Source organism: Rhizobium leguminosarum bv. trifolii WSM2297 (assembly GCF_000271845.1).
Genome location: NZ_JH719395.1, coordinates 1,832,853 through 1,890,523 on the forward strand (window position 1 = coordinate 1,832,853; position 57,671 = coordinate 1,890,523).

Here is a 57,671-nt window from a genome sequence, read left to right on the forward strand (position 1 = left end):
GTCCTCCTGCGGAATCGTCGCGAGATCGAGATCGTCGTCTTTGTGCTCGCGGATCAGGTCGAAGGCCTTCTGCATGCAGGTCAGCATGCCGAGCGCGAGGACGTCCACCTTCATGAATTTCAGGGCTTCTACGTCGTCTTTGTCCCACTCGATGATCTGGCGGTCGACCATACTTGCTGGCTCGATGGGAACGAGGTCATCGAGGCGATCATGGGTCAAGACGAAGCCGCCGGGATGCTGGCCAAGATGGCGAGGCGCGCCCATGAGCTGCTGCGCGAGCTTGAGTGTCAGGACGAGACGACGATCGTTCGGGTTCAGGTTCAGCTCACGCACATTCCGGTCGCTGACCTCCTCTGACCACGACCACATACCGGACGACAGAGCTTTGATGACATCCTCAGGCAGACCGAGCGCCTTGCCAACATCTCGGATAGCTCCCTTGGCCCGGTAACGTGTGACGGTCGCGCAGAGGGCGGCCTTGTCCTTGCCGTAGGTCTTGTAAATCCACTGGATGACCTGCTCTCGGCGTTCGTGCTCGAAATCGACGTCGATATCCGGCGGCTCGTCGCGCTCCTTGCTCACGAAGCGTTCGAACAGGAGATCATTGGTTTCGGGATCGATGCTTGTGATGCCGAGGATGTAGCAGATCGCCGAGTTCGCGGCCGATCCACGGCCCTGACAGAGGATGCCCTGCGAGCGCGCGAATTTCACGATCGAGTAGACAGTCAGGAAGTAAGGCGCGTACTTCATCTCTTTGATCAAATCGAGCTCGTGCTTCACCGCGCGGAGAACCTTTTGCGGCAGGCCTTCGGGGTATCTGTTCGGAATGCATTCGCGGACATAGTGCTCGAGCGACTGCTGGGCGTCCATGCCGGGCACGATGGCTTCCTCGGGATACTGGTAGGTCAGCTCTTCAAGGGAGAATCTGCAGCGTTCGACGATTTCGACAGTTCTTGCGAGAGCTTCAGGGTAGCTTGGGAATAGCCGCTGCATCTCCTCTGGAGGTTTGAGATATCGGTCGGCGTGGCGCTCGCGCTCGAAACCCACTTCGTCGATCGTCGTGTTGTTGCGGATGCATGTGACGACGTCTTGGAGCTGACGGCGGCCGGGTTCATGGAAAAGCACGTCGTTCGTAACAACCGTCCGCACCCGGTGCTTCGAGGCGAGATTGGAGATCTCGAACAGCCGCATCTGATCGTTCGGCCGACGGCGCAGCGACAGGGACACGTAGGCGCGATTTCCGAAGATTTCGGCCATCTTGCGCAACCGGACAGCGCAGGTCTCGTCCGGGAGATCCGGCACCAGTATCCCGAGGAGGCCTTCAGCATAAAGCGCAACGTCATCGAGATGCAGGATGCAGTTATTCTTCCCGCCCCTGCTCTTCCCAAGCGTAATGAGGCGCGTCAGCCGGGAATAAGCCGCGCGGTCGGTCGGATAGACAAGGATCGACATTCCGTCCTGCAGATCGAGCCGACAGCCGACGACGAGTCTGATGCCCGTGGCCCGAGACGCTTCGAGTGCACGGACGATCCCGGCCAGCGAATTCCGGTCGACGATCCCAAGAGCCTCGATCCCCAGTTCCTTGGCCATCGTGAACAATTCGTCCGCCGACGACGCGCCGCGCAGGAAGCTGAAATGTGTCGTGACCTGGAGCTCGGCGTACTTCATGCGAAGATCCCGTGCATGAACCACTGGCGGTCGCCCGTTTCCGGATCGACGCCATCGCCCGAGCGGAAGACCCAGTACCGCTTGCCAGCGTCGTTTTCGATGACGTAGTAGTCGCGAACAGCCTCAAGCTCGCTGTCGCGCTTCCACCACTCTCCGAAGACGCGTTCCGGGCCGTCGGCCCTCTTCACGTTATGCCTCTTGCCACGCCAGGTGATACTCCTCGGCGGGTGGTCGGGCGTAAGGGCGATGGCCGTGATCCGGTCGGGACGATCAAGCAGGCGAACCGGACGACGCCAGTGGAGCGCCCAGCTCTCTTCGACTGCGTCCGCTGCAGGGGCGATGCGTTGCGTGCTTCGCTCAGGCACATCGGAAGCGACAGGCGCGACGCGATAGACCCGCTGTCCCCGGTTTCCAAGGATGTCGATCAGCGGCGTGATGTCCGTCGTCTGTTCCTCCACGAGGCTGGACGACTTCTGCTCCTCTTCGAGCGCCTCCGACATCACGGCGACGAGCGTGAGCTTCTCGATGCCGAACCCAGGCTCGATCTTCTCCGTCCGGTCCCTGAAGAGCTTGGTCAGCCAGGCGACATCGCGGGCGGGTTTGGCGGTGCCTGCTCGGATGGCCTGACGGGTTCCATCGACCTTTTCGATGATGAGATCGGAGCGGCGGACGCCGAGACCCTTCCTCTGCAGTTCGTCGACAAGCTGGACGACGAGACGGCCGACGTACTTGTTGATTGTCTCCGCTGCCCCGATAGGCTCCGCAAATGCTCGCGAGACTTCGATCAGCTCCGGCGTGCGTATGGGATCGATCGGCTCGGACACGCGGCCGAACATCTGGTCGAGACGGCGACCGATTTCGGGACCAAACCGCAGGGCGAGTGGCGCCCGGGCGGTGTTCGCCAATTCACCAATGCTCTGGAAGCCAAGCGTTCTGAGATCGCCAGTGATCTTTTCCGGCAATCGCAGCAGCGAGAGTGGAAGCTTCTCGACCGCCCGGACGGTCTCTCCTCGTGGAATGATGACAGTCTCGCGGTTGATCGCCCGAGCGCATGCGTGGGCCGCGCCCCAGGTGTCCGCGATGGCAACGCGTGCCCTGAGGCCCTTCGCATTGAACTGGTTGGCGACGCGGGTGAGCATCGGCTCCTCACCGCCTTGGAGGTGATCGGCTCCTTCCGTGTCCATGACGATGCCATCGATCCCGTCGACGGCCACTATCGGGGAATAGACCGTCAGCGCCCAGAAAGCGATGCGTTCGAGTGCGATGGCGTCAGCAACAAGATCGGCATCGACCATCATGAGATCGCGGAAGATCGCCTGAGCCTTGGCCGCGGGCATCCCTGCCCTTACCCCGGCCTTGCGCGCCGCATCGTCGGCGGCCGACACCCACCGCTTCGAGCCGGACTTCGCGATGACCGCGATACCTTGCTCAGGCGGAATAGAGGGATCGGTCCGGCGTATTCGATCTGTTGGCAGATCCGGTAGATAGATGGATACGACCCTTGTCATCGCAGGCTCCAATTTCAAACTCAGCACACTCGCCCGCACGCGATCTCATCAATTCCAGTAGCCACCTCGCCCGACCCACTCCCGCAACGGGAAGGTCTTCGGATGGCAGCACGCTCACCCTCCATCTTGTCATTGCCGCCGTCGGCTGGCCGAAGTCGGAGGCTTCCGTCTGCCTTCTCCATCGCCGCACTACGATTGCCATCGTCCCTGTCTTCTCTGCAGCGAGCTGGAGGCGCCGAGACGCCGTCATCGGCAGACGCACGAGTTCCCCGACCACCGCGCCGAGACCGCCGTAGGACAGACATTGCTCCATGGATGCCAGGACATCCTCTTCCTTGTCACCTTCGACAAAGACGACCCGCTTCGGATGAAGCCCGGCCTGTGCCAAGGCAGGCATGAAGAGGTCTGGCCGAGTGAGGCACCAGGCGACGTCGCCCTTTGTCCGGGCAACGATCCCGGCGGCGAACAGCGCCGCGGCGGCTCCGTCCACTGTACCGGAACCACCGCCTGCGAATTCGTGAAGCGCTCCATGAGCGAGACCGTTGCCAGGAAGCACCGCATCGATCTCGGGCACGCCGAAAGGCAGACAGCCGACATGCTTCGCCTTATCGCCCTGAAGGGCGGAAATGCGCTCGCGCAGATCGGCAAGAACATGCTCGCGGGCAGCCAACATCGATCACGAATCCTCTCGAAATCGCTGTGAACAGGTACGACTTCATGTCGTTCAAACGGTGATGTTCCTCTTCTGTTCCTTCCGTGGACCGGAGTCAATACGACCCAGAATAGGAATAATGTCCCACAATTTTTGTTTTACGAAAGATTATCTCGCCGAATCAGACACGTAGCCGAATCGTGTAAGTCACCGGCTTTATTGAAAAAATTTTGTTGGCAGCGAAAGGATTGCCTTCGCTGCCAACTCCGACTAAAGACGCGGCCGTTTGATGGAGCGAGCGTTGCCCGGGAAGCCCAAGAAACCGCTGAACCTTTCATCGCCCCTGCGCCATGTGCGCGATCCCATCATCGAGGTCGAGTGCCGGGCATGCAATCGGTCTGGCACCTACATCCGCGCTGAGTTGATCAAGAAACACGGAGCCAGCGTGACATTCGCACGCCTCCGGCGAATGTCAGCGCTCGGCTGCGACCGCCTCGTTGCTGCGGACGGCGATCATTGCGGCACCCGGTTTCCCTGCTTGCATCCAACAGGCTCAAGCGTCGAAGGTGCGAGCTAGGCGTCTCGAAACCGAACTACGAAATCCAAGGCCACTATATCCGAGCCGATACATTCCGCACAGATTCCGAATCCATCCTCTTCGAATTCTTCACGGCTTTTTCTCTGACGACAACAATCGCAGACGGCTGTTCCGCGACAGAACCTCGTCGGGGCCAGTATCTCGACCAATGGAGCTTCACCCGCGCAATGGGCAGGTTGTGGCATCGTAACCTCCCTGAGAATCCTGTGGAATATGAGATAGGTGCCGCCCTCGGCGCTTTCCAGACCTCCGGTGTTGGCAGGTTTGGACCGGTCGGCTACGTTGCCCCATCCCAACTGACGGCGAGGTGGCTGGCTTGTGCAATCTTTACCGCATGGACGACATCGACTGGGTTCGGAAATGGGCGATTGATGCCGAGAGCATGATCAATCTCATGCCCGCGTACCAGATGAACCCCGACCAGATGGGGCCGATCGTCCGCAACGCCGCTGACGGCCGCAAGCAGCTCGTCCATGCCCGCTGGGGACTGCCATCTCCGATGCGCGTCCAGGAAGAAGCTGCTGCAGGCCGGGCCGCGAAGCTTGCCGCGAAGGGCAAGCCTTTCGATATGGACGAACTCGTGCGAATGGAGCCTGATCGCGGCGTAACGAACGTCCGGAAGCTCAATCTCAAGCACTGGAGGCAATGGTTCGGCATCGAGCACAGATGCATCGTGCCCGTGACAACGTTCGCTGAACCCGATCCAGAAAGTCAGGAGCCGGGTGGCAAAGTCCCGAATGCCTGGTTCGGCCGGGGCGAAGGGAAAGAACTCATGTTCTTCGCGGGGATCCACGTTCCTCAATGGACCAGCGTTCGGAAAGTTAAGGACGGGCTGACGACCGACGACTTATACGGCTTCCTGACGACCGACCCGAACGAAGTCGTGAAGCCGGTCCACTTCAAAGCGATGCCCGTCCTGCTGCTGTCCAAGGAAGAGACGGACGTCTGGATGAATGCGCCATGGGAGGAAGCCCAGCATCTCGCGCGCCCCGCGCCGGATGATGTGATCATGATCACGTCGCGCGAGCCTTACGGATCCAGCATCATCTCCAAGGAAGGTGAATCCCTTCAGGCGAGCTTGCTGTGACAGCACAGATGCTATGGGTCGAGACGACAACCGACGAAGAGGCCCGAGCACTCGACCGCCAGATATGGGATTTCTCAACGCGGGAAGAACCTGACGGTACCATCATATCGCAGGCTCCTGGCCCGGCGCCGGAGAACGGGGAGTTCTGGTCCGACGCCCTCGATCGCATCAAGGACGACCCCGATCAGCGCTATGCCATGGCAAGGCGCCATCTGCCCCTGCCCGCAGCTTGGCGCGAGATGGCCGTAGCCCTGCGCATGAAGATCCGGAAGGCGCGCAAGGAGAAGACAGGATACGAGGATCTGCTCCGGGAACTGCACCATCTCGCGGCGATGTCGAGCTACGCCGGATACGGCATCATCCAGCGCGTTCCCTATGTCCGCCTCGCTGGTCTCGATCTCACGTATGATCGTGTGGGTTTCAACCAGCTCCTTCTCCTCGGAGCTACCGATGGAAAATGGATGCGCGAACTCTGGGGTGAGCCTTCCACGCACAGCACCGCCGCCGAACTCTACGAAGACATGCTCAAGGGCGATCTCGAGCGGCTCAACGCCGAGAAGAAGCAGGAGGATTCCGAGCAGATGGATCGTCTGTTTGCCAACTGGAACGACGAGGACAAGAGTGAGGAGCCTCAGCGGCAACTCCCTAACGAGCCTAGGCGCCGGAGCCTTTTGGGGTGGCTGTTCGGCCGATGAAGTGACCGCACTCAGTCGATTTCGTCGACTGCGGGCGTCTCCCTGATGTCCAGATCGAAGAAGCTCTCGTCCTTCTTATTGATCACGGAATCCTGCCACGCGGCGACGAGCCATCCCTCGTGCTTTTTGGAAATTTCCCGGAAGCACAGTTGTTTTTCGGACTGATAGTAGGCGGCAAGCTTTTGATTGGAACCCCTGTCGAACTCGTCGGGGTGCGCCTTCACCATGACGAGAAGCCCTGGGCGACTGATGACGTGCTGCGCTTCCCGGAAGAGTCGGAGAGCGATGCCATGCCCTCGCAATGAAGGGTTCACCCATAGCCGTTCCAGATAAGCGACCGCATCGAGTTCGTCTAGGTCGGCTTCCTTCTTCAGCGCCTTCGCGAGGAAAGGCTTGTCATCGACGAGTATCCGACAGGCAATCGCGGCGTGATGACTACGCTCGTCGAAGACGTCGAAATAGCCTTCGTCCTCGTTGTCCTCCGGCAGATATCCTGGCTGGAAAATAAAGCCCTTAAGATGGGCAAGGGATGGTCCCGGCACATCCTCATCGGCTGAGTATCGTCTCAGGACAACGGAAAAGTCGAGGACGCTTGGCGCCTCAGGATGTTTGCTGAAGATCGTTTCGACTTTCAGGAAGCTCTCGTCGTCGGGGATTTCTTCATCCATCTGCGTTGACGCTCCTGGAGCCACATCGCGCTCCACTAAAATAAGAAACTCCGGGAGGACGGATTTTCCACCGCTGTCCCGGAGTCCATGGGCGCTCTCACGGCCGTCCGGCTTACGCCGACCCGGTGATCGTGATTTCCTGATTTCTGGTATCGCGCGACGCCCTTAAGATCAAGAGATTGCCACATCCGGACCATGGTTTAAGCCGCATCCATGCGCTTGACGACGTCCCGACCACACCATGCGTGATCATGTGTGCGGCTTTTCACCGGGGCTGGGATGGGATTTCGCGGGTCGTCTCGATCGATGTCAGAGACATATTCCGATCGTATTCCTCGCCGTGATAGTTCGGATCAATCGGCAGCTCGTCCGGCCGGAGTGGAGGACCGCAGCCCAATCGAACCGACGCTCCGTGGCCTCAGGAGGGCGGTGCTCACGGTGAACCCTATCCCGCCCTTGGGCCAATGAGACGCATCAATGGTCTCCCAATCGGACCTAGCCAACGGCGTGTCCTCTACCCGGCAACCACCGCGACAAGCTTCTTACTGACCAGGCATTTATCCAGCAAACTCGCGGACCCGTTAAGAACGAGGATCGTCGCAGCGACATCCGGCACCCGGAGCACAACTTCATAGACAGCTAGTTCGGCATCGCGATTGGGATCATCCCTCAGGAGATCTTCGTGATGTTCTAAAGCTTCGGCCTGACACTGTTCCAGGGCTCCATGTGTCATAAGCTGGTCGAGAGCTCGTCGATATCCAAGCGCGGCTAACGAATCCTTACGGTCGCGAAGAACCAAAGCTGGGTTTCAAGCCAGTCCGGGATCCAGAGAAGGCCATCGCGCCAAGCGCCAGCGGCTTTAAGCTGCCTTCGCCATCCCACTCCGCACAAGCTTCACGGTAAGATGGGTCACAACATCGGCTGCCAAAGCGAGAAGTCGCTCACGTTCTTCCGTCATCATTGAAACCATACGCTCGAGCTCTTCATCAAGGATCTGCGACACCTCGACTTCCAGTCGTTCGGACATTGACTCGTGCGCACCAGAGCGTCAGCAATTACCATAGCGGACGCCGCAGGGCCGAAAGGCTTCTCCTGAGGACCGACCAAATAGATGTCTTAATTGACGATCTCGCCGCGCGACGTAGGCATTGGACAAAAAAGTAATGCTGACGCCCTCGTCCATTATTCTCATCAACTGCTGTCGAGAAACCGACCAGAGCGTTCGCCTCGGCGACACCCTGGTAAAGGCCCTGAGTCCAAGCGAGCATGTGCGCTTCGGACTCGAAGTCGGCTCTATCGGCCCGAACTTCGACATATGCGCCGTCGAGGAGGAAATGGCCTAAAGCTAGTTGCTCCTCGGCGGGTCCGAAATCGCGTTGCAACGGCCTCATCTCGGCGCTTCCCGCTGCAAGCCCTTCTGCTCGTCCAGCTTCGTAGCAATCCTCTACAGAGAAAAGCAGTAGATTTCGAATGTCAGCCTGATTGTATTTCATGGGGTTCCTCACCCTGTGCGGCTATCATAATAAATGCAGACGTTTTGAAACTGTCGCTGCAATCTCGCGCCCGTCAGAGCTGACCGACAGGCTCCAATCGCAAGGCGTCAATGACCTGTTGCAAAAGTACCGCGGCAGCGGCTCTGTCGCCGCTCGCGATCATGCGGTCAGCTTCCGAAAGCTTGGAATGTTGCACCACGCGCTCTGTGAGCGTGCTTCTTAGTCTTTCTAGCGAGCGCTCCCGGTCTTCCGGTGAACGGACCAACACACGCCCGTCCTTCGTTAACCTTCGATTGAGAACGGAGTTGAGATAAGGCCGCAAGGACATGGGATGCGAGTGTCCCATTAGTTCGACCGCCATCATCAGCACCTGGTTCTCCCAGGCTTCCGAGCGGTTGACAGTGACGCCCTCCTCCGCAAGCATATCGAGCTGAAGCTCAATTACCTCGGTGATGAACCGCGCTCGAAGGCGATGTATGTTTGCATTCTCGACGCCCGCTTCCGCGAATACCCCGCCACCGATCCGAGTGACGCTGTCCTCGCTGAGCGGCCCTCCCTCTTCGGAGAGGAATACCGCGTCGTCGTTCGAATTGCGACCGATCCTTCTTTCCGAGACGATTTTCTGGCGCTGAGGATCAGTGTAAATGAAGGCGACAATGCTTAGCACTAGCTCCTTGTTGAAACGCAGGGTTCCTACGCCCTGATTTTTTCGAACAACTTTAACCTGAAGATGCGATCGGGCGTTTGATCCGATAAACGGCGCCAGTTCATCAAGATTAGGAAAATCGCCGACCTTCAGTTGGACGATTTCGCTGACACGTGCACCTGTTTCCAAGGCGACGAGAAGCATCAGCAAGTTTCGAGCTGAGTTGCGCCCGCTTGCCTCTGCCTTTGTAAGCAAGCTCTCCACCTCGGTCGCGGTTGGCGTATGTCGGCTTCCGAAAGTGCTGGTTTCGCCCGGCTCCAGAAGACGGGAAACCCATTTCAGGTAGGAATGCCCGTGCGGCAGCTTTACCTCGACCTCGTTGCTACCCAGTGGAAAAGTGTAGTCCTCCGGAAGATTGCTATACTCGTGGCGAGAGCGCACCTGGACATGATAGAGCAAATGACCTTGCTCCTCCGCCCATTTGAAAAAATCGTGCACAACGGAAATGCAGTAGTTTCTACGAGCGACCCCGATGCCCGCCGATGTCATAGCGATCTGCCAAGCGAGCAACAACTCGTCATTCACCGCTTTGTCTCGAACGTTCCTCTTGTGTTGTAGTCGACGGAAAATTCGAAGCGCCTTTACGGCTTGCTCTACGCTTGAGGCTTCTTGCTTCTCCCAGACGACAAGGTGGCGAGCGTAATCGGCAACCCATTCATCCAGTCCGCCGTTCCAGCAGAGCGTGGGGATGGTATAGGTTTGCTTCGTGATCAAGCCAACCGCCACATCCACCATCAGGATGGCACCCGTGTTGAGCTTCCGCTTGAACACGACGATCGAGGCATCACTGGCGGGCTCGACACCCTGGCGGTGGACAGCCTTCCTACGGTACTGCTTTTCCCATTTTTCGATCCGCGTACGAAGCGCTGGGCTTTGGGTCAGTGTCTTTGGCGAACAACCGATCCGCTCCGCAAACCATTGGCGCGAGAAGCGGTGGTTGTAGCTCGGCACAACCGCCGGGTCAGCTTCAGCGAGCACACAGTCGAGGCGTTCGCGGTACAATTTGCTCAGCGTCGCAGTTGAAGGCGTGATCGACACAGTCATTCCACGACTTGGAGGAGGTTCTGCTTTTGGGACAGCATCCTTTTGAGCTGAGCGTTCTCCCTTTCTGCGGTCGCCAGTTTCCGCTCATTCTCGTCACTCCTGACTTGCAATGCCTGTCGCTGCTGGCGCTCCGCTTCCATGGCATGCTTCGCTTCATGGTACTGCGTGGCAGTCGCAATGAGCCTCTGCTGCGCTTCACTAAGTTTGTCTTCAGCCACAAGGCGCCTCTCCTTCTCAGTCTTGTATTCCCGCGGCTTGGCAGTGCCCTTCCCATCGGCATTGGAGTCAGCGATTTCACGCGCGTCTCGGAGTTTGCAGAGAAGCTCATTGATGTAACGGACCGCGCCGCCGTACGCCTTTGATTGCATGTTCCAGTCGCGCTTCGACGAGACGGCGTAGATCCCAAACTCTGGACACGACCAATCACGAACTTCGCTGAATGACTTAGGGAGAGTGACCTCTGGCGGCACACCAGCCACCAACCATTCGAGATAACGGGCTCGCATCAAGGCGAGACGCTCATTGACCGACAGCGACATTTGAAATTCTCCAGGTGAGACAGATTGGGGGACTACGCCGCAGTTCCATCTCGAAAGCTGCGCAGCGCGACTACGTTTGCGGCTTGCAACTCACCGAAGATGGTGGGCGCATCATCGTTTGCAGCCATCGTTCCGTAGTGAATCTCTTCATCTACGAAGCTGAGGTTCTCCGGCCCAATGAGCGCCCATGGGCAACCGGGGCAGACTGTGGGTCCTGCGGAAGCATAGTCTGGCCCAACTGAACGCGGTTCGAAGCCTGCAAGCTTACGGCAGGCGGCCTTGCCGCAGCCGTTTTCGGTTCGTGGGCAGCAACACGTCACCCAAGCCTTTGGTGTAAGGACAACACTCATCTTATCCAACTGACGGATAACCGTTTTCGCCAACACCTCCGGCACGATCTGGACCTCGGAAAACTTCGTGCGAAGACGCTTCGCAAGCTTGTTCAGTCTGTCACCCATCGGCCCCGCATACGTTGTTCTGCCTGTTACCAAGTCACGAACAACCTCAATGCGAAAATTCCAGATCTCTTTCGTCCATGTTCGGGCGTTGTCGTGGTCCAACATCACGTAGTCGTTCGTGGTCTCGAGGCTGAAATGCCGCAGGTGATGCGACAGGCTCTCGAACTTCCCTTTGTATCGCCAGATGTAGAGGACGGCGAAGAACCTCCGAAACTGGCGAGTCTGCCAATGCCAGCTTAGTTTTTGCCCACTGTCATCATCCACTTCATATTCGACAGCACCAACCGACCGCGCAAACTCGTTGAGATGCTGTTCAGGAACGAGAGTCGCAGTCTTGCCAGATACGGGATCGACGTATTCGAAAAGCAGTGATTCAGGATCGAGTTCCGCCGCATCGAAGGAACAAAGCGCATCCACGGCCCTCGCAACGATGTTAGGGATAGGAATCCACGTCCTGAGGCGCTCATTCTTGTTTATGTAGCACCTCATCCACCATCCGTCGGCGTCGTTCCCTGCCAGAGAATCCCGCTCCAGCATCTTGATCTCGTCCATTCGCCGAGCGGTGAACGCCGAAATAAGGATGAAGCACGCTTGAGAGAGCTTCGCGATCTGCCGTCTGAGTGCTTCCGCGTCTTTCCGGTGCCAGGCACCCGCTTTCCTGGCCGCGAGGTTAGCGTGATACAGGTCGCGGATCCGTTGGCAGTTCTGCGCCACAAAGCGCACCGCTTGTTCAAGCAAGGTCATTACAAGCGCGGGAGGCGGTATTGGCGTCCGGTCGCTCGTAATCCCTAACTCGATTGCCTTTTTCGAGGGCCCTTCGGGAAAAGGACGAAACCGGATCGATGGAGCTTTGATGAAAGCACGCAAAGCGTACAGGGCATCGAATAGGCTGGTGATCAAGTTGATTTGCGTCCAGACAACCGGCTTCTCCTTGGCCGCTGCTACGGAGACGATCGTCTTTCCGTTAAGTCTGGCAGTGGCAGCTTTCAGTTCGGAGTGAAGTTCGCGCCGCGCCCAATTCAACGGAAGATTACAGGCTTCGATAAGCCGATCGAGAATGAAATCCTTCTTTCGGGGACGCAAATAGTCCAGAGGAACGTCCTGCCAGGTATCGTATTCCGCCAGTTTCGTCTTGATGATCGTTGACGCCCTAAGGATGCCGTCAACGCCCATGGCACCTTCGGCGCAAATCATCTCGATATCGAGTGCGGTGCAAGCCGAAAAGGAGTAGAAGCCGCGCGCGGTAAGACCGTAGCAGATGTGCAAGAGAGTCTTTGCATAGCCGTAGTGTGTGACGGCCGTCCCGATACTGGCGTAGCCCGCGGCGCGGATCCAAAAGAGCAGCTCCTTGGCAGTCGCATACAGTAAGGGGTGTTCAATTAGAGACCGTCCGTCAGCCATCTTCACATCGAAGTAGACTGTGATTTCCTTCCCATCTGCGTCACGCAGGATCCATTCATGCTGCTCGTATCCGGAGCCAAGCCAAACGCGCCGACGACTATCGGGATCGATCGCCGCGCTCTTGTCCTTGACTGTTGTGTTTAGACGGACTGGCATCAGAATAACCTCATTGGTTTGAAATTTTCATTCATCATCATCTCGCTGCAGATTTTCGAAGCGGCGCTCCACACAGACGAGAAAGATTGCCGCATCTTGGTTTCCACGGCATCGCAGAAGCACAACCAGGGCAGCCATACCTTTTCCCAGCGTTCGGGCCTGTCGCGGATCCAATCGCCCTCTACTAGGCGGAGCGAGAGCTGCCAAAGTTGCAGAAGCGCAATTTCTTTGGGAATGGCGATCAAGATGAGTTGCGGGCACCCACTGACGCAATCAAGGGACTGGCAGATTTTCCCATCGTTCCCTGGCTTGCCGTACCGATCAGCGCATAACGTACCCAGGCCAGTACGCATGACTGCTTCTACTCGACGTGTCATCCCTTCTGAATCGACACCCAAAAACGCCTCGGCTTCTTCAACGTTGCGAATTACTACCGTCTCCATCGCATGCATGAAGAGCCGGATGTCCGTATCGCGGAGGTATCGGATAGGATACTTGTTTACGTATCCTTCATGTACCCTCTCTCCATGCTGCCCAAGGGCGCGAGAAAGATGAGTTCCGCCATCGGATTCCAGCGCGGCCTTGAGTAGAACCGAAGGCCGAAGCATGTTGGGCGTGATTTTGAGGCCATCAAGCTCGGCAACTTCCGAGACGATCCTCTTGAACTCTGAACGAAATGCCCATTCCTCGATGCATTTGAACTGATCGTCAGACCCTCTGACCTTAAAGAGCATACGTGCATTGTCGCCCGTAGCGACAACTGAACCGAACGCACCGTTAATCCACTTCAATCCGACAATTGCGTCGGAGCGATCTTCCAGCACTGCAAATATTGGCTTCCCGCCAGCACGTGCCTTGTAGCCGGTTACCTTGCTATGGTGCGGCTCTTCCGCAGGCTCGATAGAGTTGACGTGAAGCGTCCTTCCCACGGAGACGTTACTGCCCGAACCTATTAGGTAGAGGGCGAGGACTGCCGAAATAGTACGGGGACTGGGAGTGAGAAATTCTTGAAAATCTCTGGTTCCAATTCCCGCCAACCTCGCGATCTTCTTAAGGAGAAAGATGCGGTAGGGATCGTTTGTCCTACGCCCCCCCGATGGGCATAGGGAACCACAATGGCTCTCCACGGTCTTCAGAACATCAGCAAGATCTTGCTCATGGTTGTCGCTCATTGGCGGATATCGGACTGACGGCTTCGAGGGCTCAGGATGCTCTCCCCGTGAGATGATCTCAACGTCGCCCCCGAGGTCATTCCCCCGCCCCAGTAGCCGGCGTCCTCTTTCCCAGATTGCTCGGCCGCGCTTCATTATGGACGCGCAAGCTGCGCTAATTGCATCCAACCGTTTATCAAGAACTTTCAGGATGACTTGTGCGGGGTTCTCAGCAACCTTTATATCCTGCCTGTTGAGTTCCTCTCGGAGCACGTGACTGAAGGCAGATCGATCCTTCTCCGATATATCGATTTGTCTCACCGACGCTGCTTGCTGAAGCTGGGAGGTGGCAAAGTGAAGATAATCGTCGACGTTTGAGCCTGAGCGAAGGTTCACCGTCGACTGTGTGACTTCGGCCAAGGAAAGCAGATGTGAGCCACTTTTTTCTCGATATTGCGGGATACCACGCGTTACTGGGGGGAACACTCCGTTGTTGCTGAGATTTACGATCACAACATTAGCGTTGGCCAATCGCGTGTTCCTCGAGCGAATGTTGGAGTACCGTCCCTCCAAGAAGTCTCGGAATTCCTGCGTAACTGCTATGGTGAAGTCGTCCGCGAGATCTTTGAGAGGAAGTCCTGCCTCCACCGCGTGGCGGACTGCCGTACAATGCTCCGACGCGTTTCTCCCCATGAATCCCAGCAACGTCAGCAAGGAAGAATAATGGCCCTTCGCGTATTCCTTTGCGCTCTTCTCGTAAATCGAACCGAACGTTCGCGCGACTCGCTGAGCGACCCGATGAGACCAACCCATCTCCAAAAGAGAGTTGAACCTGAACATTCGACCCGCTGCTCTGACCACCAAGCCATCTGCCGCTCTGGCTTTGGCAAGCAGCGCCTGTGTCTTAAGAACGAGTTCGATATATGGAGAACGCGCCAGAGTACCTCGAGCAAAGCCGAGCTTTTCCTCAAGCGACCTCCGATTGATTCGCTTCCCATCCTGGCAAAAATCCACGTCGGTCTGCAGAGCTACACGGAGTGCCTCAAGGCGATCGACGTCCAAGCGAGATCGATATGACGTCTCGCTGACTTTCGCATCATACTCCGCTATAAGCTGCAAAATCGCGCTGCTTCGCTTCAGGACTGTGTGATTGTTGCTTAGGCCGAACTCGGTGAGGAATTGTTGGCGACTTACCTTCCCCAAATGGGTTTCCAAAGTTCCATCACGCATCTGCTCCAAGAACCACGTGCGCATGCTCGGAATTTTACTCGAGATGGAACCGCCTTCCGGACCCAATGTCGCATCGTAATCTCTGAACACACTTTGTAGGGTTTGAGTTCCGAGCGTCGTAAGTCCCAGTTTTCTCGCGATGCTCTTTTTCTGTATCGTGCCGGAAGCATTGCGATCGAGCTGGCCAGCAACAATTTGCCGATTCAATTCCCGAACCACTCGATATGCGGCGCTTCCGCGTCGATATTCTTGATGAACTGCCAGCTCAGGATGTTGCTCCAAAACCGCTGCGAGGTTCTCGTCCCTGGTTATGAGAATGCCCTGGGCGGATTCCTCCTCCAGCATTTCTGTCACGGCTTCGTAATCATGGATGATTTCGTAGCATTTACTTAGTTGTAATGAAGAGAGCCCGGTAGCATGGCGGAGGTAGCCTCGGTCAATTTGCAGCAAACTAGCTTCAGTGTGGGGAACCATGCGCTCCGCTAAACATCTGTTCAGTACCCTGACCACGATCGCTTTGGCGCCGTGGTCAGGGTATTGCTGATGTATCAGGAGCGATGGATATCGTTTCGCGACCAAAGCAGCATCATCGATCGCTTCACAGTCAATAGGCGTCGCAAGATCTGGTTCAACCCCATCCAAGATGGCCTCATAAGCCACCAGTACGTTCTCGTACCTCATGATCGTATGATGGGATACACCGACCTCGCGCGAGAGAAATGCCCGCTCAATTTTGGATTTGTCCTTCCTGCTTCTAGGAAACTTGCCAACCGTGATGCATTTATTGAGCGCTGCCACCAATGTCCTCTGGGCGTTGCTTCCTTGGTTCTGGTACGGGCGCAATGTCGGAAAGCGCTGCACGATGGCGGAGACCTCGGGGTCAAACAGCCTATGTCCAGCTCTCTCTTCAATTACGTCGATTATCGTTTCGTAGTCATGCAGGATCGTACGGTGGAGAGACAGGGTCGCGCTTGTAACGCCAGCCTCCTCATACAGGAACGGGCGGCTGATTTTGCTGTAATCGTGGTTAGACCTGGGAAAACACCCTTTCCGCAGGCATAAATTCAAGACTTTCACCAGGCGCCAAGGCGCACTATCTCTGGCAAAGGCTTGATGTATTGCTAGAACGGGGTACCGTCCAACGATGTCGCTGACATCGTCACTGCTCTCAGCAAGACCCACCAGCGAGTTCCCCGGCTCCACGATATCTATTACGGTCTCGTAGTCTTTGATTATCCGATTTTGGTCGAACAGGCCCGAAGAGCCGACCGCTTCCGCTACTGCGTTACGGTAAATTCTCAGCGGATTTTTTGGCGACCGTGGAAACGAGCCGCCTGCAACACAGCCATTTAGATATCGTACCACCCGGGAGGAAATCGATCCTGGTAGGTAACCCTGGTGCGGTGCCAGTAAAGGAAAGCGTTCAACGACTGCCTTAGCGAACGGGTCATGGGCGAACCAATGCGCGGTCCGCCTGTGCTGAGGCTCGACCTCGTCGAGGATGGAGTCATAATCCCTGAGTAATCCGTCACACTTCTGAAGCATACCGGGTGAAATGTTTGCCGTACGGATCAGGAAATCTCGATGGATCTTGGATAGGTTGTTCCGAGACCTTGGGAATTTTCCATTCCGAATGCACTCGTTCAACACCCTGACGAGACCAGCTCGTTTCCCATCGGCGGGGTAGTGTTGGTGCGGAGCGATGACAGGAAAGCGCTCAACCAGCTCTTTTACATCGGAGGGATACGTGTCCTGCGAAAACTTGTTCAGCAGCTCGGAGTGAGCGCTCGACACCTCGACAGGCTCGAGCTCGCAGTTTCGAACCGGATCGCCACCAACATCAATCGCCTGCTCCCCCCCGCAGCCAATTTGATCGATCCCTTGATACCGCATTGCGCCGCCCCACCTCACATTTATAGCAAGGTTGCAGACTCGCAGTTAATACTTAGTTACCTCGTGAGCGTAGCGTGCACCACATGGTCACATAATCCACCTTGTGAGCGCAACGACACGCTAGACTGCGACGGGCGCCTCGATGGGAGGGTGAGGATCGTATCCAGTTACTTCAAAATCATCGATTGTATACCCGTCGATCGACGTCGGCTTGCGCAACAGCCGCAACTTCGGAAATGGTCGAGGTTCGCGGCTTAGCAGTTCTCGCGCAAGATCCATGTGGTTCAGATAGAGATGCGTGTCGCCGCCGACCCACACCAGTTCGCCCGGTTCCATATCCACCTGCTGCGCGACCATGTGGACGAGTGCAGCCTCCTGCGCGATGTTGAAAGGATTGCCTAAACCCAGATCGCAAGAACGCTGCCCGACAAGCAGGGAGAGCTTAGGATTCGATTTAGACCCTTCCGCACCAAGTCCGCTGACATAGAATTGATAGGTCATGTGGCAGGGACTGAGCGCCATCTGATCCAATTCGCCTACATTCCACGCGTGGAAGAGCATCCTGCGGCTCGCAGGGTTGGTCCTAAGCGTCTGAATTACACTGGCGATTTGATCATGCTCTTTGCCTTCTGCATCGACCCAGCGACGCCACTGCTTACCATACACCGGGCCGAGATCACCCCATGCTTTGGCGAAATCGTCATCCCCCAGGATCTTGGCTTCGAACTCCTCTTGCGACACATCGCTTCCAGTCGCACGGCGATACTTGTCAAGCGGCCAGTCGGTCCAGATCCGAACGTTCTCTCGTAGCAATGATTGGATGTTCGTCTGGCCCGTAAGGAACCAGAGCATCTCTTTTACGGCAGTTTTCCAGAATACCCTCTTCGTTGTGTAAACCGGAAACCTACCGTCTGACAGGTCGAAACGCATCATCGCTCCAAAAGTGGAGAGCGTGCCAACGCCCGTTCTATCGACACGTCGATCACCCTTCGCGAGAACGTGTTCGATAAGGTCAAGGTACTGATATTCTGGATGGCGTGCCATGTGCTGCTTTCCTGGAAATCTGAATTCGAGCGGTGGCAAGGGCGAGCCGATCGCTCGAAGTTTCTGAATTTCAGTGGAACCAGCAACGCGGTACCGGTACCATTGACTTCGGCCTAAAAAACTCGTTGAATCAATGCATTGTAGCGGAAGGTACAGAGGCGATGTCGGAAAAGGTACCCACGCCGAGGAAGATGTCGGCCGAACGCTGATAGAGCTGGCAGGAGAGCTTGCCATCGGCGACATAGAACTGGAACAGGCAATGGCAGGGCGGCAGCGCCATCTCGTCCACTTCGGCCGGGTTCCAGGCCGAGACGATGTGGCGGCGGGAATTCGGGTTGTTGACGATGCCTTTGACGAGATTGGCGATCTGGTCGATGTGGCCGCCATCCGGCGCCGGCCAGGAGCGCCACTGGGCACCGTAGACCGGCCCGAGATCGCCGTTTTCGTCGGCCCATTCATCCCAGATCGAAACGCCGTTCTCCTTGAGATAGCCGATATTCGTCTCGCCCTTCAGGAACCATAAAAGCTCGTGAATGATCGAGCGCAGATGCAGCTTCTTCGTGGTCAGCACGGGAAAGCCTTCTTCGAGATCGAAACGCATCTGATAACCGAACACCGAACGTGTGCCGGTACCGGTGCGGTCGCCCCGGTCGGAGCCCTTTTCCATCACATGGCTGAGCAGATCGAGATATTGCTTCATGTCGCGCTGATTCCGTTTCGGCTTAATTTAAGCCTCTCGCCGCAGGATACCAATCACCGTCGGGCATTTTCCCAATGTTTCTGATGGGCCGTTTAACGCTTTTATGACGTTGGCCCTTTCCTTGGGCTGAGGAAACCACTATATCAGCCTTGCCGGCTTTCGGGCCGGCTATGGCGATAAATGAGCGGTGTAATAAACCTATTGGACCCGGGGGCGGTACCCGGCGCCTCCACCAAAAACCGGCGGCCTTGAAGGCCGGCTTTTGATGGGGGCGAAACAGGATCGACAAGGGTGTAAAGATCGTCTTTTTGCTCGGCATTGTACCGCCGTTATCGGGCTAAATTGTAGTTGCAAACGACAACTATGCGGAAGCTCGTCTCGCTGCTTAATCGCAGTGTGACACTTCAAATCAAGCCCTAGTGGTTCGCACCTCTAGGCGGGGTCCGAAGGCACCTGGCAACAGAAGCCTTCACCTTCTCCCTGCCGCCGAAATCATGTATGCTGCTGAAAAACGTGACTCGGCTCCGGTCTTTCCCAAGGCGCCCGGACGTGGCATATAACCTTGTGAAAAGACTTCCGAACCGACGAAAGACAGGAAAAGCATGGGGCAGGACCATATCCGCTACGACATTCTGGCACAGGATGCACTTCGCGGCGTCATCCGCAAAGTTTTGGCGGAAGTCGGAGCGACGGGCCGCCTGCCCGGCGACCATCACTTCTTCATCACCTTCCTCACCGGTGCTGCCGGCGTACGCATCTCCCAGCACCTGAAGTCGAAATATCCCGAGCAGATGACCATCGTCATCCAGCACCAGTTCTGGGACCTCAAGATCACTGAGACGCATTTCGAGATCGGCCTTTCCTTTTCCGACGTTCCGGAAAAGCTGGTCATCCCGTTCAATGCGATCCGCGGCTTTTACGATCCCTCCGTCAATTTTGAGCTCGAATTCGACGTGCCGCTCGCCGATGGCGAGGAACTGCCGTCCGGTGAAATCACCGCCTATCCTGTCGACGCCGCTGGAAAGCCCGATGAGGCCGCCGGTGCAAAACCCGCCGATGGCGAAGAGAAAAAAGCGGGCTCTGTCGTCTCGCTCGACTCCTTCCGCAAGAAGCAGTGATTTGAAGGGAGGCCAAGCCTCCCATTTTCATAAGGATTTAGGCCCCGAATGAGTGCCGAGATCGTCAACCTGCGTCAATTCCGCAAGAAGCAGGCCCGCTCCGAAAAGGAGGCGCAGGCCGAACAGAACCGCATTTCCTTCGGCCGCACCAAGGCAGAAAAGCAGCTTACCCGCAGCCTCAACGAAAAAGCCGACAAGGCCCATCGCGACGGCCGGCTTGAGACCGATGACGACGGTGCGTGAAGCTTTCACGCACAGCTTGAACAGCCGGAATGGAATGTGAAGGTTTTTGCTTTTATGCATGTCGTCGTCCCGGCACCGCTGCACACTTCCGGGCGACACGCATTGAGATCAGCCACTTGCGCGGTTTCCTTGAATCGATCTGCCAACCAGTCAAGGTGTGAAGCCGCTTCATGATCCGCAAGCATTCGGCGACATTGCACGGCCATCGCACCAGTTTCTCGCTGGAGGATGAATTCTGGGCCGAGCTGAAGACGATCGCCGCCAACCGCTCGATGCCGCTCGCGGCGCTGATTTCCGAAATCGATGACCATCGGCCGCCGGACAGCAATCTGTCCTCGGCGCTGCGGCTGCACGTACTGGCCTGGGCGAAGGCCGGCGCCAACGCCCAGCCGTAACGCGGACCGCTCCCATGGCGCTCGAAACACGGCACTTTGGGAGGAGGAGGTCAGCGAAACAAACAGCCGAGCGGCCCGGAGGGATTAAACTCGATCGGCTTTCATTGCGCCTGAACGCCCGGCACCTGGTCGAAATTGAGCGAACCGGGCGGTCCGCTGCGCCGCGCTGCCTCTGCCTCGGCGGCAGCCCGCGCCTGCGCATCCGCCTTCGCTTTGGCTTCCGCCGCGCGTGCAACCTCCGCCTCGGCAGCAGCCTTCTGGGCGGCCGCAGCCTGCGCCAATGCCCGCAGTCGCTCTTCCTCCGCCTGCCGTTGTTGCTCGATTTCGGCCGCCTTGACGCGCTCGGCGTCGTTGAACCGGTAGAGCGCCGCCTCGCGGCGCAGCCGCTGCTTTTCGAGCACGATTGCCTGCAGCCGTTCGACGCGCCGGCGCTCGCGCTCAAAGGCGCGCAGCGACAGATAGCTGGTGATATCGGTCACATCCATCGTCTTGCCTGGCGATGGCAGCATGCCGGAAAAATTCAGCCGGAGCGCCGGCTCGGCGCCGGAAAGCGCTTCCGCGCCGGGATTGAGCCCGACGCCCAGCGTCGCGCTGATCCGTTCCTCCGGCAGCGCGACCTGCGCATCGGCGGTGATGCGGGCGAGATCGTTGGCGACGGTGACATTCTGCACGCGCAGCGTCCCGTCGGTGATGTTGAAGGGGATGCCGAGCGGCGGCAGTTTCGCCTCGCCGTTGCTGAGCAGGGTCTCGACGATCGGATGCACCTTGCCGGCATTGATCTGCTCCTGCATCGTATCGGTCGCGGCAAGCAGCGGCGGAAGGATGGCAAGGTTCAGCCCGCGTATGCTGGTATCGCCGAGCCTCAGCTCGCCCGAACCGTTCAGCGAACTGGCAATCTCGCCGATGGTCTTGCCCGAGGCTTCCATCGACAGCGACAATCCGAATTTGCCATTGGCGATCGGCGCGCCGTCGCGCAGCCAGACGACGCCGGCAAGATCGGAATCGGCAAGCGCAAGCTTCGTCTGTAGGAAGCCGGTGCCGTCGGCATTGGTGAACAGCAGATTGCCGGAAAGCTTTCCGCCGTCCCAGTTGCCGGCCATGTCGTTGAGCTGCAGCTCGTTGCCCTTGTAGGCGACGTTGCTGGTGAAGTCGGTGACCGCCGTTTCCGGCAGACCGGGCCAGAACTGCTTGGCCGTCACCTTCACGTTGACGTCGAGATCCTTGAAGACGGGCAGCCCGAGCGGTGCCGTCGTCAGCGCGCCATTGGCGGGATCGACGATCTGGCCGAACACTGCCTCGCCAAGCCAGCCGGCATCGGCCTTGGAGAGCGTCAGCTCGCCGCTGGCCGTCGTCTTCGCAGCCTTCCGGTCGAAATTCAGCGCGCCTGAAAACTCATTGTCGGCCGCATGGCCCTTGAGATCGGAAAGGACGATCTTGTCGCTATCGACATCGGCATTGACCTGCAGGCCGAACGGCAGCCCGGTTCCCGTCTGCGGCAGGGCGATCCCGTTCATGATGAGATAGGGGTCGAGATCGGCGCTGTCGAGCGAAAGCGCGATCTTACCGTTCATGAAAGTCTCGGGCCGGACATCGACCTTGCCGTTGGCGGTAAACGACGTCCGGTCGGTCGCAAAGGTCAGCGCAGCATCGGCGGGATCGTTGCCCGATGCCTTCACTTTCAGCGTCAGGCGGCCGTTGGCGCCGACATCGACCGGCAGCGGGTCGAGCCCGGCCTGGCCGAACAGGATCGACGGCACGGCATTTTCAAGCGTCGCCTCAAGGCTCGTTGTGCCGTTGCCGGTCAGCGCCAGCAGGTCGGACATGCGGTAATCGAGATTGACGCGGCTGCCGTTCGACACGCCGGCAAGCGTCACCGTCAACGCATTCCCCTCGTCGCCGCCCAGCGTCAGCGCGCCGCGCAGCGCCGTATTGCCGTACCAACCGGCATTGCGCACCAGCCGGTCGAGCGCCGGGTGGTGCGGCAGGTGCTCGCGTAGCATCGTGAAGAAGCCGCCGGGATCGGCCGATTTGAAGGTGATCTCGCCCGCACCCTTGTAATCGAGCAGCGAGCCTTCCGCCCTGCCCGTCGCCGTCAGTTCGGCGCCTGCGATATTCTTGATCGCCAGCCGGTCGACGGCCAGCGCCCCGTCGGCGATCGTGAACGTAGTATCGACATTCTCGGCTTCGACGCCGAAGGCGGTGAACTTGTCGGCCTTGAGCTGGGCGGCGATCTTGTGGTCGAGCACATTGTCACCGGCATCCTGGCCGGTCATGAGCCCGCTCAGTGCCTGCAGCGCGTCGAGATCCAGCGTATCGCCGTTCAATGCTACCGACAGGGTCGGCGTCTTACCCTCGATCGCCTGCCGCTCCAGCCTGCCCTTCAGCGTCGCCGGCCCGATGGCGATCTCAAGATTTTCGAAACGCTGCAACTCGTGCGTCAGGCTGACATTGGCGGAAAAGCCCGCCTGTCGCAATTGCCGGATGGCCGGATCGACCGACCCGGCAAGCCAAGAGGCGAGCCCCGTCGGCTGGCTGGAGGCGACCACGATCTGGCCGTTGAACGAGGCTTCGCCCTGAAGCAGGAGTTTGCCTTTGCCTTCCACCTGCGTGCGCCCCGGCAGCGTGCCGGTGGCGCTGTCGATCATCCACCCGGTACCGGCCGGTTCGAGTTCCAGCTGCACGTCGCGCAGCGTCGTATCGCCGGCGACGATCGCCGGCAGCTTGACACTTGCCTTGCCCGGCACCTGCGGGATCGGCACCTGCCCGATGACATCGATCAGCGAGTTCAGCCGCTGACGCGCCGAAACCGCCGCATCGCGCGTCGTCTTGCCGGCCGCGCCCTGATTGCCGATGCGGTTGACGTCGATCTGCTGCCCGTCGGCGGTCAACAGGAATTCCGGCGCATTGCCGGTATCGAGCGTCGCCTCGCCCGATATGACGTAGGGATCGTCCGTCGGCCCGATCTCCATCCGGTATTCGGGAATGCGGATGCGTTCATTGGTCAGCTCGAAGCGGCCCTTGACGCGTGGCGGCTGCTCCTTCTTGTTGGCGGGCTTGGCGCTGTTGCGGTTTTCGATCGCCGCCGAAAGCTGCCCCTGATAGTTCGGCTTGCTGTCGACGAGCTTCAGTTCGCCATCGAGGTCGATGCTGACGGGGTGTTTATCCGGCGAAAGCTTCGTGCGCATGCGCAGCACGCCCTTTTCGTCCGGCTGACTGCTCGAGATCAAAAAGCTGCCATGCTCGCCGTCGAGCGCCGCATTGCCCTCGATGCGCCACGGGCCGGCCAGCGACTTGGCCGACATTTCCGCATTGAGGCCGGTGACGCGGCGTGAACGGCCGGACTGGTCGTCGATGAACTCGACTTCGCCGCCATTGACATGCACGTTTTCGAGAACGACGTTTTTCGCCGGTATTTCGGCGCGGCTGCCGCGCATCCAGTCGAGCGTGCCGTCCTTGAGCAATCTCAGGCGCACCTTCGGATTGACGACGCGCATGTCGAAGATCAGCGCCTCACCCGACAGGAAAGGCGCAAGCTCCGCATCCATGGAGAACTGCTCGACCTTGACGATCGGCGTGCCGTCCGCTTCCTGGCCGACGCGCACGTCATGCAGCGTGACCGACGGAAACGGCAGGAGCCGCGCATCCACCGTGCCGTAGACGGTGACTTTCTTGCCGATGATGCGGCTTGCCTGATCCTCGAAATTCTTGCGGAAATCCGTCCAGTCGATGAACAGCGGCGCAAGCAGCGCCGCAAACAGCACTACGACGATCACTCCCCCCAGAAAGACGAGGAACCGGCCTATCAATACAAGGATTCTCCATTCGGGAATATCTTGCTGACACTAGCGCTATTCATGTCGGGGGCAAGGCCCAAGTTCATGAGAATATTCCGTTTTCAGCCATGGTGGAAAATCTTGCCGGGATTGAAGATATCGTCCGGATCGAGCGCCTGTTTCACCTGTCGCATCAGATCCACCGTGCCCCCGAGCTCCTGTTCGAGGAACGCCATCTTGCCCTGCCCGATCCCGTGTTCGCCGGTGCACGTCCCGTCCATGTCGAGCGCCCGCCGATTGAGCCGCTCAACGAAACTCTCAGCCTTGGCGATATCTTCGGCGCTGTTATCGTCGAACAATAACAGCACATGGAAGTTCCCGTCGCCGGCATGGCCGACGATCGGGCCGAGCAGTCCGTGGGCTTCGATATCGGCCTGCGTTTCGGAAACACAATCGGCAAGCCGCGATATCGGAACACAAACATCGGTCGAAAGTGCGGCAAGCCCGGGCGCCAGCGCCCTTGCGGACCAATAGGCATCGTGGCGCGCCTTCCACAGCTTGGTCCGCTCCTCGGCATTGGCGGTCCACAGGAAGTCGCCCCCACCGCATTCCGCCGCGATCTCGCCAAAGGCCGCCGATTGCAGCGGCACCGTCTCGTCGGTACCGTGAAATTCGAGGAAGAGCGTTGGGCTTTCGGCGTAGGAAAGCTTGGAATAGGCATTGCAGGCCCGCATCTGCATCGTATCGAGCAGCTCGATGCGCGCCACCGGAATGCCCATCTGGATCGTCATAATGACGGCATCGCAAGCGGCCTTGACGCTCGGAAAGGCGCAGGCCCCACCGGCGATCTTCTGCGGGATCGCCTGCAGGCGCAGCGTCACCGAGGTCAGGATGCCGAGCGTGCCTTCGGCGCCGACGAAGAGCCGCGTGAGGTCGTAGCCGGCGGAAGATTTGCGGGCGCGCCGGGCCGTGCGGATCTCCTCGCCATTGGCGGTGACGGCGGTGACGGCAAGGACATTGTCCTTCATCGTCCCATAACGCACGGCATTGGTGCCGGAGGCCCGCGTCGAGGCCATGCCGCCGATCGAGGCATTGGCGCCGGGATCGATCGGGAAAAACAGGCCGGTATCGCGCAGATGGATGTTCAGCGCCTCGCGCGTCACACCCGGCTCGACGGTGCAGTCGAGATCTTCCGGATTGACCTCGAGCACCCGATTCATGCGGCTGAAATCGATCGAAATACCGCCATTGGCGGCATTGACCTGGCCCTCCAGCGAGGTACCGACGCCGAAACCGATCACCGGCACCTTATGGGTCGCACACACCCGGACCGCCGCCTTCACGTCTTCGGCGCTCTCGGCGAAGAGCACGCCGTCCGGCAGTTGCGGCGGGATGTAGGTGGTCGTGTGGGCATGCTGTTCGCGGAAGGACTGGCCGGTCTGGAAGCGCTCGCCGAAGCTCTGCTTGAGAATGCCGAGCACGGCTGATATCCCCGCCTCGTTGCGTGTGCCGGCTTTCGCGTCCTTCAGCGCCATCCCTTTGATCTCCCTGCCATTCCGCAGAAACCATATCGTGTTTCGTAGACTACGGCACCGCAGCAGGCTGGGTATGCGGCAAGTCAAAGCGGCTGTCCAGTTAAGAATGGCAGAAGATTTCATTCCCCTTTTCTTATACGCCCGTCCGCCGCCTAGACGATCGGCGGATTGAGCCGCGCGAAACCCTCCTGCCGCCGATAGGGGAAATAGGGATAGGGCGCCGTCACGGCGCTGACGGCGTCGAGCCTTTCGACTTGCTCCTTCGACAGGCTCCAGCCGACCGCGCCGAGGTTCTGCCTGAGCTGTTCCTCGTTGCGGGCACCGATGATGACGCTCGATACCGTCGGCCGGTTAAGCAGCCAGTTGATGGCGATCTGCGGTACCGTCCTGCCGGTCTCTTCCGCGATGGCATCCAGCACCGCGACAATATCGAACAGCTTCTCGTCGTCGACAGGCGGGCCATATTGCGCCGTCTCGTGCAGGCGGCTTTCCCTCGGCAGCGGCTCTCCACGGCGGATCTTGCCGGTCAGCCGTCCCCAGGCCAGCGGGCTCCAGACGAGGGCGCCGACACCCTGGTCGGCGCCGAGCGGCATCAGTTCCCATTCGTAATCGCGCCCCGCCAGCGAATAATAAACCTGATGGGCAACATAACGCGGATGGCCGTGACGCTCGGCGGCGGCGAGCGACTTCATCAGCTCCCAGCCGGCAAAGTTGGAAACCCCGACATAGCGGATCTTGCCTGATGACACGAGCCCGTCGAGCGTCGACAGCACTTCTTCCACTGGCGTCGAGGCATCGAAGGCGTGAAGCTGCAGGAGATCAATATTATCGGTTCCGAGGCGGCGCAGCGCATCCTCGGTCGCGCGGATCAGCCGCGCCCGCGACGTTCCCCAGTCCTGCGGCCCCTCGCCCATCGGCAGCGCCGTCTTCGTCGAGATCAGAACGGAATCGCGCCGGCCGCGGATCGCCTGGCCGAGCACCTCCTCGGAGGCGCCGGCCGAATAGACGTCGGCTGTGTCGAAGAGATTGACGCCGGCTTCAAGGCAGATGTCGACGAGCCGCCGGGCCTCTTCCGCATCGGTAGTGCCCCATGCCCCGAACAGCGGGCCGCTGCCGCCGAATGTGCCGGCCCCGAAGCTCAAAGCCGGCACCCGGAGGCCGGATGCGCCGAGATTCCTGTATTCCATGGACTGTCTCCTTTGTTTCCTAAGAGATAGACCCGGCCCGTTCGCTGATATAGTTTGCCTTAAAGCAAATCATCTGTGACTTGAATTCATCATGAGCCGCCAGGACATCAATCGCTCCGGCGAAATGGAAGTCTTCGTCAGCGTCGTCGAGCGCGGCGGCTTTACCGCGGCCGCCACGGCGCGACGCATGACGCCGTCGGCCGTCAGCAAGCTCGTCGCCCGGCTGGAGTCACGCCTCGGCGCCCGACTTGTCAATCGCTCGACGCGGAAGCTGCAACTGACGCCGGAAGGCTGCGCCTTTTACGAGCGCAGCATTGCGATCCTTGCCGATATCGCCGAGGCCGAGCGCCAGGCCTCGACCGGCGAGGAGGCCACGGGCCGCATCCGCATCAACACCAGCGGCTCCTTCGGCAATCATGTGCTGGCGCCACTGGTGCCGGCCTTCAGGGCGCTTCATCCCGCCGTGACGCTGGATATTTCCCATACCGACAGGATCGTCGACCTGATGGAGGAGCGCGCCGACGTCGCGATCCGCGCCGGCCCCTTGAAGAATTCCAGCCTGATCGCCCGCAAGCTCGGCTCCACCGGCAAAATCATCGTCGCCTCGCCGGATTACCTCAAGCGCCACGGCGAACCGCATACGGTCGCCGACCTCCGGCGCCATTGCCGCATCGGCTTTTCCTATGCCCGCGCCGTCGAAGGCTGGCCGCTGCGCGAGGACGGCGACACGGTGATGGTTCCGATCACCCCTGGCGTCCAGGTCGGAGACGGCGAAGCCATGCGGCATCTCGCGCTATCCGGCGCCGGCCTTGCCCGCCTCGCCGCCTTCACCGTGCGCGCCGATATCGACGCCGGCCGGCTGGTGCCTGTGCTCGAAGCAGCCAACCCCGGCGATATCGAGGAGTTCCACGCCGTCTATATGGGCCAGGGCGGCCCGCTGCCGGCGCGCGTGCGGGCGCTGCTCGATTTCCTCGTCAGGCATGTGCGTCTCTGATTAATCTCGCCCAAACCGTTCGGCGACTTCAAGCGATGACGTGGAAAAACAATAGTTTGAAGCGGCCGGATGAATCACTTTGGCATCGTCGGGCGGCGAGAACCCAGATTTCGCAATTGACCCCGCGCCTCGCACCCACCTATACCAAACCCGCGCCAGCCGGTCCTTGCGGCCGGCCTCTCTCTTCGTCATGCCGGAGCTTACTCCCATCTTCAGCCTCAGGGCTTGGCACCGGCCGGGAAAGATATGGGAATCATGCCATCCAGGGACGTACGCCGCCTGCTCCGCGATGCCGGCCTGCCGAAATGGGCGCTGCTGCTGGCGCTTTCCACCGCCTTCACCGTCTTCCTCGAATTCTTCGCCCTCCCCGCCTCGCTGCTGATCGGACCGATGGCCGCCGCCATCCTGCTGGCGCTGACCGCCGGCAAGGGAAAGCTTCGCATTCCGGTCTGGCCGCTGCAATTCGGCCAGGTCCTCGTCGGCCTGATGATGGCGCGCACCATCACTCCCGACATTCTCGGCACCATGGCAAAAGACGCACCGCTTTTCCTGCTGTTCATCTTCTCGGTCATCGCCATCGCCACCGGCCTCGGCTGGCTGCTGACACGCTGGCAGGTGCTGCCAGGCACGACCGCGGTCTGGGGCTCTTCGCCCGGCGGCGCCTCCGCCATGGTCATCATGTCGGAAGCCTATGGCGCCGATGCCCGCCTCGTCGCCTTCATGCAATATCTGCGCGTTGTCTTCGTCGCCGTCGGTGCCTCGGTGATTTCGCGCCTTTGGGTGGCGGCCGACGACGCCGAGCCGCCGCCGCTCATCCTCTTCCCCGCAGTCGACTGGCCGGCCTTTGCGGCGACGATGGCTTTCGCGGCCTTTTGTACCTATGGCGTCCGGCGCCTGGGCATCCAGGGCGGCACGATCATCGTGCCGCTCTTTCTCGGCGCCTTCCTGCAGGGCGTCGGCCTCTTGAAGATCGAGCTGCCGATGTGGCTGCTCGCCCTCGCCTATGCGCTCGTCGGCTGGAGCATCGGCCTGCGGTTCACCCGCTCGATTCTTGAGCATGTGGCGCGCGCCCTGCCGCGGGTCTCCGCCTGCATCGTGCTGCTGATGGCGCTCTGCGGCTGCATGGCGGCCGCCCTCCATATCTTCGCCGGCATCGATCCGCTGACGGCCTATCTCGCCACCAGCCCCGGCGGCGCCGATTCCGTCGCCATCATCGCCGCCTCCAGCGATGTCGACGTGCCCTTCGTGATGGCGATGCAGACCGGCCGTTTCCTGGTCATCCTGCTGATCGGCCCGACCCTCGCCCGCTTCATCGCCCGCCGTTCAGGGCTTGCGGAGAATCCTGCTTAAAAATTAGCGCGCCCGGGTTTATGCGCCAGCGCCGCCCATTGGCCGGGCGTCATGCCGTAGGCCTTTTTGAAATGACGGTGAAGATGGCTCTGGTCGGCAAAGCCCGTTGCCGCCGCCGCGCCTGAAATCCCCTCGCCCGAGCCGATCATCGCGCGTGCTTGCTGCAGCCGCCGCATCAGCAGATAACGATGCGGGCTGGTGGCGAAAGCCGCCCGGAAATGCCGCGACAGCGCGAAACGATCGAGCCCGGTCACCGCCTCCAGCTCTAGGGAAAGCACCGGCCGCATTGCATGCGCCTCGAGATAGTCCCGCGCCGCCCGTGCCCGGCTCCAGGCCACGGCTCCGAGTGGCCGGCGCGGCAAACGCGCATGCCTGGAAAGCCCACTTGTTACCCGCGACAGAAAATCGTCGACGAAAAGTTCGTCTAGTTCCCGGTCGAGTTCGCCGAGAGCTGCGAACAGCACACCCGCCAGCGCTGGATCGCCGATGACGGGTTCGTCGACGAAAGGCAGGCCGACCCCTTCGGCCTCCAGGCATTCGAGAAGCAGCGACGGCTCCAGGTAGAGCATGCGGTATTGCAGCCCGTCATCGGTCCCCGCCCCCCCGTCATGCTCCTCGTCGGGATGCAGCACGATCACCTGCCCCGGCTGGCTGAAGCGCCGCTCGCCGCGATAACGGAATGTTTGCACGCCCTTCAGCGTCACGCCGAGCGCATAGGTGTCGTGCCGGTGCGGTTCGAAGGCATTGCCCGAAAACTGCGCCTCGATGCGCTCGATGCCGGGAAAGGCCGGCGCGGCCAGGATGGCGTTGCCGGATGGTCCCGCGCACAAACGTTCAAGACCTTCGAAGGCCTGCGGATGTAGATCCTGGCTCAACGGCCCGATACTCCATAACCCGAGGTGAAAGACTGTCCGATGTTTGATACCAAAATTGCCGTCGTTCTGCGAAACAATCTTGCCGGCTGGCAGAAACTGAATGTCACCGCCTTCCTGATGACCGGCGTCGCCGGCGGACATCCGGAGATCATCGGCGAACCCTACAAGGACCGCGCCGGCAATCTCTACAATCCATTATCGGCCCAGCCGATCATCGTGCTCTCCGCCGACGAGGCGGCAATGTCGGCCATCCACCGCCGCGCGCTGGAGCGCGATGTCACCGCTTCGCTCTTCATCGAGGAGATGTTTGCGACCGGCCACGACGCCGCCAACCGCGCCGTGTTCGCCGAGTTCGCGCCCGAGGATGCGAAAGTGGTCGGCATCGCGCTGCGCGCTGAAAAGAAGATCGTCGACAAGATCACCAAGGGCGCGACGATGCAGCACTAAAGAGCTGGCCATGTCGATGGGGTTCGACGCATCGCCCACTATCGCGTGCCCGGCCTTACATCCGAAGAGAGCAATCACCACACAGTCGACCAGGAGTTGAAATTTTCGGCAAGCGATCATAACTCCATCCATCGGTGATGGAGGAATCAATGACGGAAGCGGAATTGGCTGTCGTAACTATCTTGGCGAGTTCGGTGGGCGGGGCGCTGGGCGCCAGGAATGCTGAGGCTCAAGCCTGGAAAGGCCTCGTCATCATCGCCGTGTCGAGCATCGTAACGGTAGTCGTCATGCTCTTATTGTTGAATGTCGAGAATGGCGTTCTGACGATTCTCGTGAATCTCATTGTAGCGGGGGTCGTCGGCGCGATCCTTAAGATGTCGCCGCGTCAGACTTCTATCGTGATCAACGGTGCCATCCTGGCGACCGTCATTGCCGCCGTTCTCATCAGCTTCGTCAGCTGACAGCCGTCGGCAATCGAGGGTCGGCGGCCGGGCACTGGACCCGGCCTTCCCTAGCAACTGTCGAAACAGGCTCAGCCCTGTGTGATCGGCGCGATCTGGATCTCGACGCGACGGTTCTGGGCGCGGCCGGCCTCGCTTGCGTTGGAGGCAACGGGCTGTGACGGGCCGAAGCCGACGGCCGACACGCGGCGCTGGTCGATACCCTGGCCGCCGAGATAATCGGCGACGGAAAGCGCGCGGCGCTGCGACAGGTCTTGATTGTGCTGCAGGCTGCCGGTCGAATCCGTGTGGCCGTTGACGTCGATCAGCGTGCGATTGAACTTGCGCAGCACGATCGCCACCGAATTCAGCGTCGCATAGAAGCCCGGCTTCACCGCATCCTGGTCGACATCGAAGGTGATGTTCGACGGCATGTTGAGGATGATGTTGTCGCCGTTGCGGGTCACCGAAATGCCGGTGCCTTCGAGCTGGGCGCGAAGCTCGGATTCCTGCTGGTCCATGTAATTGCCGATCGCGCCGCCGGCAAGCGCGCCGACGCCGGCGCCGATCAGCGCTGCGTTGCGCTTGCCGTGGCCGCCGCCGCCGACAGCCACGCCGACGAGAGCACCGCCAAGCGCGCCAAGCGCCGCGCCACCCGCCGTATTGGAAACCTTCTGTTCGCCGGTATAAGGGTCGGTGGTGGTGCAGGCGCTCAGATAGCTTGCTGCAACAGCCAGAAGTAGGAATTTCTTGATCATGGACAGGATGGTCTCCGTTCGAAGCTGATGCGAGCAAATGGCAAGGATTGCGGCAAGAAAATGAAGATGCTCTGTTGATAAGGGAATTTCAGGCGCCAAAACAGCAGCCGTGTTGCGGCGATGCGCTGATATCACCAGTTTTAGCGAAGGACAGCGCTCCCGCCGGCTTCGCCAAACCTGCATGTCCTTGTCTGGTTGCGGGGCGGTGATCGACTGACGTCTCTACGGGAGTCGTTGAGGCGCGCCCACCTATCCCCCTCATTCCTGTGCTCGTCACAGGAATCCAGCCACCGCGCGTCTGCGCGGTGAGTGACTCCATACCACAGGAGAAATAGTCTTTCGCGCCCAAGGACTTGGGCGCACTGGATTCCTGTGACAAGCACAGGAATGAGGGAGAGTGGGTGGCACGCCCTCCAAATCGACCGCCAGTATCCTGGGCTATTAACAATCGAATAGACAGCGCAGCACCACCCCTAGCATCCAATCGCCCCATCAGAAATTCTGGAACAGCTGCCGCACGGTGTCGTAAGTCGCATTGGCGATGTTCAGCGATTGCAGGCCAAGCTGCTGCTGCGTTTGCAACGCCTTGAGCTTGCTCGACTCTTCCTCCATGTCGGCATCGACGAGCCGGCCGATTCCGGCGGTGTTGTTGTCGTGCAGTTTGGTGGCAAAATCGTTCTGCAGGTTGATGCGTTTCTCCAGTGCGCCGAAGGCAGAACCAACCGTCGTCAGCTGTGTCAGCGCAGCATCGACGACACTGATCATTTCGCCGATCTGTCCCTTCGTCGTGGCGGCCGAAAGCGAGATCACCACCTGCCCGGTCGTGGTGCCGTTCTTGCTTTCCATCAGGACATAATTCTGCGAAGCGCCGAGCTCGGTGGCGAAATAGGCCGATGTCAGTACGCCGTATTCCCCCGAACCGGTGGCGCGATCGTCGATCAAATAACGCGCGTCCTTGGAGGTCGTCGCCCCCACGGGCGTATTGTCGATATGATAGCTCAGCATACCCACAGAGACCGTGCCGTCGGCATTGCGGATGAAAGAGGCCGGGATCTGACGCGGCTGCGTCGGCGTCGCGTCGTTGTTGAGAATTACCCAGTTGTCGCTGTTGAAGGTCGCCGATTCCGAAACGCTGCGCAGCTGCTCCTGCAACTGCTTGATCTCTTCGTTGACCTTGTTCTTGTCAACGCCGTCTTCGGTCGCGGCAACCAGCTTGGCTTTGATCTCGGAGACGACGTCGATGACGTTCTCGACGCCGGTATAGGCTGTGCCCATCGTCGCCGCCGCCATGCCGAGCGCATCCTGGATCGCCGAAACAGCCTTGTTGTCGGTGCGGGCGGTGGTGGCGACCGACCAATAGGCGCCATTGTCGGCGGCTTTTGCCACACGCATGCCGGTCGTGATGTGGTTTTGGGTGACCGTCATATTCCGGTTGATATCGCGCAGCACATGAAGCGCCGCGTCCACGGAGACGCGCTGATAAATACTCACGGGAACTAAACTCCAAAACGCAAACAGGACGCAAACTGCACAAGAAATGAACCGTTGCCGCGCGGACATTCATGTCCGGGGTCGCTGGGAGCCCAGCGCGTTGCAGCCTTCAAGAAACGAAGAAGACCAGCCGGTTGCTGGTCACGATCATTGCCGTTTATGCTTAACAAACGGCTAAACTTCAGAAGTAATTTATCTTATTTTTCAAGGTTTCATACACCATAAGAAACGCCGCCGAATGGGATCCGGCGACGTCTTCAGTTCGGATAAAAGGCCTATTCGGCGGCCTGCAACTGCTCCTCGTCGGGCACAGCGCGTGGCCGCGTCGCCACCGCCATCTCCTCGTGCAGCCGGGCTTCCTCATGGGCATGCGGCTTGCCGAAGCGGGCGAGCAGCAGATAGGCGACCGGCGTGATGAACAGCGTCACCAGCGTCGCGAAGCCGAGACCGCCGACGATCACCCAGCCGAGTGCCACGCGCGCTTCGGCGCCGGCGCCATGGGCAAAAACCAAGGGCACGCCACCGAGGATGGTGGCGATCATCGTCATCATCACAGGGCGGAGGCGCAACGCGCAGGCCTTTTCGATCGACGAGCGCACGTCCTCTCCCCGGTCGCGCAGCTGATTGGCGAATTCGACGATCAGAATGCCGTTCTTCGCCATGACGCCGACCAGAAGCACGAGGCCGATCTGGCTGTAGATATTGAGGCTGGAGCCGGTGATGACAAGGGCGAAGACGGCGCAGGCAAGACCAAGCGGCACCGTCGACATGATGATCAGCGAGGACAGCACGCTTTCGAACTGCGCCGCCAGCACCAGGAAGATGATGACGATGGCAAAACCGAAGGTCAGCGCCATGCCGCTTGAATTCTCTTCCAGCGTCGCGGCTTCCGCCAGCGGCAGCAGACGCGAGCCCGCCGGCAGCAGCGGTGCGGCAAGTTCCGTCACCTGTTTGACCGCGTCGCCGAGCGACATGCCGTTCTTCAGGCCGGCGGTGATTGCCACCGAGGCCAGCTGCTGCTCGCGGTTCAGCTGCGGCGCGACCGAACCTTCCTTCATCGAGGCAATGACCGACATCGGCACGATCTTGCCGTCGCCCGTCTTCAGGAACACGTTTTCGAGGTCTGTGGGGTCGTCGATCGGCCGCGTCGTTGAGGTCAGCAGCACCGGATAGGATTCACCGTCAACGAAGACGTCGACCACCGAGCGCCCTTCGAGCAGCGATTGGATCGCCGTTGAAAGCCCCGTGATGTCGATGCCGAGATCGGAAGCGCGCTCGCGGTCGATCGCCACCGACACCTGCGCCTGGCTGGGCTCGTTGGTCAGCCGCGGCGTATCGTATTGGCCGGTGGCGTCGAGCGCCTGGACCAGCTTGGCGGCTGCCGCCGTCAGCGCCTCGTGATCATTGCCGATCAGAGCCATCTGCACGCCGCTGCCGGCGCCGCGGATGCGCAGGCTGTTGGAGGAGATGGCGTTACCGCGCAGCGCCGGCACCCTCGCTGCCGCCTGATTGATGTCGCCGACGATCTCGGCTTGCGTCCTTTGGCGCTCTCCCCAGGGGGCGAGCGTCAGCACCATGAAGCCGCTGTTCAGCGAACCGCCCTGGCCGGAGATCGAGAAGACGTTGCGGATATCGCCGCTGGTCACCAGCGGCTGCAGATATTCTTCGACGAGTTGCATCTTGTCGCGGGTATATTCGAGGCTCGATCCCTGCGGCGTCGTCAGCCGCATCATCACCATCGACCGGTCCTCTTCGGGCGTCAGTTCGCTCTTGACGGTCGAAAACGCGATAACGGCTGCACCAGCAAAGATCACTGAAAACAGGATGACGACAAACGGCGCATTGAGACAGCCGTGCAGCGCCCATTTGTAGAGCCGGGCGAGCGCCCCGCCCAGACGGCCGAGCGCACCATGATCCTCGAGCATCGGCTTCGTCAGCATGCGCGAGGCAAGCATCGGGCAAAGCGTTAGCGCCACGATCGACGACAGGCCGACGGAGAAGGCGAGCACGAAGCCGAATTCACGGAACAGGCCGCCGACCTGTCCCGGCAGGAAGGAGAGCGGGATGAACACGGCCGCAAGCGTCGCGGTCGTCGCGACAACCGCGAAGAAAACCTCGCGCGTTCCAAGCACGGCGGCCGCCCGCGGCCCCATGCCTTCGGCGCGTCGCCGCACGATGTTTTCGAGCACCACGATCGCGTCGTCGACGACGAGGCCGGTCGCCAGCACGATCGCCAGCAGCGTCAGGATATTGATGGAGAAACCGACCATATAGATCGCCGCCAGCGTCCCGATCAGCGCCACCGGCATGCTGACCGCCGGGATCAACGTCGCCCGCCAGTCGCGCAGGAAGAGATAGATGACGGCGGTAACGATGATGGCGGCGAGCGCCAGCGCCAGAACCACCTCGTGGATCGCACCCTGGATGAAAACGGCGTCGTCGCTAGTGATCGCGATCGTCGTACCCTCGGGCAGCGTCTTCCACAATTGCTCGACGGCAGCCTTGATGCCGGTCGAGATATTCAGCGTGTTGGATTGCGCCTGGCGGATGATGCCGAGGCCGATGCCGGGCTTGCCGTTGGAGCGCAGCGCCGTTTCGCCGTCGCGCGGTCCGAGTGTCACCGTCGCGACGTCGCCCAGCCGGACGCGGTCCTGCAGCATGACGTTGGAAAAATCCGCCGGCGTCTGCAGGTTGGCGGTGGCGCGCACCACGATATCCTGCGTATTGCTCTTCAGCGATCCGGCCGGCACATCGAGCGCGGCATTGTCGAGCGCCTTCGTCAGGTCGCCGATGGTCAGCCCGCGGCTCGCCAGAGCGCCCTGGTCGACATCGACGCGGAAGACCTTCTCCTGGTCGCCATATTCCTCGACATCGGCGACGCCGTCGACGGAAGCGAGGCGATCGATCACCTCGTTTTCGACGAGCTGCGTCAGGTCGTCCATGTTGAGCTTGGTGGAGGTGACGGCAAGGCGCATGATCGCCGAGGAATCCGAATCCGCCTTGACGATCTGCGGCGCGTCCGCTTCATCGGGCAGGTTCTGGGTGATCCGGCCGATCGCGTCGCGCACGTCGTTGGCGGCGACCGCGAGATCGATCGCATCCGAGAATTCCAGCGTCACTCGGCTCAGGCCGAAGGAGGAGGTCGACGAGATCGATTTCAGCCCGCTGACGCGCGCGACCGCGCCCTCGATCACCTTGGTCAGTTCCTGATCGATCGTTTGCGGCGATGCACCGTCGAAGGTCGTGCGCACGGTGACGACGGGACGGTCGACATCCGGCAGTTCACGCACTTCGACGCCGACGTAAGCCGCAAGGCCGGCGACGACCATCAGCGTGTTGAACACCAACGCCAGGATTGGCCGGCGAACGAAAAGCGCGGTGAAACTCTGTTTTCCCGAGGCCCTATCCTGATGAATCTCGGTCACGCTCATCGGGTGACGGCCTCCCCATTCGAGGCCATTTCGGCGGAAACGCGCACCGCCCCGCCTTCACGCACGCGCTGCAGGCCCTGCGTCACGATCTTGTCACCGTCCTTGAGATCGGCTTTGACAAGCACGAAATCCGGGTTGCGCTGCACGACGCTGACCCGCACCTTGTGCGACTTGTCGTCGTTGACGAGCCAGACGAAGGAGCCTTGCGAATCCCACTGCACCGACTGCGGATCGACCGCCGGATATTTGTCGCCGGGAAATTTCATGCTGACGCTGAAGGACATGCCGGCGCGCAGTTCATCCGAACTGTTGTCGATCTTGGCGCGCAGGCGAAGCGTGCGGCTTGCCGCGTCGATGCGGTTGTCGACGGCCTCGACCATGCCTGAAAATACCTGTCCGGGCTTTGCCACCGACATCGCCTCGACCGGCTGGCCGACCGACACCGTATTTGCGAAGCGCTCCGGCACCCAGAAGTCGACGAGGATTTCCGAACGGTCGTCGAGCGTGACGATCGGGATGCTCGTCGTGACATTGTCGCCGATATTGACCGGTACGATGCCGACGATACCGTCGATCGGCGCAATAATGTTGCGCCGTGCGAGATTGAGTTCCGCGGCCTGCAGCTGTAGCCGCGCCCCCTGCTCGGCGATCTCGGAATCGAACACGTCCATGCGCGACACGCTGGACTTGATGTTGTGATAGAGATTGGATTTCTCGACGGCGGCCTTGACCGCTACATCAGCCTGACCGCGGGCGATCACCTGTTCTTCGCTGTCGAGCTTGGCGAGCACCTGGCCGGCCTTCACATTGTCGCCCGACTTGATGAGGATTTCACGGATCGTGCCCGATGCCTGTGCGGTCACAGCGACCGAACGGATCGCATCCCCGGTGCCGATGGCATTCAGCCGGTCGTTGACGACGCCCTGGACGACGGCCTGCGTTGCGACGAGAATGGCGCCGTTGCGCCCGCCGCCATTGCGGCGGTTCTGCCCCTGACCTTGTCCCTCGCCACGCTGCTGGCCCTGCGCCCGGGCGGGAGCGTCGGCATCCGCCGTCTCCGCCTTCGGCGCGATCTTGGAAACGATGCCGTCTGGAATACCCGCATCGCGCATCGTATCGCCGGCACCGGGCACAAAGAAAACCCACGCGGCAAAACCGGCAACAATGACGATGAGCGAAAGTATAAACTGCTTCCAAAAGGCCATGCACGTCTCCGGAGGGACTCGAGGTTGGACCAGGGTCGGTCGAAAGAGGCGCCGCGGGATCAAGATTCCCGTCTGATGCGACAATATCGCGCGTTTACAGCTTACCGGCAAGCATAAGCAGCCGGCATTACCGATTTGTAATATCAGCAAAGAATGGAAATAACCCGGCCGCTCACTTTTGCTTGAACAACCCCTCGCCGTGTCTTTGACACCGCCGATTGACAGGCGAGATGCCGTGAAAAACCTCTGCCGATGCGGGTTGAATCTCTATCGGCCCATTGACCATCGCAAGCCGATGACGGCTGCAATTCCCAGTATCGGCCAAACCGCCCAGAACTGCCCCGACCAGGTGAAGAGGTTGATGCCGACAATGCCGAGCGCCACGATCGCCAGCGAGGTAATCTTCCGGTTGAACCGGATCTGGTTGCGATTCCAGGTGAACGCCGCGAGGACGGCGAGCGCAAGCACCGGAAAGCGCGCCCAGAAAACGCCCTGCCATGATAAAAGATTGATGCCGATCAGCACCGCCGCGACGACGCCGAGCACAGCGAACAGTCTGCGTCTGCCAGGTAACGGGCCCGCATCGGCAATCTCAGCCACCGGCTGCGGCCGCGCGGGGCCCGGTCGTTGGGGAGGCGGCGTCTCGTCCTTGGCATCGCCGATCTTCACCGCGTAGCTCGGCACCCCTTCATCGACGTTCTTCACCATCAGCGGCCCGAGAAACTCAAAACCGACCGCGACCTTGTTGCGGACCTGGTCGTAGACGGTGCTTGAGATGACGATGCCGCCGGCTGAAGCCGAGGCCTGAAGCCGTGCGGCGATGTTGACGCCGTCGCCATAGATGTCGTCGTCTTCGACGATCACATCTCCGAGATTGATGCCGATGCGGAACAGCATGCGTCCGTCTTCCGGGCGGCGGGCGTTGAAACCGGCAAGTTCGTTCTGGGTATCGACGGCCGCGCGCACCGCCTCGACCACGCTTGGGAAATCGGCGATCAGCCCATCGCCCCAGGTGTTGATGACACGGCCGCCATGGCTTTCGATCAGGCGTCCCATCGCCTCCCGGCAGCGCTTCAGCGCCGCAAGCGTCCCCTCCTCGTCAGCCCCCATCAGCCGGGTATAATCCTGCACGTCAGCACAGAAGATCGTCGTCAGCTTGCGCCGCGTTTCACTCATGGTCTCTCGTCTCCGCGCTGTCCGCTCCCGGAAGGTCGCTGCAAACGTGGAATGTCGGTGAGTGATGAGCGATTGCAGCGGCGGTAAATTACTAAGCCTTTGTCGTCGTTACCATCGATAATTGCACGCTATCGATGGCAGCCGCGGCTTGGAGACATAGCGGGGATTATTGAACGATCTTGCGCGGGCTCGCTGTGTGCTCCCTCGCCACGGTGTTCGAACTATCGATTTCCTGAAGCGACACGTCGTAGCCCCAGAGATCGGCGAGATGCTGCAGGACAAGCCTGGTGTCGGCTTCCTGAAGATAGCTGCCGTTCATCATGATATGTTGCAGCAGCAGGCGGCGGTCACCGGCGAGATCGACGTCGACGATATCGATTGCCGGATCGGTCCAGCCGATATCGTATTCGCGGGAAAGCTGGCGGCGGATGCGCAGGTATCCGCGCTCATTGTGGATCGCCGAAACCAGAACCCCTTCCGTCTGTTCCGGATCATCGTAGAGATGGAACAGCCGGAACTGGCGGATCAGCTTCGGGCTGAGGAATTGGCTGATGAAACTCTCATCGCGGTAATTGGCCCAGATGTCGCGCAGCACGGCCATCGCATCGCCGCGTCCTGATATATCGGGGAACCATGCGCGGTCTTCCTCCGTCGGCTTCGTGACGATCCTCTCGATATCCTGCATCATCGCAAAACCGAGCGCATAGGGGTTGAAGCCCGAGAACCGCCGATCGTCATAGCTCGGCTGGAACACCACGTTGGAATGCGACTTCAAGAATTCGAGGAAGTTTCCGTCGCTGATCTGCCCCCGCTCGTGAAGCCGGTTCATGATCTGGTAATGAACGAAGGTCGCGGTTCCCTCGTTCATCACCTTGGTCTGCCGCTGGGGATGGAAATATTGGGCGACATGGCGGACGATGCGAAGGATCTCGCGCTGCCATGGCTGCAGCCGCGGCGCGGTTTTCTCAAGAAAATAAAGGATGTTGTCCTGCGGAAGGCCGAGCGCGGCGCGGCGCTTTTCCAGGCCGCCGTCGCTCGCCTTTTTGGCCTTGCCGACGGGAACGGTGCGCCACAGATCGTTGAACATCTGCTCCTCGTGGGCACGGCGCTCCTGCTGCCGCTTCTCCTCCTGGCGAAGGTCGATGGTGGTCTTGCCCGCATAGCGATGCACCCCGTGCGACATCAGCGCATGCGCCGCATCGAGCGTCCGCTCGACGGCGGTCTCGCCATAACGCTCTTCGCAGCGAGTGATATAACCCTTGGCGAAATCGAGGTAATCGAGGATTCCTTCTGCGTCGGTCCAGAGCTTGAAGAGATAATTGTTCTTGAAGAAGTGGTTGTGGCCGAAGGCCGCGTGCGCGGTGACGAGCGTTTGCATCGTCGCCGTATTCTCCTCCATCAGATAGGAGATGCAGGGAGAGCTGTTGATGACGATCTCATAGGCGAGGTCGCGCATGCCGCGGCGGTAGAAGGCTTCGTGATGCGCGAAGTGCTTGCCGAAAGACCAATGGCGGTAAAACAGCGGCATGCCGGTCGACGAATAGGCATCCAGCATCTGCTCCGAAGTGATGACTTCGATCTGGTTCGGATAGACGTCGAGGCCGAGTTCGCCGAGCGCGATTTCCTCGCAGGCGTCGTGGATGCGCTGCAGCGTTGAAAAGTCCCAGTCGGCCCCCTCGAACAACAGCCGCTCTTTTGGCCTCACCGTCATCGTCATGGCGTCACCCTCGATTGTGCGTCACGCTTCTGGAAGAGATCGTGGAAAACAGGAAATATTTCGCTTCGCCGGCAGACCTTGCGCATCGAAAGCGGCAGCAGCTCGGAGCGAATGCCGTCATAGAGCATCCAGAGCGGCGAACGCGATACCGACGAGTCGCCGCCCTCTTCGCCGACTTCGATATAGGCGAAATACTGGCAGAGCGGCAAAATCTCGCGCAGCAGCGATCCGCTCAGGTTTCCGTCCGAATGGGCGTTGTCGCCGTCCGAGGCCTGGGCACCGTAGATGTTCCACTCTGCCGGATCGAAACGCGCCGCGATGATCCCGCGCATCGCCGCAAGGGCGCTGGAGACCAGCGTGCCGCCGGTCGCCGGACCGTAGAAGAAGGTTTCCTCGTCGACTTCCTCGGCCTTGTCGGTATGGCGGATGAAGACGATCTCCACTTTCTTGTAGCGCTTCGACAGGAAAAGATAGAGCAGCAGGTAGAACCGCTTCGCGAGATCCTTCATGTGTTCCGACATCGAGCCGGAGACGTCCATCAGGCAGAACATCACGGCTTTGGCCACAGGTTTCGGCTCGTTTTCGAAACGGCGGTACCGCACGTCGAGCGGATCGATATAGGGAATGCGCCGGCTTTTTTCCGTCAGGGCTTTGAGTTTCGCCTCGAGCGCCAGGCGGCTCTCGCCGTCCTCGCACTCGTCGATCTGCCGCTGCAGGGCCTCGATCTCTTCGCGGCGCGGACGGTGAAGGGCGACGCGGCGCATCATCGCCAGCCGCGTCGTGCGACCGACGGCGATGTTGGATGGCGATCCGGACACGGAATAGCCGGCCCGGTACGGAGTTTCCTCTTCGGTTTCGGCTAGACGCCGTTTGGCAAGGTCTGGGAGTTCCAGGTCGTCGAGAAATACATCCAGGAACTCTTCCCGGGTCAACACGAAACGGAAACCGTCCTCACCATCGCCTTCGCCCGCATCTTTTGGTTTCCCACCGTTCCTGCCCGGCGGCCGCGGAATGATATCGCCTTCGACGAAGGCCCTGTTTCCGGGCAGGATGTGATCGGCGGTGCCGCCCTCGCCTTTGCGAAGGCTCGGCTCGGCCATTCCGTCGATCGGCAGGCTGATCTCACCGCCGTCGAGCACATCGCGAATGTTTCGGTTTTGCAGAGACCGTTTTACCGCCTGCTGCACGGCGCCTTTCATGCGCCGAAGAAACCGTTGCCGATTTTCCAGACTTTTACCGCGCGGATTTAGCCGACGGTCGACAATGTGCATATTGGCTCCACATTAACTTGCCTGTTTGACGCGCATGTACCATTCGACGAGGCGCCGAACCTGCCTCTCCGTGTAACCCCGCGCGGCCATGCGCGAGACGAATTCGCTGTGCTTCTTTTCTGTTTCCGAATCCTTCTTCGAGCCGAAGGAAATCACCGGCAAAAGATCCTCGACCTGCGAGAACATACGTTTCTCGATCACTTCCCGGATCTTCTCGTAGCTCGTCCATGACGGATTTTTTCCGCCGTTTGCTGCCCGCGACCTCAACGAGAACTTGACGATTTCGTTGCGGAAATCCTTCGGATTGGCAATTCCCGCCGGCTTTTCGATTTTCGTCAGTTCCTGATTGAGGAGCTCGCGGTCGAGAAGCTGGCCGGTATCGGGATCCTTGAAGTCCACGTCTTCGATCCAGGCATCGGCATAGTCTACGTAGCGGTCGAACAGGTTCTGTCCGTAGTCCGCATAGGATTCAAGATAAGCCTTCTGAATCTCATTGCCAATGAACTCTGCGTAACGCGGCGCAAGATCGGCCTTGATGAATTCCAGATATCGCTTCTCGACATCGTCGGTGAACTGCTCGCGGCGGATCGCCTGCTCCAGCACATACATCAGATGGACGGGATCGGCGCCGATATCCGTGGTGTCGTGGTTGAAGGTGGAGGCGAGCACCTTGAAGGCGAAGCGGGTCGATATGCCGTCCATGCCCTCATCGATGCCGGCGGCATCCCGGTATTCCTGAACGCTGCGGGCGCGCGGATCGGATTCTTTCAGGCTCTCGCCGTCATAGGTGCGCATCTTCGAGAAGAACGTCGAATTCTCGTGCTTGCGCAGGCGTGAAAGCACTGAAAAGCGAGCCAGCATTTCGAGCGTTGCCGGGGCGCACGGCGTATCGGCGAGTTCCGATCCCTCGATCAGCTTCTCGTAGATCTTCTGCTCTTCCGTCACCCGGAGGCAATAGGGCACCTTGATCACGCAGATACGGTCGATGAAGGCCTCGTTGTTCTTGTTGGCCTTGAAGGTCTGCCATTCCGCCTCGTTCGAATGCGCAAGCACGATGCCTGAAAAGGGTATGGCGCCGATATTCTCGGAGCCAATATAGTTCCCCTCCTGCGTCGCCGTCAGCAGCGGATGCAGCATCTTGATCGGGGCCTTGAACATCTCGACGAATTCAAGCACGCCCTGATTGGCGCGGTTGAGCCCGCCCGAATAGCTGTAGGCGTCCGGATCGTTTTGGGAGTAGGTCTCCAGCTTGCGGATGTCGACCTTGCCGACCAGCGACGAAATATCCTGATTGTTCTCGTCTCCGGGTTCGGTCTTGGCGATGGCAATCTGGCGCAACCGCGAAGGTTGAACTCTGACGACACGGAAGCGGGAAATGTCGCCGCCGAAGTCGTCGAGCCGCTTCAGGCACCAGGGGCTCATCAGCCCGTTCAGGCGCCGCAGCGGGATGCCGTATTGCTCCTGGAGCAGCGACCCCATCGTCTCCGGATCGAAGAGGTTGAGCGGGCTTTCGAAAACGGGGCTGATCTCGTCGCCCGCCTTCAGCACGTAGATCGGATGAACCTCCATCAGCAGCTTCAGCCGCTCCGCCAAGGACGACTTGCCGCCGCCGACCGGGCCGAGCAGGTAGAGGATTTGCTTGCGCTCTTCGAGCCCCTGCGCCGCGTGCCGGAAGAAGGAAACGATGCGTTCGATTGTCTCTTCCATGCCGTGAAAGCCGGCAAAGGCCGGATAGATCCGGATGGTCCTGTTCATGAAAATCCGGCCGAGCCGCGCATCCCTGGCGGTGTCGACCATCTGCGGCTCACCGATTGCGGCGAGCAGGCGCTCGGTCGCATTGGCATAGGCGATCGGGTCCTTTTTACAGAGATCGAGATACTCGGCGACCGACATATCGGTTTCGCGGCGCGCTTCGTAACTGCGCGTAAACGCATCGAATACGGATTCGTTCAGCATGGGCCCTCCAGTAAGGTTATGCCGCAGGCTCAAAGTCGTATAACCATCGAGATGGCTACGACGTTCCTAAGAATCAATAATTTCGTAGGTATATTCGACGCTCACCGGCTGTTTCTTGCAACGCACAAAAACGTGCATGCACCGGTTATTTTTACTCTACGAAACTGTTTCTCATTATAGTTGAAAAAAGCACCCGTGCGGTATCAGCACATTTCGCGACGTGACAGAAATATGAAAAGGGTGTGCAATGTCGCCCGTGATTCGAATTTTCGAAAAATCGACGATTGGCAGCCAAATCTGTGCAGAGTCGATGCGGGACAGTACGTGCCGGTCCGCACCTGACTGATGGAAACGGCCGCATCGCGGCCGTAAGCCAGTCGTTCGAATCGTTAGCCGCCGGCGCGATTCAGCCGTTGAATGCCTTCTCCAACGCGGCGACATCGATCTTGACCATGCCGAGCATCACCTCGGTCACGCGCTTGGCCCGCTCGTAGTTGTCGTCTGCGATCATTTCGGAAAGAATACGCGGCACGATCTGCCAGGAAAGACCCCAGCGGTCCTTCAGCCAGCCGCAGGCCTCCGGCATGCCGCCATTGGCGAGAAAGGCATCCCAGACCCGATCGATCTCGGCCTGGCTCTCCAGCAGAATCGCGATCGAAAAGGAATGGTTGAAGCTGTCGAGCGGGCCGGCCTTCATCGCCAGAAAGGCCTGATCGCCGAGCGTGAACTCGATCAGCTCGACACTGCCGGGAGGCCCGCTCGGCGTTTCCGCCGGCAGGATGGTGGTGCGGCCGATCCTGGAGTCCGGGATGACAGATACGTAGAATTCGACGGCTTCGCGCGCTTCCTCGGCGAACCAGAGATTTGAAACGACCTTCGCCATGATACAGCCTCCTTGTTGACGATTGATCCGGACCACGGTCCGATGATCCAAGGACGCCCCGCCGGCGTGGGTTCCGACAGAGTGCAGCTGAAATTTTTGCATTGTGTCGCCGCTGCCGTATCCAGCGGCCCGGCCGCCATGCGCAAACCCCTTGGGATACCGGCGGCTTGGGAATGAAAGCAGAACATCTTTTCTGGTCTTTCCCTCCCGAATCACTACATTACGCGCCATGAGCAATAGTTTCGACGATATCCCCTTCTTCGACGAAGAGCCGGGCGAGATGGCGCGCAAGCCGCAGCCGCCTGCCGCGCCCGCCGGAAGGCCCCCCGCCACTGGCGGCATTGCCGCCCGCGCCATGGCGGCCCGCGACGGCGGCAGCCGGCCGAATTATCTCGCCGGACTGAACCCCGAGCAGACCGAAGCCGTCGAAACCCTGGAAGGCCCGGTCCTCGTGCTTGCCGGCGCCGGCACCGGCAAGACGCGCGTGCTGACAACCCGCATTGCCCATATCCTCAATACCGGCCGCGCCTTCCCTTCGCAGATCCTCGCCGTCACCTTCACCAACAAGGCCGCCCGCGAGATGAAAGAGCGCATCGCGCTGCTGGTCGGCGGCGCCGTCGAAGGCATGCCCTGGCTCGGCACCTTCCACTCGATCGGCGTCAAACTTCTGCGCCGCCACGGCGAGCTCGTCGGCCTGCGCTCCGATTTCACCATTCTCGATACCGATGACGTCGTCCGCCTGATCAAGCAATTGATCCAGGCCGAAGGTCTCGACGACAAGCGCTGGCCGGCCAAACAGTTCGCCGGCATGATCGACACCTGGAAGAACAAGGGTCTCGGCCCCGCCGATATCCCCGAGGGTGACGCCCGCGCCTTTGCCAATGGCCGCGGCCGCGATCTCTATTTCGCCTATCAGGCGCGCCTGACGACGCTGAACGCCTGCGATTTCGGCGACCTCCTGATGCATCCGATCGCGATCTTCCGCAAGAACCCGGATCTCCTGAAGGAATATCACGGCCGCTTCCGTTACATCCTCGTCGACGAGTACCAGGACACCAACACCGCCCAATATATGTGGCTCCGCCTCCTCGCCCAGCGCGCCAGGGGCGAACCGCAGAACGTCTGCTGCGTCGGCGACGACGATCAGTCGATTTATGGCTGGCGCGGCGCCGAGGTCGACAACATCCTGCGCTTCGAAAAGGATTTCCCCGGCGCCAAGGTCATCAAGCTCGAGCGCAACTACCGTTCGACCGAACATATCCTCGGGGCCGCCGCCCATCTGATCGCCCATAATGAAGGCCGCTTGGGCAAGACGCTGTTCACCGACCGCTCCGATCCGGACGATGTCAAGGTGCAGGTCCACGCCTCCTGGGATTCGGAGGAGGAAGCCCGTGCCATCGGCGAGGAGATCGAGCAGCTTCAGCGCGGCAAGCATCTTTTGAACGACATGGCGATCCTCGTGCGCGCCTCCTTCCAGATGCGCGAATTCGAAGACCGCTTCGTCACCCTCGGCCTCAACTACCGCGTCATCGGCGGCCCGCGCTTTTATGAGCGCCTCGAAATCCGCGATGCCATGGCCTATTTCCGCCTGGTCGCTCAAGCCTCCGACGACCTCGCCTTCGAGCGCATCATCAACACCCCGAAGCGCGGCCTCGGCGACACGACGGTGCGCGCGTTGCACGACTATGCCCGCGCCCGCGATATCCCGATGCTTGCGGCCGCCGCCGACATCATCGAGACCGACGAGCTGAAGCCGAAGGCGCGCAAAGCCCTCTTCGACGTGATTCAATCTTTCCGCCGGTGGCAGGAACTGCTTGAAAACACACCGCATACAGAACTTGCCGAGCAGATCCTCGAAGAGTCCGGCTATACCGATATGTGGAAGAACGACAAGAGCGCCGAAGCCCCCGGCCGCCTGGAAAACCTCAAGGAACTGATCCGCTCGATGGAAAGCTTCGAGTCGATGCGCGGCTTTCTCGAGCACGTCTCGCTTGTGATGGATGCAGAGACCAACGAGAACCTCGACGCCGTCTCGATCATGACCCTGCACTCGGCCAAGGGCCTTGAGTTCGACACCGTCTTCCTGCCCGGCTGGGAGGAAGGCCTCTTTCCCCACCAGCGCTCGCTGGATGAAAGCGGCCGCGCCGGTCTGGAGGAGGAACGCCGCCTCGCCTATGTCGGCATTACCCGCGCCAAGCACCGCTGCCACATCTGGTTCGTCTCCAACCGCCGCATCCATGGCCTCTGGCAATCGACCCTGCCTTCACGTTTCCTCGACGAGCTGCCGGAAACCCATGTCGAGGTCGCCGAAATGGAACAGAGCTACGGCGGTTACGGCCGCGGCGGCTACGGCCAGTCCCGTTTCGACAAGGCCGAACCCTTCGCCAATTCCTATTCCACGCCCGGCTGGAAACGCGCCCAGGCCAACAAGACCGACGCCACCCGCGACAATTGGGGCAGCCGCTCCGGCCACGCCGTCGAACGCATCGGTTATGGCGAAAGCGGCCCGAAGGGACGGACGATCGAAGGCGAGCTGGTGGCGAAATCGACGTCCTCGGAACCGTCAAAGTTCACCCTCGGGGACCGGGTATTCCACATGAAATTCGGCAACGGCAACATCACCGGCATCGAAGGCAACAAGCTGACGATCGAGTTCGACCGCGCCGGGCAGAAGCGGGTCCTGGACGGGTTCGTCGAGCGCGTGTGACGTCCGTCAGCACGGCGCGAAAACGCTCACCCGAGCATCCGCATCCTGCCAAGACCCAGGATGTCGTTGACGAGCGCGATGCCTATGCCCGCGGCGACGATTCCCAATCCGATCAGAAAGAGCCGGCGCGACCGATCGTATTTGACGGCAAGCAGCGAGTCCCGCGCCAGGAGATCGGCAAAGACCTTCACCTGAATGGCTATGCCGATGGTCAGGAACAACATCGGCGGGATATCGATGCTGCTCCAGTCATTGGGATTGGAAACCCAGACACTGATGAAATTAAGCGAAAAGCCGAGGATGATCCCGGCCGCCGTCAGCGATCCGTTGCGGAACGTCGCATCGATCTTCTCGTTCGGCTCTGCCTCGGACATGGTTTCGCTTCCGGCTTGCTTCTGAGCAAGAAAGGCAGAAATCGCTGCCGTGAGCAAGATCGGCCGAGGGCATGACGCCGAAAAGTGAAGCGGTTTTCGGGCGACATCATTCTCTAACTCCAGTTCTAGCATCGCGCTTCCGGCACGGCGAACGAAATGCGCAAAGCCGCGGCGACGCGTTCTGATGTGATCGCCGGCGCAGAACTCCGTTAGGCCGAACCCATAAAACTGTAAAAATACAATAATTCCAACACGATACCTTTGGTAAGCGAAAAATTAACGTGTCAAAACGTCGCTTTGACGCTTTGCGCAAATCAGCTTAGCGGGGAATCTGCCCGTCCATGAAAGATGGGCTTCACGACGAACTTTTCGAAGGAGGTTCAAGTGACGAGTGTTTCATCTCTCGGCAGCACATTATCCCAGTACCAGTCTCCGCTCTCCAGCCTCGACAAGAATGGCGACGGCGTCATTTCGGCGGACGAGCTCGCCGCCGCATCGCAGTCCTCATCATCCGGCACGACTGCGACCGCCACCGACAGCGGCGACAGCAGCGCCGATATCGTCAAGAAGATCACCGCCGACATCCTGTCGCTGATGCTGTCCCTGCAGAAGACCGACGGCAGCAACGATCAGAACGACGGCGGCGATCAGAGCGACGACGCCTCCAAGGGCGTCTTTGCCGCGATGGATAGCAATGGCGACGGCAAGTTGAGCGAGGCAGAATTCCTCGCCGCCGATCCGAGTAAGATCAGCACTTCAGGCGACAGCGATCCTCTCCTCACCAAAGTGCTGAGCGACATGCAGACGGCCCTCCAAGCCCATCGCAATACCTACGGCGCATCTCCCGTGGCAGATGATTCCGCAGCCGACGACGCGACCGCGGCATAGTTCGGCAAGGGGCTCCGCCGGGGGAGCCTCGATCCACCAGACGCAGAAGCGTCTTCCGCCTTTCCTCCATTTCGACACGAGAGCAGCCGGCTCTCGCATTGATTGCATTAGCGTATTCTTTTTCAGCCAGCCACTACCGCTAGTACCAGAATTAACACTTGCGCGTCGGCGCTCGGAAATCCACTAGTTGATGCGTTCAATATGCTTGGCGTCTTACACTGGAATAAGCGAAGGGATTGGCCTTGATGAAAGCGCTGCTGCTCGTCGACATTCAGAATGGCTTCTGTCCGGGCGGCAATCTGCCGGTAGCGGATGGCGACAAGGTGGTTCCCGTCGCAAACAGCCTGATCGACAGCGGTAAATACGATCTGATCGTCGCCTCGCAGGATTGGCATCCGCCGGGCCATGGCAGTTTCGCTTCCGCCCATCCGGGTGCCGCGCCTTTCGAGATGGGCGAACTGTCGGGCAAGCCGCAGATGATGTGGCCCGACCACTGCATTCAGGGCACGCTCGATGCCGAACTGCATCCCGCGCTGAAATCCGAAGAGATCGACCTGATCCAGCAGAAGGGCGAGGATCCCGATATCGACAGCTATTCGGCCTTCCGCGACAACGACCGCGATGCCTCGACCGGCCTTGCCGATTTCCTCGAGGGCCAGGGTGTCACCGATCTCGACGTCTGCGGGCTGGCGACCGACTATTGCGTCAAGTTCTCCGCGCTCGACGCGCTGGAGATGATCCCCGGTGTCCGCGTCCGCTTCATCGAGGATGCAAGCCGCGGCATCACCCCCGAAGGCGTCGCCGCCGCCATCGAGGAAATGCGGGCGCGAGGCATCGCTGTGATCGAAAGCGTCGACGTGTTGCGCGAATAAGCTGCCGGCAGCCCCTTATTTCAGAACGTAGACGTCATAAGTCTCATCGCTTCCGGCAACCGCTCCCAAACGCTTGACGAGGTTTGTCGCGCTCTGGAAGGCAGAAATGTCTTCCGGCGTTAGGGACAGTCGCCAGACGTAGCTTTTCACGCAGGGAGACGGGCGCGGCTATCTGATCAAGCCGCTGTGAAAGAAGAATGACGACAGGCACATGCTCGCTCTGCTGCAATCGATGCGCCGTTTGCAGAATATCGGCAAGGCTGAGCGAAAGCCGAGCGTTCCTTGTATATCGCACGATGGCGCCGAACCGCTCCTCCCGCAGCAGGTAAGTGCGATTGGAGACGTAATAGGGCAAGGCCTCCACGAGATAGTCTGGATCCGCCATGATGATCGCGTCCTTGAGATCAGGACGCGATTGAATGAACGCACCTAGATCCTTGCTGCGGCTCAGGGGTATTTCGGCTACGAATGCCAGATTGACCCTTTCGATACCGGACACGACCTGCAGCGCCAGCAATATCAGGAAGCAAAAACGCCCGAACTTTACGGGGCCGCCGACAGCCTCGATGCCAGGAACGCCCGCCCCGCGCCGTGTCAATGCCGTGATCGCGATCAGGAAAACCAGCCAGAGCACCTGATGTCTGTATCCGCCGGGATAGACAAGCGTAAAAAGCAACGAAAGCCCGAAGAGAACCATTGCCGCTGCGATCATCGCCGGTCGCCGGTTCGCCAGCGCCAACAGGCTGCCGAAGATGAGCACGGATATCAACGCTGAAAAAATACGTGAAGCCAACGGCGACGCAACGATCAATTCGATGACGCTGTAAGGATAGAACCCCATAAAATGCGAGCTAGGCAGGACGAGAGCACGAATGACGAGTAAAGCGAAATTCTCGCCGCTGAGATCGTTCTGCCCCGTATCATTGAATGTCGGATAGACCGTTATCACACAGAGAACAACTCCAACCGCTGCAATGGCGGCGGCTGTAACGAAGCCCCGATATGCCGTCAGGGGAGACCTGGTCGCGTCAGAACCAAATCGAAAAACCAAAAAGCGAGAAAGCCGCCCACGAGGACGACCGAATGGACGTTGGTATTTGCCAGCAAGGCAAACAACAGGCCGAGCAATATGCCGTTGCGTGCTCCTTTCTCCCAACTCAGGACAATGAGGAAAATGATCAGCATGCTGATGCCGTAGTTTCGCGACATCGCGGCATAATCGAAAATCGAAAAGCTGCTGAACAATGACAGCAGCATAATGGACAGCGGCAGTTTCAGCCTGAAAACAAGAAGATAGGCCGAAGCCGCTGCGATCGTCAGCGCGACGATCTTCAGGACCACAGGCGAGCCGACCACGATATAGGCGGCGCGCAGCAGAATATACCAGAGAGCGGGATGACCCTCGCCATGCATCAGGCGAAGCATATCGATGAAATTGTCGCCCTGAAGAGCGAGCGACAGCGCGCGAACCTCGTCGCGCCAGACGATTTCAGACCAGCAAAGTGCAGCCGCCAGGGCAAGCCAGATGATGAAGATCAACGACTTGCCGAGCGCGGTCGATCGAGCTTCATCGACATCAGAGACAATCACGGCCAAATGACACTCAACCCAGTAAACGAAAGTGTCGCGACAATATCGGCGAGGACATAATTTGACGTTAAGTCAATCGTGGAGTTCTGATCAGCCTTCGGGAAACTGGGATTGTTCTTCTCTCTCAAGGAGATGAATATCCTCGGCCACATCTTCCATTCGCTTCAGCAAAGCGGCTTGGGCATCTCTCAGGCCTCGATTGTAGAAGTATGGCCCAATCTCCTCGGCGAAGAAATCGAGCAGGAATTCCGCCGGCAACGCGCCGATGGGATCGAGTTCCCGGTCGAAATAAGCGCGGATGCGCGAAACGATCTCAACCTTTTCTTCCCTAGAAAATTCGATCTTCTTCATACGTGCCTCTTTGCGAAAAGCGGTCAGGACCTTGATGGTTCAGCGAAATCGATTGGTCAATCAACGAAATTCAATTGCCGTTTCAAGCCATAGTCCATAAGTGAAAGCTGAATTTCCAACAGGATCACCCCATATGAATCGCGCCGACTTTGTTGAAGGTTTGCGGGGCGGCTCCGCCGTTGCGCTGGCATCGGCGCCCTTCGGCGCACTGTTCGGGGCGCTCGCGGTCGAAAACGGCTTGTCGCTTCCCGAGGTCGCCTTCATGAGCGCCACTGTCTATGCCGGCGCCAGCCAGATGGTCGGCATCGAACTCTTCGGCCACAATGTCCATGCCTGGCTGATCGTGCTGTCGATCCTCGCCGTCAATTTCCGCCATGTGCTCTATTCAGCGGCCTTGGCGCGCTACATCGGCCACTTCACGCCGGTCCAGAAATTCTTCACCTTCTTCCTGCTCGTCGATCCGCAATTTGCCGAAGCGGTGAAGCGCAGCGAGGCCGGCAGACCGCTGACCTTCGCCTGGTATTTCGGTTTCGGCATCATCATCTACATTCCTTGGGTGCTGATCAGCGTCGGCGGCGGCATGCTCGGCGGCTTCATCGGCGATCCCAAGGCGATCGGCCTCGATATCCTGCTGCCGGCCTATTTCCTCGGCATTGTCCTCGGCTTCCGCAAACGCGACAATTTCCTGCCGGTGGCGCTCGTCAGCGCGGTGGCTTCCGTGCTTGCCTATCGCTATGTCGGCTCACCCTGGCATGTCAGTCTCGGTGCGGCCGCCGGTATCGTGCTCGCCGCGCTGCTGCCATTGCCGCCACAGGAGCCCGATCTCGAAGCCGCTGCCCTGCAATCCGAAATGCACGAGGTCTGAGCCATGGAATTCGATCTTCACATGGCGCTCGTCATCCTCGCGGCCGCAGCCGCGACCTTTGCCACCCGCATCGGCGGCTATATCCTCATCACCCGGATGAAGAGCATACCGCCGCGCATGGAGGCGGCGCTGAATGCCGTACCGGCCGCCGTGCTGACAACGCTGGTCGCACCGGCCTTCTTCATCGGCGGCTGGGACTCGAAGCTGGCGCTGATCGCCGCCCTCTTCGTCGGCCTGCGTTTCACCCATACATGGATGCTGGTTGCCGCCTGGATTGTGGTGATGACCTGGCGCCACACGATCGGGGTCTGAGCGCTAGCGGCACGGCCAGCGCCCAGGCACTTTCCCTTAGTATTCCAGCGGCAGCGTCGCGTTTTCGAGCCACGCCTTGACATCGTGACCGTGGATCAGCGGCATCAGCGCTTCGCGAGTGCGGCTGTGATAGTCGTTGAACCAGTGCAACTCGTCATGGGTGAGAAGCTCTGGAATGACGAGACTGCGGTCGATCGGGCAGAAAGTCAGCGTTTCAAAGCCGAGCATGGCCGCATCGCCGCCATCGATCTCTTCGGCAGCGCGCACATAGATCAGGTTCTCGATGCGGATGCCGAAGCTGCCGGGCCGGTAATAGCCAGGCTCGTTCGACAGGATCATACCGGGCAGCAGTTCCTGCGTCGAAAGCCTGGAGATGCGCTGCGGCCCCTCATGCACCGAGAGATAGGAGCCGACGCCATGGCCGGTGCCATGGGCGAAATCGGCGCCGGCCCGCCACAAAGCGATGCGGGCCAGCGGATCGAGGTCGCAGCCGCGTGTGCCTTTCGGGAAACGCGCCGTGCTGATCTGGATCATCCCCTTCAGCACCAGCGTGAAGAAGCGGCGATGCTCTTCCGAGACGGTGCCGATACCGACCGTGCGTGTGATGTCGGTCGTGCCGTTGATATATTGCGCGCCTGAGTCGATCAGGAAAAGTTCGCCGGCTTCGATTATCCGGTTGGTTTCGGTGGTCACCCGGTAATGCATGATCGCCGCATGTTCGCCGGCACCGGAAATCGTGTCGAAGGAAATGTCCTTCAACGGGTTCTGCATGTTTTGGCCGACGCGGGCGCGCGCCGCTTCGAGATGCTCTGCGGCGGCAATCTCGCTGACCGTGCCGGGTTTTGTCTGCGACAGCCAATAGAGAAATTCCACCATCGCCGCCCCATCCTGCAGATGCGCGGCGGCCGAGCCGTTGATCTCGACCTCGTTCTTCACCGCGCGCGGCAGCTTGGCGGGATCAGTACCCTCCACCACTTCGCCGCCCGCCTTGCGGATGATCTCGGCCAGCGCATAGGAGGCGATATCGGGGTCGATCAGCACACGGCCGCCGTCCCTGGAAACGGCAGCGAGCCTCTCCTCCAGCGCCGACGGCGGCAGCTGTGTGCAGATCTGCGCGAGATAGGCCTCAGGCTCGATGCCGGTCTTGCGCTTGTCGAGGAAAAGATCGGCCCGCCCGTCGGCATGGACGATAGCGCGCGCCAGCGGATGCGGCGTATGCGGCACGTCGGCGCCGCGAATATTGAAGGTCCAGGCGACCGAGGAGGGATCGGCAATCAGCACTGCCGCCAGATTCTTCTTCGAAAGGTCGGCGGCGATCGTCGCGATTTTATCCCTGGCAAGCAGGCCTGCCTGCGCGACATTCTGGATGCTGACCGCGCCGAGCGGCTCGGCCGGCCGGTCGCCCCAGAGCCTGTCGAGCGGATTGTGCGGCAGGAAGACCAGCGTGCCGCCGATCTGCGAAAGCGCTCGTTCCAAACGGCGCACCTCGGCACCCGCATGCAGCCAGGGATCGATGCCGAGCCGAAGCCCCTTGGCTCCGTTTGCGGCCAGCCAGAGATGCGGCGGCTCGTTGACGAGATCGCCGCCCGAGAAGACCGCCCCGTCGACCTGATCGGCAAGCTGCGTCACATAGCGCCCGTCGACGAAGACGATTGCCTGCGTGCGCAGGATCATCGCAATGCCGGCCGAGCCGGTGAAACCGGTCAGCCATGCCAAGCGCTCCGAACATGCCGGAACATATTCGCCGTTGAACTCATCGGCACGCGGCACGAGGAAGGCGTCGATGCCGAGCGAATCGAAAGCAGCGCGCAGCGCCGATACGCGATCCCTGCCGAATTGCGGCGTGGAAGTAACCTCGAAAGACTGAAACATACTGAAAACCCGAATGGTTGAGACGAATCCGGCAAATGGGATGCCTGCCATGTTAGCGAAATTTCAATCGATGGGGAGAAAAAGCGACGAAACGACTCGAAACCCTCGATGCCGCCCAATATTTTGACAGAACTGTGACGCGAAAAGTTAATTTGGCACGCTTTATGCATTAGCCGCATGGCTCCCATGAGCGAAACCCTCTGCCTCCGGATTTCAAAATAGCTATATAGCAGCCATCGAACGGTTCGCGATGAACCGGCAACAAAGGAATTTTTGAAATGACCGCCTCTCTCTCGCGCTTCGCATATAGCAGCCCGGTGCAGGCTGGCGAACGCCAGACCGTGCGTCACGTGATCGGCGCCCGCCGCCCGCAGAACGAGGACAGCCTCAAGCTGCTCGGCGCCGGCCAGCGCGCCGCCCGCCACAAGGGCACCCCCAGCTACGCGTTCTAAGTCTGAAAGCCCGTCCGTCTCCTCCCTCCCGGACCGGCCTATTGGAATGCAGTAGAGCCCGCTCGAGCGCTCCTCCTCCTTGAGCTCGCGGGCATTGACCGGATAGACCGGTCCAAGGCGGTGCCATCGGCACCGCCTTTTTTGTTTTTGGAAGACTTTCCTTCAAGATAGAGCGAGAAGCGGTTTCATTTCCGATGCCATCCATCAATTTGGCCGGAAGTTTGGCAAAGCGCCACTCCACCCTCCCTCATTCCTGTGCTTGTCACAGGAATCCAGTGCGCCCAAGTCCTTGGGCGCGGAAGACTTCCTCGCAGGTGTGAACGTTATTCACCGCGCGGACGCGCGGTGGCTGGATTCCTGTGACAAGCACAGGAATGAGGGAGGAGAAATGCATGCTCCTATCCGCACAAACTGACTTCGTGAGGGTGGGGAGGAGACGTTACACCTCAAGCAAGACAGTATTGCAGGACAAGCCCCTCGCCTCACCACCCAAAATCAGGGCCGATCGAAATGGATCGTCACCCAGCCGTTCCGCCAGATCGTCCGGACATGCCGGAGCCTCGCGCCGCTATAGGCGGCGATCACCTTCCAGCGCTGCGCCGCGAGAATCCCCGAAAGGATGACCGATCCGCCGGGCGCCAAATGCGTCGCAAGCTTCGGCGCCATGCGGATCAGCGGCCGAGCGAGAATGTTGGCGATGATGAGATCGAAGGGACCATGCTCGGAAAAGGCCGTCGAATGAAAGCCAGGCGCGGTCCGGGTGACGACGCCCGAGGCGATGCCGTTGCGGCGCACGTTTTCTGCCGCCACCCGCGTCGCAATCGGGTCGATGTCGGTCGCCAGCACCGGTATGTTCTTAAGCTTGCGCACTGCAATCGCCAGCACGCCGCTACCGGTACCGAGATCGAGCGCGTTGCGGACCGGACGCGAGCGCACCACGGCGTCGATCGCCTCGAGGCAGCCGGCCGTCGTGCCGTGATGGCCGGTTCCGAAGGCCTGGCCGGCATCGATCTCGATGGCAATATCGCCGGGGCGCACCTTGTCGCGGTCATGTGAGCCATGCACCAGGAAGCGCCCTGCCCTGACGGGCTTCAGCCCCTCCAGCGACTTCACCACCCAGTCGACATCAGGGATGACTTCCCGCTCCAGCCGGCTATCGGGAAAGGCGGCCTGCAATGCGTCCTCGACGCGGGAATGCACTTCGGCCTCATCCTCGGCCATCATATAGATCGAGGCTTCCCAGATGTCTTTCTTCTCGTCGATCTCGGTGGTGCCGATGGCGAAGTCTTCTTCGCCGAAGACCGCGCTCAGAAGGTCGAGGATCTCTTCGGCCTTGCTTTCGGTCGTCGTCACGTAAAGGCGGATTTCACTCACGATAGGCGGTCTTTCCCGTTTCCGTTGCCCGCCACGGGTCGAGTCAACGCCCCATCACGTTGAAACCATCACCCCTTGCTGACGAGATTCTCCAGCTTCTTTACCGCCGTGTCCGGGTTTTCGCCATAGGCGATCGTTCCGGCAAACCGCCCGGCTGAATCGAGCAGGAAGACCGAAGCGGTATGATCCATCGTATAGTCGCCGTTCGGATCCTTCTCATCGACCGGCACCTTCTTGGCGTAGACGCGAAAACCCTTGATGACCTCGGCAATCTTTTCGGGCGCGCCTGAAATGCCGGTGATGCGCTTGGAGACGTTGGAAACGTACTCATTCATGATTTGGGGCGTGTCGCGCTCCGGATCGACGGTCACGAAGTAAGCCTGCAGCTTATCGCCCTTCGGATCGACCTTCTCCATCCAGCCGTTCAGCTCGAAAAGCGTCGTCGGGCAGACTTCGGGGCAATGGGTGAAACCGAAGAACAGCGCCGTCGGCTTGCCGCGCAGCGCCTGCTCGGTGATCGGCTGGCCGCTCTGCGAGACCAGGGTGAAAGGAACACCGAAGGGCGCCTCCGCCGCCACATCCCCCGATTTCAAAGGATACCACCTGACCCAGCCGAGAACTCCGGCAAGTATCAGGACACCGACCCAGACGGCGATGCGAAATGTCTTCATTGGAATGATCCTCGATCCCGGCGGTATGCGCCGCCGCCCCATGGCCCCCGCGTGATTATAGTCTCGGCCGGACGCGCGCAATTCAAGAATATGTTTTCTGACCCGTGATGAATTGCCTCACCTACTCGGATCGGCGGCGACGGTGGAAACGCGCGAACGCGCCACGGGCGCCGCCAAAAATATCAAGATCTTAATCGAACAATCCGGCGACGAGATGCGGATCGGCGGCGAATTGGCAACGGCTGCGTGCGAAGATGTTTTGCCGATCGGCGAACATGTTAAATCAATCGTAACCTCTACGCGCGAACAATCGGTTTAACTGAACGAAATCGATACGTCGATCAGGCAGATGGTCAGGTCACTGAGACGGCGGCCGCAAGCCATCGACGCGGAAAACGCGACTGATC

General features: G+C 59.9%; 44 protein-coding genes, 1 other RNA gene and 3 pseudogenes (2 of these 48 cut by a window edge). 18 read left to right on the forward strand and 30 right to left on the reverse strand.

Going from position 1 to position 57,671, the window contains the following annotated elements:
- The 3 genes in view from RLEG4DRAFT_RS24345 to RLEG4DRAFT_RS24355 are tightly spaced (each overlapping or abutting the next) and all read right to left on the reverse strand, a layout consistent with a single transcriptional unit that may run on beyond the window.
- A protein-coding gene (locus tag RLEG4DRAFT_RS24345) for an error-prone DNA polymerase (RefSeq protein ID WP_003580768.1) crosses the window boundary here: on the reverse strand, window positions 1–1,668 show its 5' portion. The gene continues 1,596 nt to the left of window position 1, outside the view; only the first 1,668 of its 3,264 coding nucleotides appear in the window; the start codon lies at window positions 1,666–1,668; its stop codon lies off the left edge, out of view.
- Entirely contained in the window at window positions 1,665–3,176 is a 1,512-nt protein-coding gene (locus RLEG4DRAFT_RS24350) for a Y-family DNA polymerase (protein WP_003580770.1), read from the reverse strand. Before RLEG4DRAFT_RS24350 ends, RLEG4DRAFT_RS24345 begins: the two co-directional genes overlap by 4 nt.
- A complete protein-coding gene (locus RLEG4DRAFT_RS24355; RefSeq protein ID WP_051040911.1) occupies window positions 3,097–3,849 on the reverse strand; it encodes an ImuA family protein in 753 nt (250 codons plus the stop codon). The genes RLEG4DRAFT_RS24350 and RLEG4DRAFT_RS24355 overlap by 80 nt, the downstream gene beginning before the upstream one ends.
- An 893-nt stretch (window positions 3,850–4,742) precedes the next feature.
- On the opposite strand from RLEG4DRAFT_RS24355, the gene RLEG4DRAFT_RS24365 reads away from it, so the two are divergent.
- Together RLEG4DRAFT_RS24365 and RLEG4DRAFT_RS24370 are read left to right on the forward strand one after the other, a co-directional pair.
- Entirely contained in the window at window positions 4,743–5,513 is a 771-nt protein-coding gene (locus RLEG4DRAFT_RS24365) for an SOS response-associated peptidase family protein (RefSeq protein WP_003580776.1), read from the forward strand.
- On the forward strand, window positions 5,510–6,208 hold the full coding sequence (locus RLEG4DRAFT_RS24370) for a hypothetical protein (protein WP_003580778.1): 699 nt from the start codon (window positions 5,510–5,512) through the stop codon (window positions 6,206–6,208). Before RLEG4DRAFT_RS24365 ends, RLEG4DRAFT_RS24370 begins: the two co-directional genes overlap by 4 nt.
- 11 nt (window positions 6,209–6,219) lie before the next feature.
- Here RLEG4DRAFT_RS24370 and RLEG4DRAFT_RS24375 read toward each other — a convergent pair whose 3' ends face one another.
- Together RLEG4DRAFT_RS24375 and RLEG4DRAFT_RS41140 are read right to left on the reverse strand one after the other, a co-directional pair.
- Window positions 6,220–6,876, reverse strand: a complete 657-nt coding sequence (locus tag RLEG4DRAFT_RS24375) for a GNAT family N-acetyltransferase (protein ID WP_003580779.1) — start codon at window positions 6,874–6,876, stop codon at window positions 6,220–6,222.
- 859 nt (window positions 6,877–7,735) lie between these two features.
- A complete protein-coding gene (locus RLEG4DRAFT_RS41140; RefSeq protein WP_210161335.1) occupies window positions 7,736–7,903 on the reverse strand; it encodes a hypothetical protein in 168 nt (55 codons plus the stop codon).
- A 136-nt stretch (window positions 7,904–8,039) separates the two neighbouring features.
- Here RLEG4DRAFT_RS41140 and RLEG4DRAFT_RS40365 point away from each other — a divergent pair, with 136 nt between their 5' ends.
- Window positions 8,040–8,219: a hypothetical protein gene (locus tag RLEG4DRAFT_RS40365; protein ID WP_003580782.1), complete on the forward strand. Its 180-nt coding sequence runs from the start codon at window positions 8,040–8,042 to the stop codon at window positions 8,217–8,219.
- A gap of 223 nt (window positions 8,220–8,442) precedes the next feature.
- Here the strand turns inward: RLEG4DRAFT_RS40365 and RLEG4DRAFT_RS24390 are convergent, their stop codons facing one another.
- From RLEG4DRAFT_RS24390 to RLEG4DRAFT_RS24415, 6 genes and pseudogenes are all read right to left on the reverse strand, one after another.
- Window positions 8,443–10,119: a tyrosine-type recombinase/integrase gene (locus RLEG4DRAFT_RS24390; RefSeq protein WP_003580783.1), complete on the reverse strand. Its 1,677-nt coding sequence runs from the start codon at window positions 10,117–10,119 to the stop codon at window positions 8,443–8,445.
- Complete coding sequence (locus RLEG4DRAFT_RS24395) at window positions 10,116–10,658, reverse strand: hypothetical protein (RefSeq protein WP_003580784.1); 543 nt, start codon at window positions 10,656–10,658, stop codon at window positions 10,116–10,118. The genes RLEG4DRAFT_RS24390 and RLEG4DRAFT_RS24395 overlap by 4 nt, the downstream gene beginning before the upstream one ends.
- Before the next feature lie 32 nt (window positions 10,659–10,690).
- The gene (locus RLEG4DRAFT_RS24400) at window positions 10,691–12,673 is read right to left on the reverse strand and encodes a hypothetical protein (protein WP_003580785.1); all 1,983 of its coding nucleotides are present in this window, start codon (window positions 12,671–12,673) and stop codon (window positions 10,691–10,693) included.
- Window positions 12,673–16,947 (reverse strand): hypothetical protein, encoded by a 4,275-nt coding sequence (locus tag RLEG4DRAFT_RS24405; RefSeq protein ID WP_003580786.1) that lies wholly within the window; start codon window positions 16,945–16,947, stop codon window positions 12,673–12,675. Before RLEG4DRAFT_RS24405 ends, RLEG4DRAFT_RS24400 begins: the two co-directional genes overlap by 1 nt.
- Window positions 16,948–17,067: 120 nt before the next feature.
- Window positions 17,068–17,991: a thymidylate synthase gene (locus RLEG4DRAFT_RS24410; RefSeq protein ID WP_003580787.1), complete on the reverse strand. Its 924-nt coding sequence runs from the start codon at window positions 17,989–17,991 to the stop codon at window positions 17,068–17,070.
- Window positions 17,992–18,127: 136 nt separating this feature from the next.
- Window positions 18,128–18,691, reverse strand: a pseudogene (locus RLEG4DRAFT_RS24415) (thymidylate synthase); the annotation flags it as partial.
- A gap of 112 nt (window positions 18,692–18,803) precedes the next feature.
- On the opposite strand from RLEG4DRAFT_RS24415, the gene ssrA reads away from it, so the two are divergent.
- The 4 genes from ssrA to RLEG4DRAFT_RS24430 all read left to right on the forward strand — a co-directional run bounded on the left by ssrA (window position 18,804) and on the right by RLEG4DRAFT_RS24430 (window position 20,447).
- Window positions 18,804–19,165: a transfer-messenger RNA gene (ssrA, locus tag RLEG4DRAFT_RS39180) on the forward strand.
- A 128-nt stretch (window positions 19,166–19,293) separates the two neighbouring features.
- A complete protein-coding gene (locus RLEG4DRAFT_RS24420) occupies window positions 19,294–19,809 on the forward strand; it encodes an SspB family protein (RefSeq protein WP_003580789.1) in 516 nt (171 codons plus the stop codon).
- Between the two features lie 48 nt (window positions 19,810–19,857).
- A complete protein-coding gene (locus RLEG4DRAFT_RS24425) occupies window positions 19,858–20,052 on the forward strand; it encodes a DUF4169 family protein (protein WP_003564956.1) in 195 nt (64 codons plus the stop codon).
- Between the two features lie 170 nt (window positions 20,053–20,222).
- A complete protein-coding gene (locus RLEG4DRAFT_RS24430; protein WP_003580790.1) occupies window positions 20,223–20,447 on the forward strand; it encodes a ribbon-helix-helix domain-containing protein in 225 nt (74 codons plus the stop codon).
- 101 nt (window positions 20,448–20,548) lie between these two features.
- Here RLEG4DRAFT_RS24430 and RLEG4DRAFT_RS24435 read toward each other — a convergent pair whose 3' ends face one another.
- The 3 genes from RLEG4DRAFT_RS24435 to RLEG4DRAFT_RS24445 all read right to left on the reverse strand — a co-directional run bounded on the left by RLEG4DRAFT_RS24435 (window position 20,549) and on the right by RLEG4DRAFT_RS24445 (window position 26,942).
- Window positions 20,549–24,253 (reverse strand): AsmA family protein, encoded by a 3,705-nt coding sequence (locus RLEG4DRAFT_RS24435; protein ID WP_003580791.1) that lies wholly within the window; start codon window positions 24,251–24,253, stop codon window positions 20,549–20,551.
- A gap of 89 nt (window positions 24,254–24,342) precedes the next feature.
- Window positions 24,343–25,755, reverse strand: coding sequence for an FAD-binding oxidoreductase (locus RLEG4DRAFT_RS24440; RefSeq protein WP_003580793.1), 1,413 nt, complete (start codon window positions 25,753–25,755; stop codon window positions 24,343–24,345).
- 152 nt (window positions 25,756–25,907) lie between these two features.
- Window positions 25,908–26,942 carry an aldo/keto reductase gene (locus RLEG4DRAFT_RS24445; RefSeq protein WP_003580796.1) on the reverse strand — a complete coding sequence of 345 codons (1,035 nt, stop codon included), beginning with the start codon at window positions 26,940–26,942 and terminating at the stop codon, window positions 25,908–25,910.
- A gap of 91 nt (window positions 26,943–27,033) precedes the next feature.
- Here RLEG4DRAFT_RS24445 and RLEG4DRAFT_RS24450 point away from each other — a divergent pair, with 91 nt between their 5' ends.
- Window positions 27,034–27,936 carry a LysR family transcriptional regulator gene (locus tag RLEG4DRAFT_RS24450; protein ID WP_003580797.1) on the forward strand — a complete coding sequence of 301 codons (903 nt, stop codon included), beginning with the start codon at window positions 27,034–27,036 and terminating at the stop codon, window positions 27,934–27,936.
- A 255-nt stretch (window positions 27,937–28,191) separates the two neighbouring features.
- Window positions 28,192–29,286, forward strand: coding sequence for an AbrB family transcriptional regulator (locus tag RLEG4DRAFT_RS24455; protein WP_037094778.1), 1,095 nt, complete (start codon window positions 28,192–28,194; stop codon window positions 29,284–29,286).
- Here RLEG4DRAFT_RS24455 and RLEG4DRAFT_RS24460 read toward each other — a convergent pair.
- The gene (locus RLEG4DRAFT_RS24460; protein ID WP_003580800.1) at window positions 29,283–30,161 is read right to left on the reverse strand and encodes an AraC family transcriptional regulator; all 879 of its coding nucleotides are present in this window, start codon (window positions 30,159–30,161) and stop codon (window positions 29,283–29,285) included. The genes RLEG4DRAFT_RS24455 and RLEG4DRAFT_RS24460 overlap by 4 nt on opposite strands.
- 39 nt (window positions 30,162–30,200) lie before the next feature.
- Here RLEG4DRAFT_RS24460 and RLEG4DRAFT_RS24465 point away from each other — a divergent pair, with 39 nt between their 5' ends.
- Window positions 30,201–30,608, forward strand: a complete 408-nt coding sequence (locus RLEG4DRAFT_RS24465; RefSeq protein ID WP_003580802.1) for a DUF2000 family protein — start codon at window positions 30,201–30,203, stop codon at window positions 30,606–30,608.
- Window positions 30,609–30,757: 149 nt separating this feature from the next.
- The gene (locus tag RLEG4DRAFT_RS24470; protein ID WP_003580804.1) at window positions 30,758–31,069 is read left to right on the forward strand and encodes a hypothetical protein; all 312 of its coding nucleotides are present in this window, start codon (window positions 30,758–30,760) and stop codon (window positions 31,067–31,069) included.
- Between the two features lie 71 nt (window positions 31,070–31,140).
- Here RLEG4DRAFT_RS24470 and RLEG4DRAFT_RS24475 read toward each other — a convergent pair whose 3' ends face one another.
- From RLEG4DRAFT_RS24475 to RLEG4DRAFT_RS24515, 9 genes are all read right to left on the reverse strand, one after another.
- On the reverse strand, window positions 31,141–31,806 hold the full coding sequence (locus RLEG4DRAFT_RS24475) for an OmpA family protein (protein WP_003580806.1): 666 nt from the start codon (window positions 31,804–31,806) through the stop codon (window positions 31,141–31,143).
- A gap of 492 nt (window positions 31,807–32,298) precedes the next feature.
- A complete protein-coding gene (locus tag RLEG4DRAFT_RS24480; protein WP_003580808.1) occupies window positions 32,299–33,297 on the reverse strand; it encodes a flagellin in 999 nt (332 codons plus the stop codon).
- 275 nt (window positions 33,298–33,572) lie between these two features.
- Window positions 33,573–36,728, reverse strand: a complete 3,156-nt coding sequence (locus RLEG4DRAFT_RS24485; RefSeq protein WP_003580810.1) for an efflux RND transporter permease subunit — start codon at window positions 36,726–36,728, stop codon at window positions 33,573–33,575.
- The gene (locus tag RLEG4DRAFT_RS24490) at window positions 36,725–37,933 is read right to left on the reverse strand and encodes an efflux RND transporter periplasmic adaptor subunit (protein WP_003580812.1); all 1,209 of its coding nucleotides are present in this window, start codon (window positions 37,931–37,933) and stop codon (window positions 36,725–36,727) included. Before RLEG4DRAFT_RS24490 ends, RLEG4DRAFT_RS24485 begins: the two co-directional genes overlap by 4 nt.
- Before the next feature lie 267 nt (window positions 37,934–38,200).
- Complete coding sequence (locus RLEG4DRAFT_RS24495) at window positions 38,201–39,109, reverse strand: adenylate/guanylate cyclase domain-containing protein (RefSeq protein WP_003580813.1); 909 nt, start codon at window positions 39,107–39,109, stop codon at window positions 38,201–38,203.
- Window positions 39,110–39,275: 166 nt separating this feature from the next.
- Window positions 39,276–40,826 carry a SpoVR family protein gene (locus RLEG4DRAFT_RS24500; protein ID WP_003580814.1) on the reverse strand — a complete coding sequence of 517 codons (1,551 nt, stop codon included), beginning with the start codon at window positions 40,824–40,826 and terminating at the stop codon, window positions 39,276–39,278.
- Window positions 40,823–42,097, reverse strand: coding sequence for a YeaH/YhbH family protein (locus RLEG4DRAFT_RS24505; RefSeq protein WP_003580817.1), 1,275 nt, complete (start codon window positions 42,095–42,097; stop codon window positions 40,823–40,825). The genes RLEG4DRAFT_RS24500 and RLEG4DRAFT_RS24505 overlap by 4 nt, the downstream gene beginning before the upstream one ends.
- A 12-nt stretch (window positions 42,098–42,109) precedes the next feature.
- Complete coding sequence (locus RLEG4DRAFT_RS24510; RefSeq protein ID WP_003580819.1) at window positions 42,110–44,053, reverse strand: PrkA family serine protein kinase; 1,944 nt, start codon at window positions 44,051–44,053, stop codon at window positions 42,110–42,112.
- Window positions 44,054–44,459: 406 nt separating this feature from the next.
- Window positions 44,460–44,936, reverse strand: a complete 477-nt coding sequence (locus RLEG4DRAFT_RS24515; protein ID WP_003580820.1) for a VOC family protein — start codon at window positions 44,934–44,936, stop codon at window positions 44,460–44,462.
- Between the two features lie 229 nt (window positions 44,937–45,165).
- Between RLEG4DRAFT_RS24515 and RLEG4DRAFT_RS24520 the strand changes: the two genes are divergently transcribed.
- On the forward strand, window positions 45,166–47,643 hold the full coding sequence (locus tag RLEG4DRAFT_RS24520; RefSeq protein ID WP_003580822.1) for an ATP-dependent helicase: 2,478 nt from the start codon (window positions 45,166–45,168) through the stop codon (window positions 47,641–47,643).
- Between the two features lie 26 nt (window positions 47,644–47,669).
- Here RLEG4DRAFT_RS24520 and RLEG4DRAFT_RS24525 read toward each other — a convergent pair whose 3' ends face one another.
- The gene (locus tag RLEG4DRAFT_RS24525; RefSeq protein ID WP_003580825.1) at window positions 47,670–48,017 is read right to left on the reverse strand and encodes a hypothetical protein; all 348 of its coding nucleotides are present in this window, start codon (window positions 48,015–48,017) and stop codon (window positions 47,670–47,672) included.
- A 384-nt stretch (window positions 48,018–48,401) separates the two neighbouring features.
- Between RLEG4DRAFT_RS24525 and RLEG4DRAFT_RS24530 the strand changes: the two genes are divergently transcribed.
- A complete protein-coding gene (locus tag RLEG4DRAFT_RS24530; protein WP_003580828.1) occupies window positions 48,402–48,905 on the forward strand; it encodes an EF-hand domain-containing protein in 504 nt (167 codons plus the stop codon).
- A 245-nt stretch (window positions 48,906–49,150) separates the two neighbouring features.
- A complete protein-coding gene (gene pncA / locus RLEG4DRAFT_RS24535; RefSeq protein ID WP_003580829.1) occupies window positions 49,151–49,777 on the forward strand; it encodes a bifunctional nicotinamidase/pyrazinamidase in 627 nt (208 codons plus the stop codon).
- Window positions 49,778–49,792: 15 nt separating this feature from the next.
- Here the strand turns inward: pncA and RLEG4DRAFT_RS24540 are convergent.
- Together RLEG4DRAFT_RS24540 and RLEG4DRAFT_RS24545 are read right to left on the reverse strand one after the other, a co-directional pair.
- Window positions 49,793–51,373: pseudogene (locus RLEG4DRAFT_RS24540) on the reverse strand (hypothetical protein).
- 84 nt (window positions 51,374–51,457) lie between these two features.
- Window positions 51,458–51,718 (reverse strand): DUF2164 domain-containing protein, encoded by a 261-nt coding sequence (locus RLEG4DRAFT_RS24545; protein ID WP_003580835.1) that lies wholly within the window; start codon window positions 51,716–51,718, stop codon window positions 51,458–51,460.
- 133 nt (window positions 51,719–51,851) lie between these two features.
- Between RLEG4DRAFT_RS24545 and RLEG4DRAFT_RS24550 the strand changes: the two genes are divergently transcribed.
- Both RLEG4DRAFT_RS24550 and RLEG4DRAFT_RS24555 read left to right on the forward strand, forming a co-directional pair.
- Window positions 51,852–52,583, forward strand: a complete 732-nt coding sequence (locus RLEG4DRAFT_RS24550; protein ID WP_003580837.1) for an AzlC family ABC transporter permease — start codon at window positions 51,852–51,854, stop codon at window positions 52,581–52,583.
- A 3-nt stretch (window positions 52,584–52,586) separates the two neighbouring features.
- Entirely contained in the window at window positions 52,587–52,895 is a 309-nt protein-coding gene (locus RLEG4DRAFT_RS24555) for an AzlD family protein (RefSeq protein WP_003580839.1), read from the forward strand.
- A gap of 36 nt (window positions 52,896–52,931) precedes the next feature.
- Here RLEG4DRAFT_RS24555 and RLEG4DRAFT_RS24560 read toward each other — a convergent pair whose 3' ends face one another.
- Window positions 52,932–54,767 carry an aminopeptidase P family protein gene (locus tag RLEG4DRAFT_RS24560; protein ID WP_037094781.1) on the reverse strand — a complete coding sequence of 612 codons (1,836 nt, stop codon included), beginning with the start codon at window positions 54,765–54,767 and terminating at the stop codon, window positions 52,932–52,934.
- Between the two features lie 278 nt (window positions 54,768–55,045).
- Between RLEG4DRAFT_RS24560 and RLEG4DRAFT_RS40995 the strand changes: the two genes are divergently transcribed.
- On the forward strand, window positions 55,046–55,219 hold the full coding sequence (locus RLEG4DRAFT_RS40995) for a hypothetical protein (RefSeq protein ID WP_003580843.1): 174 nt from the start codon (window positions 55,046–55,048) through the stop codon (window positions 55,217–55,219).
- 495 nt (window positions 55,220–55,714) lie between these two features.
- Here the strand turns inward: RLEG4DRAFT_RS40995 and RLEG4DRAFT_RS24565 are convergent, their stop codons facing one another.
- Both RLEG4DRAFT_RS24565 and RLEG4DRAFT_RS24570 read right to left on the reverse strand, forming a co-directional pair.
- The gene (locus RLEG4DRAFT_RS24565) at window positions 55,715–56,593 is read right to left on the reverse strand and encodes a 50S ribosomal protein L11 methyltransferase (protein ID WP_003580846.1); all 879 of its coding nucleotides are present in this window, start codon (window positions 56,591–56,593) and stop codon (window positions 55,715–55,717) included.
- A gap of 68 nt (window positions 56,594–56,661) precedes the next feature.
- Window positions 56,662–57,264: an SCO family protein gene (locus tag RLEG4DRAFT_RS24570; RefSeq protein WP_003580848.1), complete on the reverse strand. Its 603-nt coding sequence runs from the start codon at window positions 57,262–57,264 to the stop codon at window positions 56,662–56,664.
- 145 nt (window positions 57,265–57,409) lie between these two features.
- Between RLEG4DRAFT_RS24570 and RLEG4DRAFT_RS39190 the strand changes: the two are divergent.
- Window positions 57,410–57,671: pseudogene (locus RLEG4DRAFT_RS39190) on the forward strand (methyl-accepting chemotaxis protein); its annotated part runs 179 nt beyond the window's last position; the annotation flags it as partial.

Coding starts and splice junctions, on each gene's coding strand:
- RLEG4DRAFT_RS24410 (WP_003580787.1), bottom strand. CDS start 17,991: ATGGCACGCCATCCAGAATATCAGTACCTTGACCTTATCGAACACGTT.
- RLEG4DRAFT_RS24495 (WP_003580813.1), bottom strand. CDS start 39,109: ATGAGTGAAACGCGGCGCAAGCTGACGACGATCTTCTGTGCTGACGTG.
- RLEG4DRAFT_RS24465 (WP_003580802.1), top strand. CDS start 30,201: ATGTTTGATACCAAAATTGCCGTCGTTCTGCGAAACAATCTTGCCGGC.
- RLEG4DRAFT_RS24375 (WP_003580779.1), bottom strand. CDS start 6,876: ATGGATGAAGAAATCCCCGACGACGAGAGCTTCCTGAAAGTCGAAACG.
- RLEG4DRAFT_RS24490 (WP_003580812.1), bottom strand. CDS start 37,933: ATGGCCTTTTGGAAGCAGTTTATACTTTCGCTCATCGTCATTGTTGCC.
- RLEG4DRAFT_RS40995 (WP_003580843.1), top strand. CDS start 55,046: ATGACCGCCTCTCTCTCGCGCTTCGCATATAGCAGCCCGGTGCAGGCT.
- RLEG4DRAFT_RS24420 (WP_003580789.1), top strand. CDS start 19,294: ATGGGGCAGGACCATATCCGCTACGACATTCTGGCACAGGATGCACTT.
- RLEG4DRAFT_RS24560 (WP_037094781.1), bottom strand. CDS start 54,767: ATGTTTCAGTCTTTCGAGGTTACTTCCACGCCGCAATTCGGCAGGGAT.
- RLEG4DRAFT_RS24430 (WP_003580790.1), top strand. CDS start 20,223: ATGATCCGCAAGCATTCGGCGACATTGCACGGCCATCGCACCAGTTTC.
- RLEG4DRAFT_RS24405 (WP_003580786.1), bottom strand. CDS start 16,947: ATGCGGTATCAAGGGATCGATCAAATTGGCTGCGGGGGGGAGCAGGCG.
- RLEG4DRAFT_RS24440 (WP_003580793.1), bottom strand. CDS start 25,755: ATGGCGCTGAAGGACGCGAAAGCCGGCACACGCAACGAGGCGGGGATA.
- RLEG4DRAFT_RS24555 (WP_003580839.1), top strand. CDS start 52,587: ATGGAATTCGATCTTCACATGGCGCTCGTCATCCTCGCGGCCGCAGCC.
- RLEG4DRAFT_RS24525 (WP_003580825.1), bottom strand. CDS start 48,017: ATGTCCGAGGCAGAGCCGAACGAGAAGATCGATGCGACGTTCCGCAAC.
- RLEG4DRAFT_RS24550 (WP_003580837.1), top strand. CDS start 51,852: ATGAATCGCGCCGACTTTGTTGAAGGTTTGCGGGGCGGCTCCGCCGTT.
- RLEG4DRAFT_RS40365 (WP_003580782.1), top strand. CDS start 8,040: ATGCTGACGCCCTCGTCCATTATTCTCATCAACTGCTGTCGAGAAACC.
- RLEG4DRAFT_RS24395 (WP_003580784.1), bottom strand. CDS start 10,658: ATGTCGCTGTCGGTCAATGAGCGTCTCGCCTTGATGCGAGCCCGTTAT.
- pncA (WP_003580829.1), top strand. CDS start 49,151: ATGAAAGCGCTGCTGCTCGTCGACATTCAGAATGGCTTCTGTCCGGGC.
- RLEG4DRAFT_RS24355 (WP_051040911.1), bottom strand. CDS start 3,849: ATGTTGGCTGCCCGCGAGCATGTTCTTGCCGATCTGCGCGAGCGCATT.
- RLEG4DRAFT_RS24545 (WP_003580835.1), bottom strand. CDS start 51,718: ATGAAGAAGATCGAATTTTCTAGGGAAGAAAAGGTTGAGATCGTTTCG.
- RLEG4DRAFT_RS24450 (WP_003580797.1), top strand. CDS start 27,034: ATGAGCCGCCAGGACATCAATCGCTCCGGCGAAATGGAAGTCTTCGTC.
- RLEG4DRAFT_RS24500 (WP_003580814.1), bottom strand. CDS start 40,826: ATGACGATGACGGTGAGGCCAAAAGAGCGGCTGTTGTTCGAGGGGGCC.
- RLEG4DRAFT_RS24400 (WP_003580785.1), bottom strand. CDS start 12,673: ATGCCAGTCCGTCTAAACACAACAGTCAAGGACAAGAGCGCGGCGATC.
- RLEG4DRAFT_RS24425 (WP_003564956.1), top strand. CDS start 19,858: ATGAGTGCCGAGATCGTCAACCTGCGTCAATTCCGCAAGAAGCAGGCC.
- RLEG4DRAFT_RS24455 (WP_037094778.1), top strand. CDS start 28,192: ATGCCATCCAGGGACGTACGCCGCCTGCTCCGCGATGCCGGCCTGCCG.
- RLEG4DRAFT_RS24570 (WP_003580848.1), bottom strand. CDS start 57,264: ATGAAGACATTTCGCATCGCCGTCTGGGTCGGTGTCCTGATACTTGCC.
- RLEG4DRAFT_RS24470 (WP_003580804.1), top strand. CDS start 30,758: ATGACGGAAGCGGAATTGGCTGTCGTAACTATCTTGGCGAGTTCGGTG.
- RLEG4DRAFT_RS24520 (WP_003580822.1), top strand. CDS start 45,166: ATGAGCAATAGTTTCGACGATATCCCCTTCTTCGACGAAGAGCCGGGC.
- RLEG4DRAFT_RS24485 (WP_003580810.1), bottom strand. CDS start 36,728: ATGAGCGTGACCGAGATTCATCAGGATAGGGCCTCGGGAAAACAGAGT.
- RLEG4DRAFT_RS24475 (WP_003580806.1), bottom strand. CDS start 31,806: ATGATCAAGAAATTCCTACTTCTGGCTGTTGCAGCAAGCTATCTGAGC.
- RLEG4DRAFT_RS24510 (WP_003580819.1), bottom strand. CDS start 44,053: ATGCTGAACGAATCCGTATTCGATGCGTTTACGCGCAGTTACGAAGCG.
- RLEG4DRAFT_RS24515 (WP_003580820.1), bottom strand. CDS start 44,936: ATGGCGAAGGTCGTTTCAAATCTCTGGTTCGCCGAGGAAGCGCGCGAA.
- RLEG4DRAFT_RS24445 (WP_003580796.1), bottom strand. CDS start 26,942: ATGGAATACAGGAATCTCGGCGCATCCGGCCTCCGGGTGCCGGCTTTG.
- RLEG4DRAFT_RS24390 (WP_003580783.1), bottom strand. CDS start 10,119: ATGACTGTGTCGATCACGCCTTCAACTGCGACGCTGAGCAAATTGTAC.
- RLEG4DRAFT_RS24505 (WP_003580817.1), bottom strand. CDS start 42,097: ATGCACATTGTCGACCGTCGGCTAAATCCGCGCGGTAAAAGTCTGGAA.
- RLEG4DRAFT_RS24350 (WP_003580770.1), bottom strand. CDS start 3,176: ATGACAAGGGTCGTATCCATCTATCTACCGGATCTGCCAACAGATCGA.
- RLEG4DRAFT_RS41140 (WP_210161335.1), bottom strand. CDS start 7,903: ATGTCCGAACGACTGGAAGTCGAGGTGTCGCAGATCCTTGATGAAGAG.